This is a genomic window from Streptomyces sp. NPDC001135, from assembly GCF_053598395.1.
Genome location: NZ_JBSFKD010000005.1, coordinates 57,672 through 115,342, shown reverse-complemented (window position 1 = coordinate 115,342; position 57,671 = coordinate 57,672). Strand labels below are relative to the sequence as shown.

The following is a 57,671-nucleotide window of genomic DNA, read 5'->3' as shown; positions in this document are numbered from 1 at the left end:
GACCGCCATTGTCACCGGTCAGCCGGTCCCCGGATCGTCTCTGGACAACGATCTGCGGTCGCTCGGCTTCGACGTCCGGGTGGCTGCGGACGCCGCCGAGGCCGAGACCCTGCTCGCCGCCGCCCCGGCCGGCGACCGTGTGGCCCTCGTCGACGCCCGCTTCGTCGGCCATGTGCACGCGCTGCGCCTCGGCCTGACCGACCCGCGCTTCCCGCTCTCCGCCGTCCCCGGTGCCGTCACCGCCCAGCCGGCCGCCCGGCAGGCGCTGACCCGCGCCGTGGCCCGCGAGACCTCGGCCGGCGGCGGTACCGCACTGGCCGTGGACAGTCTCGCCGACCGGCTCGTCGCCGCCCTCGACACCGACGGCTGCGAGGTGCACCGGCCCGAGCTGGGCAGCCTGGTCGCCGCCGTCCCCGCCGACCCGCAGGCCCGCAACGAGGCACGGCAGGCCGTCGCCGCCGTGGACGACGAGGCCGTACGCCTGAAGTCGGCCGTGAAGTCCCGCGACGGCTTCTTCACCACGCACTTCATCAGCCCGTACTCGCGCTACATCGCCCGCTGGTGCGCCCGCCGCGGCCTGACCCCGAACCAGGTCACCACCGCCTCGCTGCTCACGGCCCTGATCGCGGCGGGGTGCGCGGCCACCGGCACCCGCGGCGGCTTCGTCGCGGCCGGTGTGCTGCTGATCGCGTCCTTCGTCCTGGACTGCACCGACGGCCAGCTCGCCCGTTACGCCCTGAAGTACTCCACGCTCGGCGCCTGGCTCGACGCCACGTTCGACCGGGCCAAGGAGTACGCCTACTACGCCGGCCTCGCCCTCGGAGCGGCCCGGGGCGGCGACGACGTGTGGGCCCTCGCCCTCGGCGCGATGATCCTGCAGACCTGCCGGCATGTGGTCGACTTCTCCTTCACCGAGGCCAACCACGACGCCACCGCCAACACCAGCCCCACCGCGGCCCTCTCCGACAGGCTGGACAGCGTCGGCTGGACGGTGTGGGTGCGCCGGATGATCGTCCTGCCCATCGGCGAACGCTGGGCGATGATCGCGGTCCTCACCGCGGCCACCACCCCGCGGATCACCTTCTGCGTCCTGCTCGCCGGCTGCGCCTTCGCGGCGACGTACACCACGGCCGGCCGGGTGCTGCGGTCCCTGACCCGCAAGGCCCGGCGCACGGACCGGGCCGCCCGGGCACTCGCGGACCTCGCCGACTCCGGACCGCTGGCGGACGCCCTCAAGCGGGTCGCCCCGCGCGGCCTGCCGGGCCTCGCCGTCCCCGCCGTCGCCCTGCTCGGCGGTGCCGCGGTCGTCGCCTGTTCCGCCCTCACCGGCTACGGCTCGGTGCTGCCGGTGATCGGCGCCCTGCTCTACGTCCTCACCTCGGCCCTGGCCGTCGCCCGCCCCCTCAAGGGCGCCCTCGACTGGCTGGTCCCGCCCTTCTTCCGGGCCGCCGAGTACGGCACCGTCCTCGCCCTCGCGGCCAAGGCGGGGGTGAACGGAGCGCTGCCGGCGGCTTTCGGGCTGGTGGCCGCCGTCGCCTACCATCACTACGACACGGTGTACCGCATCCGCGGCGACGCCGGAGCGCCCCCGGCCTGGCTGGTGCGCGTCATCGGGGGGCACGAGGGGCGGACGCTGCTCGTCACCGTGGTGGCGGCGGTGCTCACCGCCTCGCAGTTCACAGTCGCGCTCACGGTCCTCGCCGTGGCCGCCGCCCTCGTGGTGCTCGTCGAGAGCATCCGCTTCTGGGTCTCCGCCGGGGCCCCAGCCGTACACGACGAAGGAGAACCCGCATGATCGGCCTTGTGCTGGCGGCCGGCGCCGGACGGCGTCTGCGCCCCTACACCGACACCCTGCCCAAGGCGTTGGTGCCGGTGGGGCCTGCGGGCATAGAGGGCGAACCGACCGTGCTGGACCTCACCCTCGCCAACTTCGCCGAGGTGGGTCTGACCGAGGTCGCGATCATCGTCGGCTACCGCAAGGAGGCCGTCTACGAGCGCAAGGCGGCCCTGGAGCAGAAGTACGGCCTCAAGCTCACCCTCATCGACAACGACAAGGCCGAGGAGTGGAACAACGCCTACTCCCTGTGGTGCGGCCGTGACGCCCTCAAGGACGGCGTGATCCTCGCCAACGGCGACACCGTGCACCCGGTCTCCGTCGAGAAGACGCTGCTCGCGGCCCGCGGCGACGGCAAGAGGATCATTCTCGCGCTGGACACCGTGAAGTCCCTGGCGGACGAGGAGATGAAGGTCGTCGTCGACCCCGACAAGGGCATGACGAAGATCACCAAGCTGATGGACCCGGCCGAGGCGACCGGCGAGTACATCGGCGTCACCCTCATCGAGGGCGACGCCGCCGCCGAGCTGGCCGACGCGCTGAAGACGGTCTGGGAGACCGACCCGCAGCAGTTCTACGAGCACGGGTACCAGGAGCTGGTCAACCGGGGCTTCAAGATCGACGTGGCGCCGATCGGCGACGTCCAGTGGGTCGAGATCGACAACCACGACGACCTCGCCAAGGGACGGGAGATCGCGTGCCGCTACTGACCCGGCTGATCCCCTCGCCGGTCGTCGTGGACATCCGCCCGGGTGCCCTGGACGACCTGGCCTCGGTCCTCGCCGACGAGCGCATCGCGCAGTCCGGCCGGCTCGCCGTCGCCGTCAGCGGCGGCTCCGGCGCGAAACTGCGCGAGCGCATCGCCCCCTCGCTGCCCGGCGCCACCTGGTACGAGGTCGGCGGCGGCACCCTCGACGACGCGATCCGGCTGGCCGGCGAGATGAAGTCCGGCCACTACGACGCCGTCGTCGGACTCGGCGGCGGCAAGATCATCGACTGTGCCAAGTTCGCCGCGGCCCGCGTCGGCCTGCCCCTGGTCGCCGTGCCGACGAACCTGGCGCACGACGGCCTGTGCTCGCCGGTCGCGACCCTCGACAACGACGCGGGGCGCGGTTCCTACGGTGTGCCGAACCCGATCGCGGTCGTCATCGACCTGGACGTGATCCGCGAGGCCCCGGCCCGCTTCGTCCGGGCCGGCATCGGCGACGCGATCTCCAACATCAACGCGGTCGCCGACTGGGAGCTGTCCAACCGCGTCAACGGCGAGAAGATCGACGGTCTGGCCGCGGCCATGGCCCGCCAGGCCGGCGAGGCGGTCCTGCGCCACCCGGGCGGGATCGGCGACAACGGCTTCCTCCAGGTGCTCGCCGAGGCGCTGGTCCTCACCGGTATCTCGATGTCGATCTCCGGCGACTCCCGGCCCGCCTCGGGCTCCTGCCACGAGATCAACCACGCCTTCGACCTGCTGTTCCCCAAGCGGGCCGCCGCCCACGGCGAGCAGTGCGGACTGGGCGCGGCCTTCGCGATGTATCTGCGCGGGGCCCACGAGGAGGCGGCCCGCACCGCCGAAGTGCTGCGCCGGCACGGGCTCCCGGTCCTGCCGGAGGAGATCGGCTTCACCGTGGACGAGTTCGTGCGCGCCGTGGAGTTCGCCCCGGAGACCCGCCCCGGCCGCTACACGATCCTCGAACACCTCGACCTCAAGCCGAACCAGATCAAGGACACCTACGCCGACTATGTCAAGGCCATCGGTAGCTGAACTCCGTCCGGTCGTCCACCCCGCGGGGGTGAAGGACCGGCGCAGCGGTGAGCACTGGATGGGACGCCTCTACATGCGCGAGGTGTCCCTGCGGGTCGACCGCTACCTGGTGGGCACCAGGGTCACGCCCAACCAGCTCACCTACCTGATGACCGTCTTCGGCGTGCTCGCGGCCCCGGCACTCCTGGTGCCGGGGATCTGGGGCGCCGTGCTCGGTGTGGTGTGCGTCCAGCTGTACCTGCTGCTGGACTGCGTCGACGGCGAGATCGCGCGCTGGAAGAAGCAGTACTCGCTCAGCGGCGTCTACCTGGACCGGGTCGGCGCCTACCTGACCGACGCCGCGGTGCTCACCGGCTTCGGCCTGCGCGCCGCCGACCTGTGGGGCAGCGGTCGTATCGACTGGCTGTGGGCCTTCCTCGGCACCCTGGCCGCACTCGGCGCCATCCTCGTCAAGGCCGAGACCGACCTGGTCGGCGTCGCCCGTCACCAGGCCGGCAAGCCGCCGGTGCAGGAGTCGGCGTCCGAGATGCGCTCCTCCGGCATGGCGCTGGCCCGCAGGGCCGCCGCCATGCTGAAGTTCCACCGGCTGATCCTCGGCATCGAGGCGTCCCTGCTGATCCTGGCCTTGGCCGTCGTCGACCAGGTGCGCGGCGACCTGTTCTTCTCCCAGCTGGGTGTCGCGGTGCTGGCCGGCATCGCCCTGCTGCAGACGCTGCTGCACCTGGTGTCCATCCTCGCCTCCAGCAGGCTGAAGTGAGTACCGCCATGCGCGTCGGCGCCGTCATCATCACCATGGGTAACCGGCCCGAGGAGCTGCGGGCCCTGCTCGACTCGGTCGCCAAGCAGGACGGTGACACCGTCGAGGTGGTCGTCGTCGGCAACGGCTCGCCCGTCCCGGACGTCCCCGAGGGCGTACGCACGATAGAGCTGCCCGAGAACCTGGGCATCCCGGGCGGCCGCAACGTCGGCATAGAGGCCTTCGGGCCGAGCGCCCGCGATGTCGACATAGTGCTCTTCCTCGACGACGACGGCCTGCTCGCCCGGCACGACACCGCCGAGCTGTGCCGCGAAGCCTTCGAGGCCGACCCGAAGCTCGGCATCATCAGCTTCCGCATCGCCGACCCCGAGACCGGCGAGACGCAGCGCCGGCACGTACCCCGGCTGCGCGCCTCCGACCCGATGCGCTCCTCCCGGGTCACCACGTTCCTCGGCGGTGCCAACGCCGTCCGCAGCCGGGTCTTCGCCGAGGTCGGCGGCCTGCCGGACGAGTTCTTCTACGCCCACGAGGAGACCGACCTGGCCTGGCGGGCACTCGACGCCGGCTGGATGATCGACTACCGGTCCGACATGGTGCTCCACCACCCGACGACCGCGCCGTCGCGGCACGCGGTGTACCACCGCATGGTCGCCCGCAACCGCGTCTGGCTGGCCCGCCGCAACCTCCCCGCGCTCCTGGTCCCGGTCTACCTCGGTGTGTGGCTGCTGCTCACGCTGCTGCGCCGTCCCTCCGGGCCGGCCCTGAAGGCGTGGTTCGGCGGATTCCGGGAAGGCTGGACCACGCCGTGCGGCCCGCGCCGCCCGATGCGCTGGCGCACGGTGTGGAGGCTGACCCGGCTGGGCCGGCCCCCGGTGATCTGAGAAGCTTCTCTTACCTGAAGAGAGCAAGCTTCTTACCGAGAGAGTTCCGGATTTCCACTCGTGAGTCACACAACGCATGACGGCGGTGTCGCGGTGAGCGCGATACCGTCGCCCGACGAGGGGCTGGCGGCGGCGCAGCTCGCCGCCCGGTACGGGCTCGCCGTGAGCGGCGCCCGGCCCTCGCTGGCCGAGTACGTCCGCCAGCTGTGGGGGCGGCGCCACTTCATCCTCGCCTTCTCCCAGGCGAAGCTGACGGCCCAGTACAGCCAGGCCAAGCTCGGCCAGCTGTGGCAGGTGGCGACACCGCTGCTCAACGCGGGCGTGTACTACTTCATCTTCGGCGTGATCCTGCACGCGAGCCGCGGTCTGTCCCAGGACGTGTACATCCCGTTCCTGGTCACGGGTGTGTTCGTCTTCACCTTCACGCAGAGCTCGGTCATGTCGGGCGTCCGGGCGATCTCCGGCAATCTCGGCCTGGTGCGCGCCCTGCACTTCCCGCGCGCCTCGCTGCCCATCTCCTTCTCGCTGCAGCAGCTCCAGCAGCTGCTGTTCTCGATGATCGTGATGTTCGTCGTGGCGATCGGCTTCGGCAGCTACCCGAGCCCCGCCTGGCTGCTGATCGTGCCGGTCCTGCTGCTGCAGTTCCTGTTCAACACCGGGCTCGCGCTGATCGTGGCCCGGATGGGCGCCAAGACGCCGGACCTCGCCCAGCTGATGCCGTTCGTCCTGCGCACCTGGATGTACACCTCCGGCGTCATGTTCTCCATCAACAAGATGATGGAGGGCCGCTCCGAGATCGCGGTCCGGCTGCTGCAGGTCAACCCGGCCGCGGTGTACATGGACCTGATGCGCTACGCGCTGATCGACGGCTACGGCGCCTCGAACCTGCCGCCGCACGTGTGGGCCGTCGCACTGTTCTGGGCCGTGGTCGTCTTCGCCGGCGGCTTCGTGTACTTCTGGAAGGCGGAAGAGAGGTACGGCCGTGGCTGAGCAGAACGCCGGGCAGCCCACGGGGGAGCGCCGCCCCACCGTCATCGCGGACGACCTGCACATCGTCTACCGCGTCAACGGCGCCAAGACCGGCAAGGGCAGCGCCACGGCAGCCCTCAGCCGGATCCTGAAGCGGGGCTCGGACGACGAGGCACGGGGCGTGCGCAAGGTGCACGCCGTGCGCGGCGTGTCCTTCGTCGCCTACCGGGGCGAGGCCATCGGCCTGATCGGCTCCAACGGCTCCGGCAAGTCCACGCTGCTGCGGGCCATCGCCGGCCTGCTGCCCGCCGAGAAGGGCAAGGTCTACACCGACGGCCAGCCCTCGCTCCTCGGTGTCAACGCGGCCCTGATGAACGACCTCACCGGCGAGCGGAACGTCATCCTGGGCGGGCTCGCCATGGGTATGTCCCGGGAGCAGATCAAGGACCGCTACCAGGACATCGTCGACTTCTCCGGGATCAATGAGAAGGGCGACTTCATCACCCTGCCGATGCGCACGTACTCCTCCGGTATGGCGGCCCGGCTGCGGTTCTCCATCGCCGCCGCCAAGGACCACGACGTCCTCATGATCGACGAGGCGCTCGCCACCGGTGACCGCAAGTTCCAGAAGCGCTCCGAGGAACGCATCCGGGAACTGCGCAAGGAGGCCGGAACGGTGTTTCTGGTCAGTCACAACAACAAGTCCATCCGGGACACCTGCAACCGCGTCCTGTGGCTGGAGCGCGGTGAGCTGCGTATGGACGGACCGACCGAAGAGGTTTTGAAGGAGTACGAGAAGTTCACGGGCAAGTAGCCTGTTTCGGCCAGGGCCCCGCCGGATACCGTCCGGCGGGGCCCCGCGCCCGTAAAGGAACCGTCAACTCCGGCTGGCGTCAGGAATCTTGGAACCAATCGGTGTGTTGTTGTGATGCGCAGGACACCCCGACGAACCGTGCTGCGTTGTACAACGTAAGCTGTACCGGTGCCGGAAAGCGGCAAGTGGGGCGATAATGCGCGACACCCTGCGCCAGAGAGACCGGCGAATTGCCGGGCGGCGTGTCCGAAATAGTGTGTATTGGGTCGGCAGTGTAGAACGGGAGATGTGACGGCAATGGCTACGGAAACTCCCCAGCTCAACGCAGCATGTGCCGTCCCCGCCGCGGGCAGCGCCCGATGACGGCCACCGAGACGGCGCCGGACCTGGAACGCGCCACCCTGGCCAAAGCCACGCGTGAGAACTTTCCGGTGGCCCCCTTCTTCCTGCCCCGGGCGTGGCGCGACGACCTGATGGCCGTCTACGGCTTCGCCCGCCTGGTGGACGACATCGGCGACGGCGACCTCGCCCCGGGCGGCGCCGACGCACGGGCGCTCGGCGTGTCGCCCCCCGACGCCGAGGACCGCCTGACCCTCCTCGACGCGTTCGAGGCCGACCTGCGCCGGGTCTTCGACGGCACCCCGCGCCATCCGCTGCTGCGCCGCCTGCAGCCCACCGTCCGCCGCCGCTCCCTGACCCCCGAGCCCTTCCTCGGACTGATCGCCGCCAACCGCCAGGACCAGCTCGTCACCCGGTACGAGACCTACGACGACCTCCTCGCCTACTGCGAACTGTCCGCCAATCCCGTCGGCCGTCTCGTCCTCGCCGTCACCGGCACCGCGACCCCCGAGCGGATCAGGCTGTCCGACGCGATCTGCACCGCGCTGCAGATCGTGGAACACCTCCAGGACGTCCCCGAGGACCTCGGCCGCGACCGGATCTATCTCCCGGCCGCGGACATGAAGCGCTTCCACGTCCAGGAAACGGATCTTGGCGCAAAAACCGCGGGCGCATCGGTGCGCGCCCTGGTTGCATACGAAGCACAACGCGCCCGAGATCTGCTGAATGAAGGCGCCCCCCTGGTGGGTAGCGTCCACGGCAGGCTGAAGCTGCTGCTCGCAGGGTTCGTGGCGGGGGGGAAGGCGGCGATCCACGCGATCGCCGCCGCCGAATACGACGTACTTCCCGGCCCGCCCCGACCCGGCAAGGTCCAGTTGCTGCGTGAGGCGGGCGTGATCCTGCGAGGAGAGGGGTGATCCGGACCGTGGATTCTCCGTCGCACGTGTCCGCACCGGTACTCGCCGCCTACAGCTACTGCGAGACCGTCACCGGGCAGCAGGCCCGCAACTTCGCCTACGGCATCAGGTTGCTGCCCACGCCCAAGCGCCGCGCCATGTCGGCGCTGTACGCGTTTTCCCGGCGCGTGGACGACATCGGCGACGGCGACCTGGCGGGCGAGGTGAAGCTGAAGCGGCTGGAGGACACCAGGGCGCTGCTCGCCCGGGTCCGGGAGGACGGGGTGCAGGAGGACGACACCGACCCGGTCGCCGTCGCCCTCGCCCACGCGGCACGCGCTTTCCCGATCCCGCTCGGCGGCCTCGACGAACTGATCGACGGCGTCCAGATGGACGTGCGCGGCGAGACCTACGAGACCTGGGACGACCTGAAGGGCTACTGCCGGTGTGTCGCCGGTGCCATCGGCCGCCTCTCGCTCGGCGTGTTCGGCACCGAACCGGGAGCGCGCGGCGCCGAGCGCGCGTCCGAGTACGCCGACACGCTCGGCCTCGCCCTGCAGCTCACCAACATCCTCAGGGACGTCCGCGAGGACGCGTCCGGCGGCCGTACCTACCTGCCCGCCGACGACCTCGCCAAGTTCGGCTGCTCCGCCGGGTTCGACGGGCCGACGCCACCGGAGGGCTCCGACTTCGCGGGCCTCGTGCACTTCGAAGTGCGGCGGGCCCGCGCCCTTTTCGCCGAGGGCTACCGGCTGCTGCCCATGCTCGACCGGCGCAGCGGCGCGTGCGTCGCCGCCATGGCCGGCATCTACCGCCGGCTGCTGGACCGCATCGAGCGCGACCCCGAGGCCGTGCTGCGCGGCCGGGTCTCGCTGCCCGGACGCGAGAAGGCCTACGTCGCCGTGCGCGGCCTGTCCGGCCTGGACACCCGGCATGTCACCCGCCATGTCTCCCCGCGGTCCGCCAGGAGGCGCGCCTGATGGACCCTCGCCGAACCAGGAGACAGGTGTCAGGCAACCCGCAGCAGCGGCGTGGCGTCCCTGACGGCGACGACCGAGCGTGCACCGTTCAACCAGCATGCTCAGCAGGCCGGCGCCCCGAAGGGGCGCGGGGAACTGCGCGACCAGCCACGACGGGCCCGCAGGCGATGGACGGCCTGTCGCGGCACTCCTCGCGGAGCGCTCGCGCATGGAAGGACGCACGATGAGCGAAGGCCCACGCCCCGCACGGGCGCACGGCACCGCGGAACCGGAAAGCGCGGCAGGCCGCCGCGCCGTCGTGGTCGGCGGCGGACTCGCCGGGATCACCGCCGCGCTCGCGCTCGCCGACGCGGGCGTCCGCGTCACCCTGCTCGAAGGCAGGCCCAGGCTGGGCGGCCTCGCCTTCTCCTTCCAGCGCGGCGAACTGACCGTCGACAACGGTCAGCACGTCTACCTGCGCTGCTGCACCGCCTACCGCTGGTTCCTCGACCGGATCCAGGGCGCGGCGTTGGCACCGCTGCAGGACCGTCTGGACGTGCCCGTCGTCGACGTCACCAAGCCCGAGGGCAGACGGCTCGGCCGGCTGCGGCGCGACCCGCTGCCCGTCCCCCTGCATCTGGGGCGCAGCCTGGCCGCCTATCCGCACCTCTCGCTCGCCGAGCGCGCCGCGGTCGGGCGGGCCGCGCTCGCGCTGAAGGGGCTCGACCTCGCCGATCCGGCCCTGGACACCCAGGACTTCGGCAGCTGGCTGGCCGCGCACGGCCAGTCGGCGCGTGCCGTCGAGGCCCTGTGGGACCTGGTCGGGGTCGCCACCCTCAACGCGGTCGCGGGCGACGCCTCGCTGGGGCTCGCCGCGATGGTGTTCAAGACCGGTCTGCTGTCCGACCCGGGCGCGGCCGACATCGGCTGGGCCCGCGTCCCCCTGGGCGAACTGCACGACCGGCTGGCCCGCAAGGCGCTCGACTCCGCGGGCGTCCGTACCGAGGTCCGTACACGCGTCACCTCCGTCTCCATCAACGAAAACGGCGCCTGGAGCGTTCAGGTTCCCGGCGAGAGCCTCGAGACCGACGCCGTCGTCCTCGCCGTACCCCAGCGCGAGGCCCACGACCTGCTGCCGCCCGGCGCCCTCGACGCGCCCGAGCGGCTGCTGGGGATCGGCACCGCGCCGATCCTCAACGTCCATGTCGTCTACGACCGCAAGGTGCTCGCGCGCCCCTTCTTCGCCGCCCTCGGCACCCCCGTGCAGTGGGTCTTCGACCGCACCGACGCCTCCGGCCTCTTGAGAGGCGGGCCCGAAGGGCCTCCGTACAAGGGGGGTGGCGGGCGACGGGCGGGACAGTACCTCGCGCTGTCCCAGTCGGCCGCGCACGGCGAGATCGACCTGCCGGTCACGGAACTGCGCGAGCGTTACCTGCCCGCGTTGGAACGGCTGATCCCGGGTACCCGCGGCGCCGAGGTGCTGGACTTCTTCGTGACCCGGGAGCGCACGGCCACGTTCGCCCCCGCCCCCGGCGTCGGGCGGCTGCGGCCCGGCGCCCGTACCAAGGCCCCCGGCCTGTACCTGGCCGGAGCGTGGACCGCCACCGGGTGGCCCGCGACCATGGAGAGTGCGGTCCGCAGTGGAGTGAGCGCGGCCGACGCCGCGCTCAGTGCCCTGGGCCGGCCCCGCCCCCGCCATCTCTTCGAGTTCGAGGAGGCGGCCTGATGCTCGATCAGGAGCCCGCGGCAGGCCCCCGCACCCCCGGTACCGCAACAAGAGGAGAGACTGTGCCCACTGTGCCCCCGGCCTCGACGCCCGCCCCACGGGCCGCGGTGGACGTGACCGCGCTGCTGGAGCGCGGCCGGACCCTGGCCACTCCGGTCCTGCGTGCGGCCGTCGACCGGCTGGCGTCTCCCATGGACACCGTCGCCGCCTACCACTTCGGCTGGATCGACGCCCAGGGCAACCCGGCCGACGGCGACGGCGGCAAGGCCGTGCGTCCCGCCCTCGCCGTGCTCTCCGCCGAGGTCACCGGTGCCGCGCCCGAGGTGGGCGTCCCGGGTGCCGTGGCCGTCGAACTCGTCCACAACTTCTCGCTGCTGCACGACGACCTGATGGACGGCGACGAGCAGCGCCGGCACCGCGACACCGTCTGGAAGGTGCACGGTCCCGCCCAGGCGATCCTGGTCGGCGACGCCCTGTTCGCCCTCGCCAACGAGGTGCTGCTGGAACTCGGCACGGTCGAGGCCGGCCGGGCCACCCGCCGGCTGACCACCGCCTCCCGCGCCCTGATCGACGGCCAGGCGCAGGACATCTCCTACGAGCACCGCGACCGGGTCAGTGTCGAGGAGTGCCTGGAGATGGAGGGCAACAAGACCGGCGCGCTGCTCGCCGCCTCCAGCTCCATCGGCGCGGTCCTCGGCGGCGCGGACGACGCCACCGCCGACGCGCTGGAGAAGTACGGCTACCACCTCGGCCTCGCCTTCCAGGCGATCGACGACCTGCTCGGCATCTGGGGGGACCCGGAGGCCACCGGCAAGCAGACCTGGAGCGACCTGCGCCAGCGCAAGAAGTCCCTGCCGGTCGTCGCCGCGCTCGCGGCCGGCGGCTCCGCCTCCGAGCGGCTCGGCGAGATCCTCGCCGCGGACGCCAAGAGCAGCGACTTCGAGAACTTCTCCGAGGAGGAGTTCGCGGCCCGCGCGGCCCTCATCGAGGAGGCCGGCGGCCGTGCCTGGACGGCCGAGGAAGCGCGCCGTCAGCACACCATCGCCATCGAGGCCCTCGACGCCGTCGACATGCCCGGCCGGGTGCGTGACGCCTTCACGGCGCTCGCCGACTTCGTCGTCGTACGAAAGAGATGATCCCTATCGGCCCAACACGCCTCGCGTAGTCGCCGGCCGGTGCCGCAGGATGGTGCGGACACCGGCCGACGGCGGACCCACAGCAGCACGACTCGCACGACTGCACGAAGGGGAAGCCATGACAGCGACGACCGACGGAAGCACCGGGGCGACTGTGCCGTCCCGTGCTGCCGCGGCCAGCGACACCACCCTCATCACCCCCGAGACGGCCGGGGTACAAGAAGCCGCCGTACGCGCCACCCGGCGCGCCACCGACTTCCTGCTCGCGCGGCAGGACGCCCAGGGCTGGTGGAAGGGCGACCTGGAGACCAACGTCACCATGGACGCCGAGGACCTGCTGCTCCGCCAGTTCCTGGGGATCCGCGAGGAGCACACCACGCAGGCCGCCGCGAAGTTCATCCGCGGCGAGCAGCGCGAGGACGGCACCTGGGCCACCTTCTACGGCGGGCCCGGCGAGCTGTCCACCACCATCGAGGCGTACGTCGCCCTGCGCCTGGCCGGCGACGCGCCCGACGAGGCGCACATGGCGAAGGCGTCCGCCTGGATCCGCGAGCGCGGCGGCATCGCCGCCGCGCGTGTCTTCACCCGGATCTGGCTCGCCCTGTTCGGCTGGTGGAAGTGGGAGGACCTGCCCGAACTCCCGCCGGAGCTCATCTGGTTCCCCTCCTGGATGCCGCTGAACATCTACGACTTCGGATGCTGGGCCCGGCAGACCATCGTGCCGCTGACCATCGTCTCGGCCGAGCGCCCGGTGCGCCCCGCGCCCTTCCCGCTGGACGAGCTGCACACCGACCCGGCGCGCCCGAACCCCGTGAAGCCGCTTGCCCCGGTGGCCAGTTGGGACGGGGCCTTCCAGCGCCTGGACAAGGTGCTGCACCGGTTCCGCAAGGTCGCCCCGCGCCGGCTCCGCAGGGCCGCGATGAACTCCGCCGCCCGCTGGATCATCGAACGGCAGGAGAACGACGGCTGCTGGGGCGGCATCCAGCCCCCGGCCGTGTACTCGGTCATCGCCCTGCACCTGCTGGGCTACGACCTCGAGCACCCCGTGATGCGCGAGGGCCTCGCCTCGCTGGACCGCTTCGCCGTGTGGCGTGAGGACGGCGCCCGGATGATCGAGGCCTGCCAGTCCCCGGTGTGGGACACCTGCCTCGCCACCATCGCCCTCGTCGACGCGGGTCTCCCGGCCGACCATCCGCAGCTGGTCAAGGCGGCCGACTGGATGCTCGGCGAGGAGATCGTGCGGCCCGGTGACTGGGCCGTGCGCCGGCCGGGGCTTCCGCCGGGCGGCTGGGCGTTCGAGTTCCACAACGACAACTACCCGGACATCGACGACACCGCCGAGGTCGCCCTCGCCCTGCGCCGGGTCCGGCACCACGACCCCGAGCGCGTGGACAACGCCATCGGACGCGCGGTGCGCTGGAACCTCGGGATGCAGTCGAAGAACGGCGCGTGGGGCGCCTTCGACGTCGACAACACCAGCCCGTTCCCCAACCGGCTGCCGTTCTGCGACTTCGGCGAGGTCATCGACCCGCCGTCCGCCGACGTCACCGCGCACGTGGTGGAGATGCTCGCCGCCGAGGGACTCGCGCACGACCCGCGGACGCGCCGGGGCATCGACTGGCTGCTCGCCGAACAGGAGCCGGACGGCTCGTGGTTCGGCCGCTGGGGCGTCAACTACGTCTACGGTACGGGCTCGGTGGTGCCCGCGCTGACCGCGGCCGGGCTGCCCGGCTCGCACCCGGCGATCCGGCGGGCCGTGGCCTGGCTGGAGAGCGTGCAGAACGACGACGGCGGCTGGGGCGAGGACCTGCGCTCCTACCGGTACGTCAAGGAGTGGAGCGGCCGGGGCGCCTCCACCGCCTCGCAGACCGCGTGGGCGCTGATGGCGCTGCTCGCGGCGGGGGAGAAGGACTCCAAGGCCGTCGAGCGGGGTGTCCAGTGGCTGGCCGGGACCCAGCGGGAGGACGGCACCTGGGACGAGCCGTACTTCACCGGTACCGGCTTCCCCTGGGACTTCTCCATCAACTACCACCTGTACCGGCAGGTCTTCCCGCTCACCGCACTCGGCCGGTACCTGCACGGCGACCCCTTCGAGCGGGGCCTCCTCGCCGGAAAACCGCTGTCCGGGGCCAAGGTGAGCTTGAGTTGAGCACCCAGCCCGCTCCGGCCCCGCTGCTGATCGCCTGCGCCCTCGGCATCGAGCACCTCGCCCTGCGCACCGGCGATCACAGCGGTGCCGGCGGGCCGGTCACCTTCGTGCGTACGGGTATGGGTCCCCGGGCGGCGGAACGATCCGTCACCGGGTACCTGTCCGAGCCGCACCTCGTCGGCGCCGTCGTGCTGGCCACCGGCTTCTGCGCCGGGCTCGCCCCCGGCATGCACCCCGGGGACCTGGTGGTCGCCGAGGAGACCCGGGACCCGCGCGGCGCCGTCGCCTGCGTGGGCACCGAACTGCTGGTCAAGGAACTCGTGCGGGTGCTGCCCGGGCGCACGGTGCACACCGGCCCGCTGACCGGCTCCGACCACGTCGTGCGCGGCCCCGAGCGGTCCCAGCTCCTCGCGACCGGCGCGATCGCGGTCGACATGGAGTCGGCGGCCACCCTGCTGAGCGCCGTCCGCATCGGTGAGCGCCCGGTTGCGGCCGTACGGGTGGTCGTGGACGCTCCCGAACATGAACTCGTCCGGATCGGCACGGTGCGCGGTGGAATATCGGCCTTCCGCGTTCTTCGATCCGTTCTTCCCGCATTTTTCGAATGGCACCGTTCTTTGCTGCTCCCCCGGAGGTGAGCCAGATGGCCATGCCGCTGCGTCAGTCCATCAAGGTCGCTACTTACCTGGCCGAACAGAAACTGCGCAGGCGGGACAAGTTTCCGCTCATCGTCGAGCTGGAACCGCTCTTCGCCTGCAACCTCAAGTGCGAGGGCTGCGGCAAGATCCAGCACCCGGCGGGTGTGCTCAAGCAGCGCATGCCGGTCGCCCAGGCCGTGGGCGCGGTGCTGGAGTCCGGTGCGCCGATGGTCTCCATCGCCGGTGGCGAGCCCTTGATGCATCCTCAGATCGACGAGATCGTGCGCCAGTTGGTGGCCCGGCGGAAGTACGTCTTCCTGTGCACCAACGCGATGCTGCTGCGCAAGAAGATCGACAAATTCAAGCCCTCTCCCTATTTCGCCTTCGCCGTGCACATCGACGGGCTGCGTGAGCGGCACGACGAGTCCGTGGCGAAGGAGGGCGTGTTCGACGAGGCGGTGGCGGCCATCAAGGAGGCCCAGCGGCGCGGCTTCCGGGTGACCACCAACTCCACCTTCTTCAACACCGACACCCCGCAGACCATCATCGAGGTGCTCAACTTCCTCAACGACGACCTGAAGGTCGACGAGATGATGATCTCGCCCGCCTACGCCTACGAGAAGGCCCCCGACCAGGAGCACTTCCTCGGCGTGGAGCAGACCCGCGAACTGTTCAGGAAGGCCTTCGCGGGCGGCAACCGCAGGAAGTGGCGGCTCAACCACTCCCCGCTGTTCCTGGACTTCCTCGAGGGCAGGGTCGACTTCCCGTGCACCGCGTGGGCGATCCCGAACTACTCGCTCTTCGGCTGGCAGCGCCCCTGCTACCTGATGAGCGACGGCTACGTGCCGACGTACCGGGAACTCATCGAGGAGACCGACTGGGACAAGTACGGGCGCGGCAAGGACCCGCGCTGCGCCAACTGCATGGCGCACTGCGGCTACGAACCCACCGCCGTCCTCGCCACCATGGGCTCCCTGAAGGAGTCGCTGCGGGCCATGCGCGAGACCGTCTCCGGAAACCGGGAGTGACGCGATGACCGCCGTCCCCTTGGGGGTTCCCGGGGTACCGGCCCGGCCGGTCGCACCGCGGCGGCAGTCGCGGCAGATCCAGGTGGGGCCGGTGGCGGTCGGGGGCGGAGCCCCGGTGTCGGTGCAGTCGATGACGACGACCCGTACGTCGGACATCGGCGCCACCCTGCAGCAGATCGCGGAACTCACCGCGTCCGGCTGCCAGATCGTCCGTGTGGCCTGCCCCACGCAGGACGACGCGGACGCCCTCGCCACCATCGCCCGCAAGTCGCAGATCCCGGTGATCGCGGACATCCACTTCCAGCCGAAGTACGTCTTCGCGGCCATCGAGGCCGGCTGCGCGGCGGTCCGGGTGAACCCGGGCAACATCAAGAAGTTCGACGACCAGGTGAAGGAGATCGCGCGCGCCGCGGGGGACCACGGCACGCCGGTCCGCATCGGTGTCAACGCCGGCTCGCTGGACCGGCGGCTGCTGCAGAAGTACGGCAGGGCCACCCCGGAGGCGCTGGTCGAGTCGGCCCTGTGGGAGGCGTCGCTCTTCGAGGAGCACGACTTCCGGGACATCAAGATCTCCGTCAAGCACAACGACCCGGTCGTGATGATCGAGGCGTACCGGCAGCTCGCCGAGAGCTGCGACTACCCCTTGCACCTGGGGGTGACCGAGGCGGGGCCCGCGTTCCAGGGGACGGTCAAGTCGGCCGTGGCCTTCGGGGCGTTGCTGTCCCGGGGCATCGGCGACACCATCCGCGTCTCCCTGAGCGCGCCGCCCGTGGAGGAGGTCAAGGTCGGTATCCAGATCCTCCAGTCCCTGGGCCTCAGGCAGCGGCGCCTGGAGATCGTCTCCTGCCCGTCCTGCGGCCGGGCCCAGGTCGACGTCTACCGGCTCGCCGAGGAGGTCACGGCGGGCCTCGACGGCATGGACGTGCCGCTCAGGGTCGCGGTGATGGGCTGTGTGGTCAACGGTCCCGGCGAGGCCCGCGAGGCCGACCTCGGAGTTGCCTCGGGCAACGGAAAGGGGCAGATCTTCGTCAAGGGCGAGGTCGTCAAGACCGTACCCGAGTCGAAGATCGTGGAGACCCTCATCGAGGAGGCCATGAAGCTCGCCGAGCGGACGAGCCCCGCAGACGAAGTGAGTTGAGTACAGCACGGCACGGACCGAGAGGGGGCCCAGCGTGACCATTCTGGAGAGCATCCGGGGACCACGCGACCTGAAGGCGCTGTCCGAGGCGGAACTGGGTGAACTGTCCGAGGAGATACGCGAGTTCCTGGTGCACGCGGTGTCGAGAACCGGCGGTCACCTCGGGCCCAACCTGGGCGTGGTGGAACTGACCGTCGCGCTCCACCGGGTCTTCGAGTCACCGGTCGACCGCATCCTGTGGGACACCGGCCATCAGAGTTACGTCCACAAGCTGCTGACCGGGCGTCAGGACTTCTCCAAGCTGCGCGGCAAGGGCGGCCTGTCCGGCTATCCCTCGCGCGAGGAGTCCGAGCACGACGTCATCGAGAACAGCCACGCCTCCACCGCGCTCGGCTGGGCCGACGGCCTGGCCAAGGCCAACCAGGTGCAGGGGAAGAAGGGCCATGTGGTCGCGGTCATCGGTGACGGCGCGCTGACCGGCGGCATGGCCTGGGAGGCGCTGAACAACATCGCGGCGGCCAGGGACCGTCCGCTGATCATCGTCGTCAACGACAACGAACGCTCCTACGCCCCGACCATCGGCGGCCTCGCCAACCACCTGGCCACCCTGCGCACCACCGACGGCTACGAGAAGGTCCTCGCCTGGGGCAAGGAGGTCCTCCTGCGGACACCCGTCGTCGGTGGCACGCTCTACGAGTCCCTGCACGGCGCGAAGAAGGGCTTCAAGGACGCCTTCGCCCCGCAGGGCATGTTCGAGGACCTGGGCCTGAAGTACGTCGGCCCGATCGACGGCCACGACATCGGCGCCGTCGAGTCGGCGCTGCGCCGCGCCAAACGCTTCCACGGCCCCGTCCTGGTCCACTGCCTCACGGAGAAGGGCCGCGGCTACGAGCCCGCCCTCAACCACGAGGAGGACCACTTCCACACCGTCGGCGTGATGGACCCGCTGACCTGCGCGCCGCTCGCACCGTCCAACGGCCCCTCGTGGACCTCGGTGTTCGGCGACGAGATCGTGCGGATCGGCGAGGAGCGGGACGACGTCGTCGCCATCACGGCGGCCATGCTGCACCCGGTCGGCCTCGGCAGGTTCGCCGAGCGCTTCCCGGACCGCGTGTGGGACGTGGGCATCGCCGAACAGCACGCCACCGTCTCCGCGGCCGGCCTCGCCACCGGCGGGCTGCACCCGGTCGTCGCGGTCTACGCCACCTTCCTCAACCGCGCCTTCGACCAGCTGCTGATGGACGTCGCGCTGCACCGCTGCGGGGTGACCTTCGTACTGGACCGGGCCGGTGTCACCGGCGTCGACGGGGCCTCGCACAACGGCATGTGGGACATGTCCGTGCTGCAGGTGGTGCCCGGCCTCAGGATCGCCGCCCCGCGCGACGCCGGCCAGCTGCGCGCCCAGCTGCGCGAGGCCGTCGCGGTGGACGACGCGCCCACGCTGGTCCGTTTCCCGAAGGAGTCGGTCGGCCCGGACATCCCGGCACTCGACCGCGTCGGCGGCATGGACGTGCTGCACCGCGCCGAACGCCCCGACGTGCTGCTGGTGGCCGTCGGCGTGATGGCCCCGGTGTGCCTGAAGGCCGCCGATCTGCTGGCCGCGCGCGGCATCCCCTGCACGGTGGTGGACCCGCGGTGGGTCAAGCCCGTCGACCCCGCGCTCGCGGGCCTGGCCGCCGGACACCGCCTGGTGGCCGTGGTGGAGGACAACAGCCGTTCCGCGGGTGTCGGATCTGCCGTGGCGCTGGCCCTCGGCGACGCCGACGTGGACGTGCCGGTACGGCGGTTCGGCATCCCGGAGCAGTTCCTCGCCCACGCCAAGCGCGGCGAGGTGCTGGCCGACATCGGTCTCACGCCCGTCGAGATCGCCGGGCGGATCAGTGGGAGCCTGGCCGTCAAGGACGCGGGCGGCACAGCCAAGGAGAGTGAATGAGCACGGAGTTCGACCTCGGCGCCCTGCTCGCCGAGCGCGGAGCCGAACGCTACGAGCTGCACAGCAAGTACCTCAACCCGCAGCTCCCGCGCATGCTGCACACCATCGGCTTCGACAAGGTCTACGAGCGGGCCGAGGGCGCCCACTTCTTCGACGCCGACGGCAACGACCACCTGGACATGCTCGCCGGGTTCGGGGTGATGGGCCTGGGCCGCCACCACCCGGTCGTCCGCAAGGCCCTGCACGACGTCCTCGACCTGGACCTCGCCGACCTCACCCGCTTCGACTGCCAGCCGCTGCCCGGTCTGCTCGCCGAACGGCTCCTCGCCCACAGCCCGCACCTGGACCGGGTGTTCTTCGGCAACAGCGGCACGGAGGCCGTCGAGACGGCCCTGAAGTTCGCCCGGTACGCCACCGGCAGGCCCAGGGTCCTCTACTGCGACCACGCCTTCCACGGCCTGACCACCGGCTCGCTGTCGGTCAACGGCGAGAGCGGATTCCGGGACGGCTTCGCCCCGCTGCTGCCCGACACCGCCGTACCGCTCGGCGATCTCGACGCCCTCGCCCGGGAGTTGAAGAAGGGCGACGTGGCCGCCCTGATCGTCGAGCCGATCCAGGGCAAGGGCGTGCACGAGGCCCCGCCCGGCTATCTGCGCGCCGCCCAGGAGCTGCTGCACCGGCACAAGGCGCTGCTCATCGCCGACGAGGTGCAGACCGGCCTGGGCCGTACCGGCGACTTCTACGCCTACCAGCACGAGGACGGCGTCGAACCCGACCTGGTGTGCGTGGCCAAGGCGCTGTCCGGCGGCTACGTCCCGGTCGGGGCCACCCTCGGCAAGGACTGGATCTTCAAGAAGGTGTACTCGTCCATGGACCGCGTGCTGGTCCACTCGGCGAGCTTCGGGTCGGGCGCCCAGGCGATGGCCTGCGGCCTGGCGGTGCTGTCGGTCATGGAGAACGAGCAGATCGTCGCCGGCGTACGCACCACCGGGGACCTGCTGAAGTCCCGGCTGACCGCGATGGTCGACAAGTACGAGCTGCTCGCCGACGTCCGCGGCCGGGGCCTGATGATCGGCATCGAGTTCGGCAGACCGTCCTCGCTGAAGCTGCGCAGCCGCTGGACCATGCTCCAGGCCGCCCGCAAGGGACTGTTCGCCCAGATGGTCGTCGTACCGCTGCTGCAGCGGCACCGGATCCTCACCCAGGTATCCGGCGACCACCTGGAGGTGATCAAGCTGATCCCGCCGCTGATCATCGACGAGGCGGACGTCGGCCGGTTCGTGGACGCCTTCACCGCCGTGATGGACGACGCCCACAGCGGCGGCGGTCTGATGTGGGACTTCGGCAAAACCCTGATCAAGCAGGCGGTGGCGGGCCGCTGAGCGCCGGCCTTCGGTCTTTGCCTCACGGGCAAGAAAATTGCCGTACAGGCAAAGCTGGGGCTGAATGGAGGCATGAACGCCTCAGACGCCGGCCCGTCGGCGGGCCCGGGCGACGAGCTGCCCGCCGTCGCACCGCAGTTGCGCGGACTGCGCCGGCGCGCCGGCCTCACCCTGGAGGCCGCGGCCCGCGCCGCCGGGCTCTCGCCGGCCCATCTGTCCCGGCTGGAGACCGGACAGCGGCAGCCCTCGCTGCCGATGCTGCTGGCTCTCGCCCGCATCTACGGTACGACCGTCTCCGAACTCCTCGGCGAGACGGTCGCCGACCGGAACGCGATCGTGCGGGCCGGCGACATGGAGCCGACCCGGGCCGGCGGCTGGACGTACTTCCAGGCGGGGGCGCCGGGCCGCGGCATGCAGGCCCTGCGCGTGCGCGTGCCGTACGGCTCACAGGGCGACATCGTGCGCGTCCACCCCGGCGAGGAGTGGCTCTACGTCCTCGGCGGCCGGCTGCGGCTGCGCCTCGGTGACACCACGCACCTGATCGCGCCGGGCGACAGCGCGCACTACGACTCCCTCACCCCGCACCGCCTCGCCGCCGAGGACCATGACGGCGTCGAGCTGCTGTTCGTCCACACCCTGCTGCAGAGTCCCACGGCCACGCTGTGCCTGGGGCCGCTGACCGGAGAGCTGCCATGAGCAACCTCGAGACGAAGTTCCCCCGTGCCCTGTGGGTCCGCCTGATCATCTACATCGCCCTCGGTCACGTCCTGGCCGCGTTCCTGTTCCTGCTGTTCGCGGTGGGCGCGAAGAACTGACCCGGCGGCCGGCTACCGGTACCAGTCGTCCCCGTCGCTCCTCAGGGACCGGCCGAGGTAGTCCCGCAGATCCCGGGCGGCCCACCGCCGGCTGTCGTCCTCGTGCTCCCACACGAAGACGTCGGGCCGCGCGGGGGTGCGGACGAACGCGAACTGGTCGCCGCCGCCGTCCCCGAAGAACAGCAACGGGTCGAACGGCATGTACAACGCGGCGAAGGCGGGATCCGACCGGAACTGGAGGTTGTCCCGGACGATCCGCTCCAGCGGCCAGACCGTGTCCACCCCGTCGTGCCCCACGATGCCGTCGGTCTCGCCGAGCAGGCTCACCAGCTCGGCCGGCAGCGGCAGTCCGAGCCGCCGTCCAGCCTCGGTCAGTCCCGCCGCGGCGGCGGGTCCGGTGAACTCGGCCCCGGGGTACGCCTCTGCGGCGATCTCCTTCCACATGCCGGCAGCGTAGCCGGGGCGGTTCGGTGGTGTTCCGGTCAGTCCAGGAGGCGTTCGCGCAGCCGGTCACGGGCCGCCGGGGTGAGCGCGAGGCCCTGCTCCAGGTAGGTGTCCACGTCGCCCCACGTCTGCTCGATGGTCTCGAACGCCGCCTGGAGGTACTCGGCGCGGGCGTCGAAGAGCGGGCTCAGCAGCTCCATGACCTCCGGGGTGTACGCGGTGTCCGCGCTGCCGCTGCGGCGAACCTTGTAGCGGCGGTGCTTGGCGTTGGACTCCAGGTAGTCGGCGATGATCGCCTCGCGCTCCACGCCCAGCGCGAGGAGCGTGACGGCTATGGAGATGCCCGCGCGGTCCTTGCCCGCCGCGCAGTGCATCAGCGCGGGCACGCTGTCCTCGGTGAGCGCGCGCAGCACCTGGGAGTGCTCGGCGGTGCGCTTCTTGACGATCACCCGGTACGAGGCGACCATCCGGGCCGCCCCCTTGCCGTCGGCGAGGATGTCACGCAGCTGGTCGAGGTCGCCGTCGCGGACCATCTTCCAGAACTCGGCGCCGTCCGCCGGGTCGCTCAGGGGCAGGTTCACGTTCCGCACGCCGGGCAGGTCCACGTCCGGACCCTCCAGCTTCTGGTCGGCCTCGTTGCGGAAGTCGAAGATCGTGTGCAGGCCCAGCGAGGCGAGGAAGGCCGCGTCGTCCTCGGTCGCGTGCGCCAGGTGACCGCTGCGGAACAGCACCCCGTGGCGCACTCGCCGTCCGTCCACGGTCGGCAGTCCGCCCACGTCACGGAAATTGCGTACTCCGGCCAGCTCCGGCTCGGTCGACGGGACCTGCTGCGTCACGGGGGGCTCCTCACGCTCGGACCCCGCCGTCGCGGCTCGTCGGCGGGCGCTCTGTCGACCATACGACATCGGTTACCTCGGGCAAGGAGTTGTCCACAGGCATTGTCACCGCGCCCGCACGCCTCGATGATGTTGGCACTTGAGCGGATCTGTTGGCACCTGTGAGGCTTACGTGGTGGACATCGCCGAAGACGGTCGTACCTGGCTCCTCTCGGGGCCCACCAGCAGCTACGCCCTGCATCTCACCGCCACGGACGAGCTGCTCCACCTGCATTGGGGGCCCCGCATCGCCCTCGCGGACGCGCAGGCCCTGGCCGAGGACCCGCTGCCCGGCCACTGGCCCTTCGAGTCCCCGCTCGACGGCCGTGAGGAGTACCCCGTCGAGGGCGGCCCGCGCTTCGTCCGCCCCGCCCTGTCGGTGCGCACCGCCGAGCGCCGCGGCACGGAGTGGGCCTTCCAGGCGTACGAGGTGGACCGGACGGAGGGCGACGAGCTGCGGCTGCGCTTCGACGACGACGGCCTCGCCGTCACCCTGCACTACCGGATGCGCGGCGATGTCGTGGAACGCCGGGTGACCGTCGACAACGGCGGACACACACGCGTGGAGCTGCTGCGGGCCGACGCCGCCACCTGGACCCTGCCCGACCGCGAGGGCTGGCGGCTGTCCCAGCTGCACGGCCGCTGGGCCGCCGAGTCCCGCCTCACCACCGCCCCGCTCACCTACGGCGAGAAGGTCATCGGCAGCCGCCGCGGCCACACCGGCCACCAGCACCTGCCCTGGGTGGCGCTGGACACCGACGCCACCGAGGAGCACGGCGAGGTCTACGGCTGCGCGCTGGGCTGGTCCGGCTCCTGGCGCATCGCGGTCGCCCAGCTCCCGGACGCGCGCGTGCAGATCACCGGCGGCGCCGGCTACGACGACTCGGGTCTGCTGCTCCTCGAGCCGGGGGAGTCGTACACCACCCCGGTCTTCGCGGGCCTGTGGAGCGACGGCGGCTTCGGCGGTGCCAGCCGCGCCTGGCACGCCTACCAGCGCGCGTACGTCATCCCGGACGCCGGGCGGGACCGGCCGGTGCTCTTCAACTCCTGGGAGGCGACGAACTTCGCCATCTCCGAGGAGCAGCAGCTCGCGCTCGCCCGCCGGGCCGCCGGAATCGGCGTGGAGCTCTTCGTCGTGGACGACGGCTGGTTCGGCGCCCGCACCAGCGACCGCGCCGGCCTGGGCGACTGGACCCCCAACCCCGACCGCTTCCCGCACGGCCTGAAGCCGCTGGCCGACCAGGTGCACGCCCTCGGCATGCGGTTCGGCATCTGGGTCGAGCCCGAGATGGTCAACCCGGACAGCGACCTGTACCGCGCGCATCCCGACTGGGTGCAGTACCAGCCGGGACGGAAGCGGACGGAACTGCGCAACCAGCTCGTCCTCAACCTCGCCCGCGAGGACGTCCAGGAGTACCTGTGGGAGCAGCTGAACACCCTGCTCGCCGGCGCCCCCATCGACTATGTCAAGTGGGACTTCAACCGCTGCTTCACCGATGCCGGCTGGCCCGGTGAGCCGTACCCGCAGCGCCTGTGGGTGGACCACGTCCGCGCCCTGTACGCCCTGCTGGACCGGCTGCGCGCGGCCCATCCCTCCGTCGCCTTCGAGTCCTGCTCGGGCGGTGGCGGCCGCATCGACCTCGGCGTCGTGAGCCGCACCGACCAGGTGTGGACCTCCGACAACACCGACCCGCTGGACCGGCTCGCCATCCAGTACGGCTTCAGTCAGATCCACCCCGCGCGGATCATGGCCGCCTGGGTGACCGACAGTCCGAACACCCAGCTCAATGGCCGGGTCAGCTCCCTGCGGTTCCGTTTCGTCAGCGCCATGGCGGGCGTTCTCGGGGTCGGCGGCGATCTCACGGAATGGACCGATCAGGAGCTGGCCGAGGCCCGGTGGTGGGTCGGGCTCTACAAGGAGATCCGCCCGGTCGTCCAGCGGGGCGACCTGTACCGGCTGCGACCGCCGGCCGGTGGTCCCAGTGCCGTCCAGTACGTCCTGGGCGAGGAGACGGTGGTCCTCGCCTGGCTCCCGGCGCAGAGCCACGGCGAGCCCGTGCCGCCGCTGCGCCTGCGCGGACTCGACCCGGCGGCGTCGTACGAATGCCGTGAGACGGGTGAAGTCCACCGCGGGGCCGTCCTGCTGCACCACGGGCTGCGCACCGGACTCAAGGGTGACCTGGATGCAACGGTTCTCCGGCTGCGCCGTATCTGAACCTTCTGCCCGAATTGGCGCCTTCATTCCAACTCGCCGGGGAATAAGGGCTCGTGGCCGGGTGTGCGTGAGGAGCGTCATATTCGTGACCGTGCGTCGCACGTCATGTTCACGTAATTCCCATGGTGAAAAGGGAAAGGGAAAGGGTGGAGCGGACGGAATTCACGGAGTGTGACCGAGATGTCCCGTGAGCGATCTTCGTCACGTCGAACGGCGGGAACGGGATGCTTGTTTCCCCGCGTCCCACTCGCTTACGTTCGCCACCGATCCGGACGGAACGCCGCATCCTGCCGCCGCCCGGAGTCCCACACACTTGACCCGTGTTCGGCAGGAGCGGGGGACCCACCAGGTACGACTGCCTGTCCGGTCTCCGCGACAGGCTCGGGGTGAAGCCGTGCGCGCACGGCCGGGCAGCTCCAGCCCGAACCCGACAGCTCACCTCGCAGGCGCCGGAGAGGAATGCGCCATGCCCGGTAAGGGCAAGCACCGACGCCCCAAGCCCCCGCGTCTTTCCCGCTCGATCGCCCTTGCCGGAACCGGCGGCGCCGCCCTGGCCCTCCCGCTCGTCGGCACCACCGGGGCGCATGCCGCCACCGTCCCGCAGTCCGTTTCCGCCCGGGCCGCGCAGTCCCTCGAGGCCCCGGTGGACAAGGCCGCCGCGCAGCCGAGTCCGGAATGGCGCACCTACAGGGTGAAGTCCGGCGACTGCCTGTCAACGATCGCCGACGAGCAGCACGTCGCGGGCGGCTGGCACCGCCTCTACGCCGCCAACCGGCAGGCCGTCGGCGACGACCCGGCGCTGATCCACCCCGGCCTGAAGCTCGCGCTCGGCCGGCGGTCCGCACCGGCTCGCACCGAGCCCGCGCCCGCGAGCCGGCCGTCCGCCGACTCGTCCCGCTCCACGTCCCAGGCGGCCCCGGCGCCGAGGACCTCCGGCGCCGCCGCGACGGCGACCACCTCCACCGGCTTCACCCTCCCGGTCGCCGGCGCCACCATCGGCACCGGCTACCACGTGGCCGGCAGCATGTGGTCCAGCGGCTACCACACGGGCGTCGACTTCGTCGTACCGACCGGCACCCCCGTCAAGGCCGTCGCCGCGGGCACGGTCGTCTCCGCCGGCTGGGGCGGCGCGTACGGCAACCAGGTCGTCCTCAGGCTCGACGACGGTCACTACGCGCAGTACGGCCACCTCTCCCGGCTCTCCGTCTCGGCCGGGCAGACCGTGACCGAGGGCCAGCAGGTCGGCCTGTCGGGCGCCACCGGCAACGTCACCGGCCCGCACCTGCACTTCGAGATCCGTACGACCCCCGACTACGGTTCCGACATCGACCCGGTCGGCTACCTCCGCGGGCACGGCGTCGCCGTCGTCTGACACCCCGCCACAACCGCCTGCCTGGCACACGGCCGAAGGCCGGACCCACGATCCCCGGGTCCGGCCTTCGGTGTGTCCGCCTTATTCCGGGTACGCAAACGAATTAAGGGTGTCTTATCTCACCGTTCGTCAACCCCTGCCTACGGTCGCGTAGGTCACATCCGAAGGTGAATCATGGTCCGACGTGGCAGACGATTCGAAGAATGACAACAGATCAGTGATCGGGTCGTACGTGGCGGTGGGGGACAGCTTCACCGAGGGCGTCGGCGACCCCGGGCCCGACGGGGCGTTCGTGGGCTGGGCCGACCGGTTCGCGGTACTGCTCGCCGACCGGCGGCCCGAGGGGGACTTCGAGTACACCAATCTCGCGGTGCGCGGGAAGCTGCTCGACCAGATCGTGCAGGACCAGCTCCCGCAGGCCGTCGAACTCGCCCCGGACCTGGTCTCCTTCTGCGCGGGCGGCAACGACATCATCCGCCCCGGCACCGACCCGGACGAGGTGGCCGAGCGCTTCGAGCGGGCCGTCGCCCGGCTGACCGAGGCGGCCGGCACGGTGATGGTGACGACCGGCTTCGACACCCGTGGCGTCCCCTTGCTCAAGCATCTGCGCGGCAAGATCGCCACGTACAACGGGCACGTCCGCGCCATCGCCGACCGGTACGGCTGCCCGGTGCTCGACCTGTGGTCCCTGAAGTCCGTGCAGGACCGCAGGGCCTGGGACAGCGACCGGCTCCATCTCTCGCCCGAGGGGCACACGCGCGTGGCGCTGCGCGCCGGCCAGGCCCTCGGCCTCGACATCCCGGCCGACCCGGAGCAGCCGTGGCCGCCGCAGCCGCCCCGGGGCACGCTGGACATCCGCCGCGACGACGTCCACTGGGCCCGCGAGTACCTGGTCCCGTGGATCGGCCGCCGCCTGCGCGGCGAGTCCTCCGGCGACCACGTCACCGCGAAGGGCGCCCTGTCCCCCGACGACATCAAGCTGCGCATCACCTCGGTGGCCTGACCGACACCCGCGTGCCCCGCACACCCGTGGTGCGGGGCACGGTCGCGTCCGGCGGTGCGCGGCGGCGCCGGGCCGTACGGGTCGGGTCCGCCCTGCCGGAAACCCGCGGGGCCCGGCTGTGCCGGGGACGGGCGGGGCCGGCGGTGGCGGCCCGTGTCCCGCGGGCAGGGTGCCGCCCGGCGCTGAGGTCAGCGTTCGTTCAGGGTCTTCCGGTCCAGGCCCAGTTCCCGGGCCAGCGCGTCGTCGGCCCACTCCTGCGCGCGTGTCCGCGGCACCGCTCCCGGGTACGAGGTCAGCTGCACGGCCAGCCCGTCCAGCAGCGCGGTCAGCCGCAGTGCGGCACCGGCGGGGTCGGCGCAGGTGAACTCGCCGGCCGCCACGCCCTCGGCGACGACGTCGGCGATCGCCGCCTTCCACTGCTTGTCGAGGTCCCGGGTGACCTCCCGCAGGGCCGGCTCGCGCAGGGCCGCCGCCCATCCCTCGATCCACAGCCGCCAGCCCTTGGCCTGTCCGGTCGGCGCGTACCAGCGCACCGCGGCCCGCAGCCGGCGCAGCGCGGACGTCCGCCGCCCCAGCAGCTTGCGCAGATGCGCGAGGTCGTCCTCCGCCGCGTACGCGAACGCGGCCGCGACCAGCTTCTCCTTCGTCGAGAAGTGGTACAGCACCAGCGCGTTGCTCACCCCGAGCGTCGCGGCCACGTCGGCGATCCTGACCGCCGCCACGCCACGCGCCTCGATCTGCCCGATGGCGGCCCGCAGCAGTTCCTCCCGCCGCTCGGCCACGCTCAACCGCACTCTCGCCACCCGGTCACCCTAGTCCGTTGGCGAGGGTGGCGCGGAAGAGCCCGGTTCCCGCCGGCCGTTCCGGTGCGGGACTGTGACATGCCCACGGGGGCCGGGGGCTCGCCGCGGTCCGTCACCGGTACCACCCGAAGCGGTCCGCGATCACCGGCAGCCGGTCGGTCACCAGGGCGTGGGCGGCGGCGCGCGGGGTCGTACCGTCCGCGTCCGCACGGTCCAGCATCAGCTCGACCAGGGCGCGCATGGAACGCCGGATGTGTGCGAAGGCCTCGTCGGCGCCGGGGCCGATGTCGCCGAACAGGGTCCACCACCACCAGGCGTTCGTGGCCGAGTTGACCACGACGTCCGGCAGCACGGCCACCCCGCGCGCCGCCAGCGTCTCCTCCGCCTCGGGCAGTACGGGCATGTTGGCGGCCTCCACGATCCAGCGGGCGCGGACCCGCTGCTGGTTCCCGGTGTCGATCGCGTACGACACGGCGGCCGGTACCAGCACCTCCGCGTCGGCGGACAGCCAGGCGTCCCCGGGCAGTTCGCGGTCGCCGGGGCGCAGCACACGGCGGTCGACGGTGCCGTAGCCGTCCCGCGCGGCCAGCAGTGCTTCGACGTCGAGCCCCGCCGGATTGGCGATCGTGCCCTTGACGTCGGCGACCGCCACCACCGTCAGCCCCGCACGCGCGAGGAACCGCGCGGTGGCCCCGCCCATCGTCCCGAGCCCCTGCACGGCCACCCGGGTGCCCGCGTACGGCACCACCGCCCGGTCCAGTGCCGTAAGCACCGACTCGGCGACCCCGCAGCCGCCGGCCAGCTCGTCCAGGCCGATGCCGTCCACCACGACCGCGAAGGCGTCCGCGAGCCGCCTGCGGGCCGCCGCCTCGTCGTCCAGCAGCGGGTACACCGCCTGGACGGAGGAGACCAGGCCCGCCTCGGCAGCCGCCCGGTCGACGAGGTCCTGGGTGAGGCCGAGGTCCTCGCCGGTGGTCCAGAAGCTCTCGACGCACGGCCGCATCGCGCGCAGGTAGCGCACGAGGAGCCCGTACGCCCGTGGGTCCTGCGGATCGCAGTCGATGCCGCCCTTGGCGCCGCCGAGGGGGACGTAGCGGGCCTCGGGGTCGTAGTGCAGCGCCTCCTTCATCGTCATGCCGCGGGCGAGCCCCGCCACCTCCTCCAGGGTGCAGCCGGGGCGCATCCGCAGCCCGCCGCTGGCCACGCCGCGCACCAGCCGGTCCACGACCAGGAAGCCCCGGCGGCCGGTGACGTGGTCCGTCCAGACGAGCGACATCAAGGGGGAGGGGGCGGTCATGGGGTCTCCTCGGGGGCGGTGCTCGGGTGGGGACCGGGCCGGTCGGGGCCTGGGGACCGGGGCGGACGGGCCGCCCGGCGGCAGGCCCACCGCGGCCGGTGCACCGCCGTGCGCCCGCATCCCGTCGCGCGTCCGCATGCCGTCGCGCGAAGGCGCCGGGCGGAGCTTCCGGCGCCTCGCTTCCGGTGCCTCTCTCTACTGAACAGTGAGTCAGTATCGGGAGGTCGTCGCACCCTGTCAATGGGCTGAACAACGGGTCAGTAGGGATCGCCGGGGCCGCGCGGGCACCCCGGCCGTCCCGGGCTGTCGGAGGTGCCGACCATAATGGGGAGCCTCACCCACTCCACCGGGAGGTACCGTGACGGGATTGCGTTCCTCGAGCTCCGGGCTCCGTGCGCTGCGGCCGGCGGCCTTCGGCGCGGACCCGGGCGGTGAGCGCCTGGCACGCATCCGCCGCTCTCCCCACTTCAGGGACGGCGTCTTCCAGAACCCGGGCGGTACGGCACGCACCCGGCCCTCCGGTTCCACGCTGGACCTCGCCAAGGTGTTCCTCGACAAGGACACCCGTCCCCTGCGCGCCCCGAAGGGCACCGTCCCGGTGCATCCCACGACCTTCGCCGACCTGGCCAAGCCGCCCGCCACGGGACTGCGGCTGACCTGGATGGGCCACTCCAGCGTCCTCGCGGAGATCGACGGCCACCGTGTGCTGTTCGACCCCGTCTGGGGCGAGCGCTGCTCCCCGTTCCCCTTCGCCGGACCCAAGCGGCTGCACCCCGTGCCGCTGCCGCTGGCCGCGCTCGGCGACGTCGACGTGGTCGTCATCTCGCACGACCACTACGACCACCTGGACCTGCCCACGATCAAGGAGCTGGCCGGCACGGACACCCTGTTCGCGGTGCCGCTCGGCGTCGGCGCCCACCTCGAACACTGGGGCGTCTCCCCGGACCGGCTGCGCGAACTGGACTGGCACGAGTCCACCAGAATCGGCGGGCTCACCCTCACCGCCACCCCGGCCCGCCACTTCTGCGGTCGCGGCCTGCGCAACACCCAGCACACCCTCTGGGCGTCCTGGGTCGTCGCGGGCGAGGAGCACCGCGTCTTCCACAGCGGTGACACGGGGTACTTCGACGGCTTCGAGACCATCGGCGCGGCCCACGGCCCGTTCGACGCCACGATGATCCAGATCGGCGCGTACAGCGAGTTCTGGACCGACATCCACATGACCCCCGAGGAAGGCCTGCGCGCCCACCTCGACCTGCAGGGCGGGGCGCCGCACGGCGCGCTGCTGCCGATCCACTGGGGCACCTTCAACCTCGCCCCGCACCCCTGGGCCGAGCCGGGGGAGTGGACGCTGGCCGCAGCCGGCGCGGTCGGACAGGCGGTCGCCCTCCCCGTTCCGGGCCGGCCCTTCGAGCCGGCTGGAGTCCTCCCCGCACACCCCTGGTGGCGGGATGTGTCCCTGCCGCTGAACCGCACGTGGCCTGTTCCGGAGATCACCGCGGTGGCGTCGCGCGAAGACCTCGACCTGGTGGGTGAGGGCTGACCCGCGGACGAGCTGACACCGCGACAGACGGACGAGCGGCGGATCGGGCACCCTTCCCCGGGTTCCGCGCCGGACGGACCAGCGGTGACCCGCATCACACCCGGCTCCTGTCAGCAATCGGGGCGCCGTCTCGTCCAAGGGGCACGTGAACGAGACAGGAGCATCGTCATGAAGCACCGCATCGTCGTACTCGGCGCCGGATACGCCGGGGCCTTCGCCGCCGGAAGCCTGGCCCGCCGGCTCTCCCCCGCCGACACCGAGATCACCGTCGTCAACGCCGTGCCCGACTTCGTTGAGCGGATGCGGCTCCACCAGCTCGCGATCGGCCAGGACCTCGCGTGCCGCAAGCTCGCCGACGTGTTCGCGGGCACCGGGGTACGGCTGCGGCTGGCGCGCGTCACGGGCGTCGACCCCGAGCGCAGGACAGTCGCCGTGACCGGCGAGGACGGGGACGGCGAGCTCACGTACGACACCCTTCTCTACGCCCTCGGCAGCTCCGTGGCCCACCACGGCGTGCCCGGCGTGGCCGAGTACGCCTTCGATGTGACCGGCCGGTCCTCGGCGTTGCGTCTGCGCGAGCGCCTGGCCGAGCTGGGCGAGGGCGGTACCGTGCTGGTCGTCGGTGAGGGGCTGACCGGCATCGAGACCGCCACCGAGTTCGCCGAGTCCCGGCCCGACCTCACCGTCGCGCTCGCCGCCCGCGGCGAGCTGGGCGCCTGGCTCTCCCCGAAGGCCCGCCGTCACCTGCGCCAGGCCTTCGACCGGCTCGGCGTCACCGTCCACGAGCACAGCGGCATCGAAGCCGTCGAGCCGACTCGGGCGATCGCCGTCGGCGGTACGTCCGTCCCGGCCGACGTGACGGTGTGGTCGGCCGGGTTCGCCGTGCACCCCATCGCGGCCGCCAGCGGCCTGCAGGTCGCCGAGACCGGCCAGATCGTCGTCGACCGCACCATGCGCTCGGTCTCGCACCCGGACGTCTACGCCGCCGGCGACTGCGCCTACGCGATCGGCGAGAACGGCCGGCCGCTGCCGATGTCCTGCGCCTCGGCCGGCTACACCACCATGCAGGCGACCGCCGCGATCGTCGCGCGCCTGACGGGCAGCGAGGTCCCGACCACCGGGCTGAAGTACTACGGCAACCACATCAGCCTCGGGCGGCGGGACGCGGTCTTCCAGATGGTGGACGAGGAAGTCCGGTCGAAGTCCTGGTACGTGGGCGGCCGGACCGCCGCGTGGCTCAAGGCGGGCGTGCTCAAGGGGGCCGGATGGGGCATCGCCCACCCGACGTTCGGCATGCCGAAGCGCCGGCGCCGCCTGGCCCCCACGCCCGACCGCGCCGGGGTGAAGGCCGCCGCATAGGCTCCACCGCATGGACAGCGCAGCCGTCGATCGATTCGAGGCCAGCCGGGGCCGGCTGGCCTCGCTCGCATATCGTCTTCTCGGCTCGGCCGCCGACGCCGAGGACGCCGTGCAGGACACGTTCCTGCGCTGGCAGGCCGCGGACCGGGAACGCATCGAGGTGCCGGAGGCGTGGCTGACCAAGGTCGTCACCAATCTCTGCCTCGACCGGCTCCGCTCGGCACAGGCGCGCCACGAGCGCGCTGCCGGAGACTGGCTGCCCGAGCCGCTCCTCGAGGGCGACCCGATGCTCGGCCCCGCCGACACCTTCGAGCAGCGTGAATCGGTGTCCTTGGCCGTACTGACCCTCATGGAGCGGCTCTTGCCGGTCGAGCGGGCCGCTTACGTCCTGCGCGAGGCCTTCTCCTACCCCCACGCCGAGATCGCCGGGATCCTCGACATCACCGAGGCCGCGAGCCAGCAGCACGTCCACCGGGCCCGACGCCGGGTCGCCGCCGAGCGCCGCGGCGGCAACGAGGTGGACCCCGCGTCCGCGCGCCGGATCGTCGAGGAGTTCCTCGCCGCGGCCATGTCGGGGCGCACCGAACGGCTGGTGGCGATGCTCACCGCCGACGCGACCGCGGTCTCGGACGGCGCCGGACTGGCCAGGCGGCTGCTGCGGTACAAGACGCGCGAGCGCATCGCCTCCTACGTGCGGGCCGGCTTCAAGCCCACTCCGGCGAAGCGGCGGCTGGCCGGCGGCTCCCCCGCGATGCACATCGCGCTGCTCAACGGCTCCCCGGCGGTCCTCGCCGTGGTCGACGGCCGGATCGTGGGCGCCGTGGCGTTCGAAGTCAGCGACGGCAAGGTCGCGTCCCTGCGCGGCATCGGCGCCGCGGACCGGCTCGCGCGCCTCAACGAGGCCTGGCGACAGCACGAACCCGACGCACCGGTCATCACCGCATGGTGACCGCGGCCACCGCACGCAGGAGGCCCGTAGTGGGCCTGGCCCCGGCCGTGTTCACCGTCGTGCGCACGCGTTCCCGCAGGGGCGGGGGCGCGTAGCACGCGTGTCGGCCATGTGGCGCACGTCATGAACCGATGGTGGAACTCGGCCTTCGGCCCGTCCGACTCCTAGAGCGGTACGGCTGGACTGCCTGCCGCCGTACGACGGTTCGAGCGACCAGGAGAGGTCGAGCATGGCCGAGTCCCGACATCCGTCCCGCAGTGCGGACGTGGGTCCCCGCACCTTGATGCCCCCGCCCGCGCTCTGCGGCTTCCTGTTGCTGCTGGCGCTGGTCTTCGCCGTGTCGTACGCGGTGGGATCAGCCGCCGGGCCGGTGGCGCCGGGCCTGCACGGCACCGGAGCCGGCAGCGGTGGCGGTGGTGGTGGCGGTGGTGACTCGGGTGGCATGCCCGGCATGCACGGGGGCGGTGAGTGATGGCGGCCGAACCGCCGGCGCCGCTCGTGGTCACCGACCTGACGGTCGGCGGCATGACGTGCGCCGCCTGTGTGCGACGGGTGGAGAAGAAGCTCGCCAGGCTCGACGGGGTCACGGCGAGCGTCAATCTCGCCACCGGACTCGCCCGGGTCAGCCATCCGGCGGACATCCTCGCGCAGGACCTCGTCACGGCCGTCGAACAGGCAGGGTACGAGGCCGCGCTCCCCGAGCCCCCCGAGCCGGAGGGGCGTGAGGAGCCGGCCGGTGACGAGGACGACTCCGGGACCACCACCCGGCAGGAACGCGAGCGGCTCAGGATCACCGCGCTGCTCGCCGTACCCGTCCTGGTGCTGTCGATGGTGCCGTCGCTGCAGTTCCGCAACTGGCAGTGGCTGTGCTTCATGCTGGCGGCCCCGGTGGCGGTGTGGAGCGCCTGGCCGTTCCATGTACGGGCGGTGCGCGGGTTGCGTCACTCGGCGGCCACCATGGACACTCTCGTCTCGCTGGGCGTCGCGGCGTCCTTCTCCTGGTCGGCGTACGCGCTGTTCCTCGGGGGAGCGGGGGACCCCGGCATGCGGATGCCGTTCAGTCCGCTGCCGTCCGCGTCGGACGGCCCGGCGCACGTCTACCTGGAAGCCGCGGTAGGTGTGCCGCTGTTCGTGCTGGCCGGGCGGTTCCTGGAGGCGCGGGCCAGGCGGGGGACCGGGGCCGCCCTGCGGTCGCTGGCGGAACTCGCCGCCAAGGAGGTGTCCGTTCGCGACGAGCACGGCGAGCGTTCCGTCCCCGTCGAGCAGGTGCGGGTGGGTCAGGTCTTCGCCGTGCGTCCGGGCGAGCGGGTCGCCACCGACGGCAGGGTGGTGGAGGGCAGTTCCGCCGTGGACCTGTCCCTGGTCACCGGTGAGAGCGAGCCCGTCGAGGTGGGGCCCGGTTCGGCCCTGGCCGGCGGAGCCGTGAACGCCGGCGGGCTGCTGCTCGTCCGTGCCACCGCGGTCGGGGCCGACACCCGGCTGGCCCGCATCACCCGGCTGGTGACGGAGGCCCAGGCGGGCAAGGCGCGGGCACAGCGGCTGGCCGACGCGGTGGCCGGCGTGTTCGTGCCGGTCGTGCTGACCATCGCCGTCACCGTGCTCGGGTTCTGGCTCGGTGCCGGAGCCGACCCGCAGGCGGCGATCACCGCCTGCGTGGCCGTCCTGGTCGTGGCCTGCCCCTGCGCGCTCGGCCTGGCCACACCGACCGCCCTGATGGCCGCCACCGGCCGCGGGGCTCAGCTCGGCGTGCTGGTCAGCGGCCCGCGGACGCTGGAGGCACTCCAGCACATCGACACGGTCGTCCTGGACAAGACGGGCACCGTGACCAGCGGCCACATGACCGTCGCCCAGGTCACGGCCGCCCCGGGCGGACTCGGTCGGGAAGCCGTCCTCCGCCTCGCCGGTGCCGTGGAACAGGGCTCGGAGCATCCCCTCGGCCGGGCCGTCGCCGCATACGCACGGCGCTCGGCGGCCGAGGAGCCGCTGCCCGCCGTCAGCGGCTTCGCGGCCACGCCGGGCCGGGGAGTACACGGCCGCGTGGACGGCTGCACGGTGGAAGTGCTGGCCCCCGACGACGAGTTGCCGACCGCGCTGACGGACGCCCTCGCGGCGGCGGAGAGCGCCGCGCACACACCGGTGGTCGTGCGGGTGGACGGGGTGGCCGAGGCGCTGATCGCGGTCGGCGACGTCGTGCGCCCCGGCAGTTACCGGGCCGTGGACCGGCTGCGCAGGCTCGGGATCCACCCGGTACTCGCCACCGGCGACCGAGAGGCACCCGCCCGGGCCGTGGCCGACGGGCTCGGCATCGACGAGGTCCACGCCCGCTGCACGCCCGAGGACAAGGCAACCCTGGTACGGCGGCTACAGGAGGAGGGCCGCCGGGTCGCGGTCGTCGGCGACGGCGTGAACGACGCCGCGGCGCTCGCCGGCGCCGATCTGGGCATCGCCATGGGCAGCGGTACGGACGTGGCCATCGGCGCGGCCGACCTCACTCTCGTGCGCGGGGACATCGAAGCCCTGGGAGACGCCGTCCTGCTCGCCCGGCGTACCCTCGGCACGATCCGGACCAATCTGGTGTGGGCCTTCGGCTACAACGTCGTCACCGTGCCGCTCGCCATGGTCGGCCTGCTCAACCCCATGGTGGCCGCGGCCGCCATGTCGGCCAGTTCCGTGCTGGTGGTGGGCAACAGCCTGCGCCTGCGGGCCTGGCAGCCGGCGCCCGCCCCGGCGCGCGAGCGACGACAGCGGAGGGCCGGCCACCTGTGAACGGCGTCCTCACCCGTCTGCCGGACCGGCTCACCGATCGCCGACGACTGGCCGGCACACTTCTCGCCGCCCTCGTACCCGTGGCCGCCTCCAGTCTGGCTCTCGCGGGTCTGACCACGTGGGTCGGGACGGGCAACGCGGGCAGCCCGGCCCGCATACGCGTCACCGAAGGGCGCGTCCTTCTCCCGGCCACCGGTTCCTCCGAGACGGCGGCGTTCTTCCGCATCATCAACGAGGGCGGCTCGGCCGACCGCCTGGTGGGGGTCACCTCGCCCGACGCTCCCGGCGGAGTGGGTCTGGCCCGCCATCACATGGGGAGCGGGGCGACGGCCTACCGGGCCGCGATCGAGTCGGTCGGGATACAGGCGGGGAAGAGCGTCGCCATGTCGCCGTACGGGGTGGACCTCACGGTGACGGCCCCGGCCGGCACATGGCGACCGGGTGACCTCGTGTCCTTCACCCTGACGTTCAGCCGCAGCGGCCAGGTGAAGCTTCCCGCGGTCGTCGTCCGGCCGGGAACCGTCGCCTTCTGACAGCGGCCGGCCCAGAGGCGCCTCGATACAGAAGTCGCCTGCGACGCCCGCCGAGTTCCCGTCCTGCGGGTGTGGGGTGTGTCACCCTTCTCCGGTTGAGTCCGGGGGCAGGTCTTCGTCCGTACCCCCTGACGAGGATCGGACCACGGGTGCGAAGATGGGCGCGTCATGACTGTCGGAGGGTGGTGCCGCACGCTGCGGGCCGGTGTGTTCGCCGCCGCCTGCGTGCTGCTCGCTGCCCTCGGCCACGTGCTCATGTCCGACGCGTCGGTGCCCTGGTGGGCCATGGCGGCGGGCGGCGCCGGGACAGGTGCGGCCGGTTGGTGCCTCGCCGGCCGTGAGCGTGGGACCGCGCTGATCGTGACGGTCGTGGTCGCGGCTCAGGCCGTGCTCCACGAGACCTTCTCCTTCGCCCAGTCCGCCGCATCCGGCCGCAACGCCGCCTCGGACGGCATGAGCCCGATGCACATGGGCTCGATGGGCTCCATGCACCCCATGGGCTCGATGCACATGGGCTCGATGCACACGGCCGGGACGGACATGCCCGGCACGGGGCACATGGGAGCGGACTCCATGGCCCACCTGGGGGCCGGCGTGCACGGCTCCCACAGCATGGGCGGGACGGCCGGGTTCGGGATGTACGCCGCTCACCTGCTCGCCGCGGTCCTGTGCGGCCTGTGGCTGGCGTACGGCGAGCGCGCGGTCTTCCGCATTCTGCGGGCCGCGGCCGCCCGCCTGGTGGCACCCCTGCGGATGCTGCTCGCCCTGCCCGTGCCGCCGCGCAGGCCGTCCGTGCGAAGGCGCCGGCCCACCGGTCACCGCGTCCTGGCACGACTCCTTCTCTGTTACGCCATCATCTCCCGGGGGCCGCCCGCAGGGACCGCTGTCGTCTGAGACAGCCGGATCCACCGGGGCTCTCCCTTTCTTTCTCCGCACAGGTCTCCTGAGCCTTCCTCGGAGGCCTTGGCGGTCCGTGCCGTGAGCGGTTCCTGAGGAACCCGCGCGCACCGACCGCGTTCACACGAGCCTGCGTGAGCCCCGGGCACCGCCGTACCAACCCCTACGGCTGCACCCCGTTCACCGGAGAGCCGTGGCCTCACAGGGCCGGGCCCCGGATGACTTGAGAAGGACTCCTCGTGATCACTTCTGCCCTGCCTGCTGCACGGACCCAGAGGGCCTCGGCGGACGCGTCGGCGACCGCCTGGGCGCTGGCCGCCCGGAGCGGTGACCCCGACGCGGCCGAACGTTTCGTGCGGGCCCTGCACTCCGACGTGCTGCGCTACGTCGCCCACCTGGGGGCGGATCCCCAGAGCGTCGACGATCTGGCACAGGACACGTTCGTGCGGGCACTCGCCAGCCTCCACCGGTTCGAGGGCCGCGCCTCGGCCCGTACCTGGCTGCTGTCCATCGCCCGCTGCGCCGTCGTCGACAGCTTCCGCCGCGCAGCCGTCCGGCCCCGGACGGCGGACAGCCACGACTGGCAGACGGCCGTGGAATGGGCCCAGCCGCAGGGCCTGCCGGGCTTCGACGACGGCATCGCGCTTCTCGACCTGTTGGAGGCGCTCCCCGACGAACGCCGTGAGGCGTTCGTCCTGACACAAGTGGTGGGGTTGTCCTACGAGGAGGCCGCCCGGCTCGGCGGCTGCCCGGTCGGCACGGTGCGGTCCCGCGTGGCCCGCGCACGGATGACCCTCATGGGCCTGCTCGACGAGGCCGACAGACCCGGCGGGACACCGCGCGCGGGGGAGCCCGCTCGCCGCACGAGCGTCCCGGCCGCCACGGCGGCCTGAGACGGACGGTGCCGGCGTCACCCGCGGACGAGCTGTGCGAGGTGGCGCCGGCGCTCGACGCCCGGGGGCGGTCGCGCGTCCACGACGGTGATCCTCAAAGGGGCGTCACCGGCCGCGCCCGCGACGGGCGCAGGTGACAAGCAGGGCCAGTGCTCCGCCGCACGCGGCCGGGGGAGCCGGAACCGGACCGGCAACTCCGGTCGTCCGGCACGCGGCACATTGCCCGAAAGCCGCGGGAACTCACTCGCTCACCCGTCCGACTACTGATGCGACGGCGCGGCACAGCGCGCGGTCGCGGCAGGAGCCAGGAGGACCCCATGACACCCGAGATAGAGAACGCGTTCGCGGCGATCCGGAGCGACCACGGTGCGGAATCCCTCGGCCGGGTGGAGCGCATGCTGGAACCCGGAGGGGGAGGGACACGGCACCCGCTCCAGAAGGGAGCCAAGTGGATCCTGCCGGGCCTGTCTCCCACCCCGTGGCACGATCCCCGCGCCCACCCGGAACTGATCTCCGTCGTCGAGGCGCTGGAATCCGCTCATCCGGTCATCAAGGAAGAGCTGAAATCAGCCTGGGCGGTGCGTCGGGAGGCGTTTTCCGACTACGCGCACTACCTGACCCGGCAGCAGAACTGGCAGGCTCTCCACCTTTATCGCGACGGGGCGATGGTCGAGGAATCGGCCGCGACCGTGCCCACCGCCTACAAAGTGCTCGAAGAGTCCGCCGTCGACACCGGGAAGATCTGCCCGCTGCTCGAAAGCCACTTCTCCACCCTGCTCCCCGGGGCGTCGATAGCCCCGCATTGCGACCTGTGGAACTTCAGCATCAACCTGCATCTCGCCGTGGACATCCCCGACGGGTGCAGCCTCACCGTCGCAGGTGAGACCCGCACCTGGCAGGAGGGCCACTGCCTGCTGTTCGACTACTCCTTCGAGCACGAGGCGCGCAACGACGGTGACCGTCCACGCACCTGCCTCCTTGTGGACCTCTGGCATCCGGAAACAACCGTCCCGGAACGGCGGGCACTGGAAGTGCTCATCTCGGAAATCAGGCGACTGATGGGGGAGAACTGACCGCCTGAAACTCCTGGAAAGAAAGCCGGCAGTTATGTGCTGTCGGTTTTCAGTGCTGCCGGGAAATGGAATTCCCAGCCCTGGGGAATGCCGCAGGGCGGCCATTCTCAAGTCTTCTTCGGGGTGCTATCGTGACCGAAAATGATCGACGGATTCGATATTCGGCGCTCTTTCTTTTCTGCTGGTGAGGGGGGAACCGGACGATGTCGGCACGGCTGCCCCTGCTCGTCCTGGCGCTGGCCCAACTGGTCATCGCCCTCGACTACAACATCGTGTACGTCGCGCTGCCCGACATAGGCGCCGGCCTCGGATTCGCGGAGCACGACCTGCAGTGGGTGGTGAGCGCCTACGTCGTGACGACGGGCGGCTTCCTGCTGCTGGGCGGCCGGGCCGCGGACCTGCTGGGCCGCCGCCGGACGTTCGTCGCCGCCGCACTCGTCTACGCGATCTCCTCTCTGGTGGGAGGGCTCTCGGCGACCCCGGGAGCACTGGTCGCCGTGCGGGCGGTCCAGGGCGTCGGCGGATCCCTGCTGTTCCCGGCCACCCTTTCCCTGATCAACACGATCTACGCCGAAGGACCGGAGCGGAACCGGGCGTTGGCGGTGTGGGGTGCCGCGGGGGCGGGCGGCCTCTGCTTCGGCTCCCTCCTCGGCGGGGCCTTGGTGGAGGCGTTCGGCTGGCCCTCGGTGTTCTTCGTCAACGTTCCCGTGGCGGGAGCCATCGCCTGGGCGGGCTGGGCACTGTTCCCCGCGGACGCCCCGCCCGCGGGTGCGCGGAGGTTCGACCTGCTGGGCGCCCTGACCGGGACCGGAGGCGTCACCCTCCTGGTGTTCCTGCTGGTGCACGCGCCCGAGGCGGGCTGGAGCAGCCCGTCCGCCCTCGTAAGCGCGGTGCTCTCGCCGGCCCTGCTCACGCTCTTCGCCGTCGTCGAGACACGTTCACGCGATCCGCTCGTGCCGCCCCGGCTGTTGCGGCAACGCGGGCTCGCCGCGGCGATGGCGGTGACCGCCGTGTACAGCGCCACGTTCAGTTCCGTGCCGTACTTCCTGACGCTGTACTTCCACACCGTGCGCGGCTACAGCGCGTTCACGACCGGCCTCGCCTTCCTCGTCCCGGCACTGGTGGTCGCCGCCGGAACCCAGGCCGGGGAACGGGCCGTCGCAGCCGTCGGCGTACGCCGCATGCTGGTCGGCGGCATGGCGCTCGGCGCGGTGGGCGCGGCTGCTCTCGGCCTCGCGCTCACCCGGCACGGTTCGTACCCGCTGCTGCTGCCGGGCATCGTGCTGCTGGGGCTGGGCCAGGGCGCAGCCTGGACCGGCATGTGGATCACCGCTGCCGCCGGTGTCGCCCCCGATGATCAGGGCGTGGCGTCGGGGCTCGCCTCGACCAGTCTCCAAGTCGGCGGCGCCGTGGGCCTCGCGGCGCTGGTGGCGCTGGCCGGCGCTGCCGGGCAGCACCCGGCTGACGGCGCCTCGCCCGCCGGGATCAGGGCCGCCGTGTTCGCGATAGCGGCCGGCATCGCATGCGGCGTGCCGCTGGCCCTCGCCGTGCGCACCACGACCACCAGCCCCTAGACCACCCCTTCCTTCGCCGCCACCGGACGCCCCGTGCTCTTCGACCCCTGGAGAACAGCCGTGCCCCGTAACGCCCCCAGCCCACCGGCCGCCGTCCTGTGCGGCCTGGCCGGATGGGTACCGCCCCGTGTGGTCACCAACGACGAGCTGGCCGAGCGGCTCGACACCGACGACGCCTGGATCCGCACCCGCACCGGAATCCGCCGGCGCCACGTCATCGAGCCCGGCCAGGCGACCTCGGACCTGGCCGTCGAAGCCGGGAGCCGAGCCCTGCGCAGCGCCGGAGCCGACTCCGTCGACGCGGTGATCGTCACCACGACCACGCCCGACCGGCCCTGCCCGGCCACGGCGCCCGCGGTCGCCGCCCGGCTCGGACTGGGAGGTGTGGCCGCCTTCGACGTCGGTGCCGTGTGCACCGGATTCGTGTACGGACTCGCCACCGCCGCCGGGCTGATCACCTCCCAGGTGGCCGGACGGGTCCTGCTCATCGGCGCGGACACGTACTCCACGATCGTGGATCCGCTGGACCGGGCCAACGCCATCATCTTCGGGGACGGCGCCGGCGCCGTCGTCCTGCGCGCGGGAGGCGCCGACGAACCCGGGGCCGTCGGCCGGTTCGACCTCGGCAGTGACGGCGCCCACGAGGACCTCATCACCATCGCGGCCGGCGGTTCCCGCCAGCGCGCCGGCGGAGCCGGAGTACAGCGCCGCGACCGGCACTTCGCGATGCGCGGCAACGAGGTCTACCGCCACGCGGTGACCCGTATGGCCGAGTCCGCGCGAACCGTCCTGCACGCGGCCGGCTGGAAGACCGACGACGTCGACCACTTCGTCCCCCACCAGGCCAACCTGCGCATCCTCCGCTCGGTCGCCGACGACCTGGGCCTGCCCTGGGAACGCTGCGTGGCCAACGTCGACTCGGTCGGCAACACCGGTGCCGCCTCCATCCCGCTCGCCCTCTCCCACGCGGCCGCCCGGCAAGCGGTCCGCCCCGGCGACCGACTCCTGCTCACCGCCTTCGGCGGCGGCCTCACCTGGGGTTCCTGCCTGCTGACCTGGCCCGAACTGCCCGTAGCCGCCCACTCGTACGACCGAGGAGAAGAAACCGTCCCATGAGCACCACCACCTACGACCGGCTGGTCGAGATCCTGGCGAAACTGCACGACGCCCCGGCCGACCGCTTCACCCCCGAGGCCACCTTCGCCGACCTGGACGTCGACTCGCTGACGATGGTCGAGATCAGCATCCGCATCGAACGCGACCTCGGTGTGACGGTGCACGACAGCGAGCTGCGCCCCACCCTCACCCTCGCCGGCACCGCGGCGCTGATCGACTCCCACGCCGGCTGACCCCCTCACGAAGGACGACGACACCCATGAAGATCACCGAACACCTCGGCTCGTCCCTCGGCGCCACGGTCGAGGGCTTCGACCACGCCGCCGCCTCCGACGCGGACATCGAAACGCTCAAGCAGACCGTCTACACGAAGAAGATCGCCGTACTGAAGCAGCAGGACCTGTCCCCCCGGCAGTTCCTGGACCTCGCCAGGCGCCTCGGACGTCCGGAGACGTACTACGAACCGATGTACCACCACCCCGAGTACCCGGAGATATTCGTCTCCTCCAACGTCCCGGAGAACGGCAGGCAGATAGGAGTACCGAAGACCGGCAAGTTCTGGCACGCCGACTACCAGTTCATGCCCGACCCCTTCGGCATCACCCTGATCCACCCCCAGGTCATCCCCCAGAAGAACCGCGGCACCTACTTCATCGACATGGGCCGGGCCTACGCGAAGCTGCCCGGGGACCTCAAGAAGCAGGTCGCCGACACCTACTGCCGGCACTCGGTCCGCAAGTACTTCAAGATCCGCCCGCACGACGTCTACCGCCCGCTCTCCGAGATCATCGAAGAGGTCGAACGCAAGACCCCGCCCGTCCGCCAGCCCACCACGTTCACCCACCCCCTCACCGGCGAGAGGGTCCTGTACATCAGCGAGGGCTTCACCGTCGGCATCGAGGACGCGGACGGCACGCCGCTCGACGACGATCTGCTGCACCGCCTCTTCGAGGCGACCGGCCAGCTCGACGACACCTTCGAGCACGACAACATCCATCTGCAGAGCTTCGAACAGGGCGACCTGCTGATCTGGGACAACCGCAGCCTCATCCACCGCGCCCGGCACACCACCACCCCGGAGCCGACCGTCTCCCACCGTGTCACCGTCCACGACGAGCGCAAGCTGCACGACGGGATACCAGCGGCATGACCACACCCGCCGTCGACCCCTCGTACACCACCGACGCCGGCCTGCTGAAGCGCGTCCTTTCGCCGTACAAGACGCACTGCACGTACCTGAAGTCCGCCGTCGTGACGGCTCGGCCGGAACGCGTCTCGGCGCGCTGCGAGTTCGCCGTCCCCGAGTCCTGCTACATCGACGACACCGGCCACCTGAACTCGGTCGAGGTCAACATCGCCTACAACCAGATGATGTACTACCTCGTCGCGAAGTCCGTGCAGGAGAAACTCCTGGCCGGGTTCGAGGACTGGACCCTCGACGACTTCTGGCGGCACCAGCTCCCGGACATCCTCATCGCCCGCTTCGCTGGCACCTTCCGGCGCCCCGTCGACCCGCGTTCCTTCTTCGGCGAGATGGAGTTCCTGAACGTCACCCGGCGCGAGCCCGGCGGCGGCAAGCCGTTCCTCCACGCCGAGACCTCGTACCGCTACTGGGACGCCCACGGCGGCCGGTGCGACGGCGAGGCGACTCTCGCGTTCGTCAACATCCCCTGAACCACCGAAGGGATCGCCCATGGAGACGCTCGTCCAGACCATCCGCTTCCACGCCGGCCACCGGCCCGAGCACCCGGCCGTGCTCTGCGAGGGCCGCAGCCTGTCGTACGCAGACCTGCACCGCGCGAGCAACCGCATCGCCCACGCGATCCGGGCCGCGGGACTCACCGAGGGCGACCGCGTGGCCTACCTGGGCAAGGAGTCCGAGCACTACTACGAGATCCTCTTCGGCTGCGCCAAGAGCGGCACCGTCCTGGTCCCCGTCAACTGGCGGCTCACCGCGCCCGAGGTCAGCCACATCCTCCAGGACTCCGGCACCGCACTGCTCTTCCTCGAGCCGGAGTTCGCGCCGATCGTGCAGCGCATGCCGACAGCGCCGCCGGAGACCGTCGTACCGCTGGACCTTCTGGCTGACTGGGCGAAGCGACACCCCGACCGGGAACCCGCGTTCGAGCCCGGCCCGGACACCCCCGTCGCCCAGCTCTACACCAGCGGCACCACCGGCCTGCCCAAGGGCGTCGTCCTGGCCCACCGCAGCTTCTTCGCCATCCGTGCGGCCCTGGCCCGCGACGGGCTGGACTGGATCGACTGGCGGGACGGCGACCTCGCCCTCGTCGGCATCCCCGGCTTCCACATCGGCGGCCTGTGGTGGGCCACGCAGAACCTCAACGCGGGGACGACCATCGTGGCGATGCGCTCCTTCGCCGCCCGCCGAGCCGTCGACCTGATCCGCGATCTGGGCGTCACCACCGCCTGCGTGGTCCCGGCGATGCTCCGCATGATGCTCACCGAACCCGGTGTCTGCGCCAAGGACTTCACCACCCTGCGCAAGACCGTCTACGGCGGCTCGCCGATCTCCGAGAGCCTGCTGGAGGAGAGCCTCGCCGTACTGGACTGCGAGTTCGCGCAGATCTACGGGCTCACCGAGACCGGCAACACCGCCGTGTGCCTGCCACCGGCCGACCATGTCCCGGGCGGACCGCGCATGCAGGCCGCGGGCCACCCCTATCCCGGCGTCCGCGCCAAGGTGATCGACGACGCGGGCGGCGAACTGCCGCCGGGCGAGATCGGCGAGGTCTGCCTGCACACCCCGGCCCGGATGGTGGAGTACTGGGGCCTGCCCGACAAGACCGCGCAGACCCTGGTCGACGGGTGGATCCACACCGGCGACGCCGGGTACGTCGACGAGGACGGCTACCTCTTCATCCGTGACCGGATCAAGGACGCGATCCTCGTCGCCGGCGAGAACGTGTACCCGGCCGAGATCGAGAACGCTCTGGAACACCACCCGGGCGTGGCCGAGGCGGTGATCGTCGGCGCCCCCGACGAGCGCTGGGGCGAACGGGTCCACGCGTTCGTCGTCCCCGCCCCGGGGACCCGGCCGAGCCCTCGGGACCTGCACACCTTCCTCGTGCCGCGGCTTGCCGCCTTCAAGCTGCCCTCGCGCTACGAGTTCATCGACCGGGTACCGCGCAACCCCAGCGGCAAGATCCTGCGCCGCGAACTGCGCGACCGCTTCTGGGGCGACTGCGCCCGCAAGGTCAACTGACGCCTCCCACAACGTCGTAGAGAGAGCCCATGCCTGAACCCCTCACCCCGGAGAGCTTCCGCGCCGACCTCGCGGAGCTCCTCTATCTGCGGCCCGACGAAGTGGACCTGGAGGAGAGCCCGCTGGACGCCGGCCTCGACTCCCTTCGCATCGTCACCCTGCTCGAACGGTGGCAGGCCGCCGGAGCGGACGTCAGCTTCGTGGACCTCGCCGAGCGCACCTCCTTCGCCCAGTGGTGGCGGTTGCTGGCCGAGCGCCAGGGAGGTGCGGCCCGTGCCGACACCTGAGTCCGCACCCCGCCACCGGCTCCTGGCCGCCCAGGAGGGCATCTGGACCGGGCAGCAGCTCGACCCGGACAGCCCCGCCTACAACACGGCCGAGTACGTGTGCGTGGACGGCCCGGTGGACGCGGCCGTCTTCGACACGGCACTCCACCACGTCGTCGCCGAGACCGAAGCCCTCAACGTCACCTTCGCCGTGGACGGCGAAGGGCGCCCCTGGCAGCTCGAAACCCCCTGCCCGAACTGGCGGTTGCACGTCGTCGACCTCGCCGCCGAGGCGGACCCGCACACCGCCGCCCTCGCATGGATGGCCACGGACATGGCCCGCCCGGTGGACCTGACCACCGGCCCGCTGTTCGGGCACGCCCTGCTGAAGACGGCGAGCGACCAGTACCTCTGGTACCACCGTGTCCATCACATCGCCCTCGACGGCTTCGGCCTCTCCCTGATCGCCCGCCGCGTGGCCCAGGTCTACACGGCCCTCATGGCGGGCGGGCCGATACCCGAGAGCGGCTTCGGCACCCTGGAGGCCGTCCGCGCCGAGGAACACGCCTACCGGCAGTCCGCTCGCCACGCCGAGGACCGCGCCTACTGGACCGGCCGCTACGCCGACCGCCCCCCGGTGGCGACCCCGGCCGGCCGCTCCGCCCTGCCCGCTCGCACCTTCCGCCGGTGCGTGACCGACCTCGACGCGACCCGGGCCGACGCCCTGCGCACGGTCGCCCGTGAGCTGTCGGTGACCTGGTCCGAGGTGCTGCTCGCGGCCACCGCCGCCCAACTGCACCGGACCACCGGCGCGCCGGAGATCGTCCTGAGCCTGCCGGTCATGGGCCGCCTCGGCTCCGTGTCGCTGCGCGTACCGGCGATGGTCCGCAACATCCTGCCGCTGCGTGTCGCCGTCCGCGCCGACGACAGCCTGCGCGACCTCGCGACCCGCGTCTCCCGGGAACTCCGGGCCGGTCTGCCCCACCAGCGCTACCGCTACGAACAACTGCGCCGCGACCTGAAGCTGGTGGGCGGACAGCGCAGGCTCTCCGGGCCCGGCGTCAACATCATGCCGTTCGCGTACGACCTGAGGTTCGCCGGGCACCGCAGCACCGTCCACAACGTCTCCGCGGGTCCCGTCGACGACCTGGCGGTCAACGTGTACGACCGTTCCGACGGCACCGGCCTGCGGATCGCGGTGGACGCCCATCCCGACCTGTACGAGCAGGCCGAAGTCACCGCGTTCCAGCGGGGGTTGCTCGCGCTGCTCGACGAGGCGGTGGCCGCCCCGGACAGGCCGCTGCGCCCGGCGGCCGTACCGGTTCTGGACGGCGGGCCGCTGCCCGGTCCCGCCCGCCCGGTGCTGAGCCTGATCGCCGACCGTGCCGCCCGTCAGGGCGGGGCCGTCGCCGTGGAGCATGCCGGGGACAGCGTCACCTATGCCCGGCTGTACGGCACCGCACGCGACGTGGCCCGCCGTCTGACGGCCCGTGGCATCGGGCGGGGCGACCTGGTGGCCGTGGCACTGCCCCGTGGGACCGACGCCGTCACCGCCCTGCTCGGCGTGCTGCTGTCGGGCGCGGCCTACTGTCCCCTCGACCCGACCGCGCCCGCCGACCGGACGGCACACCTGCTGAGCGAGGCCGGGCCCGCTCTGGTCCTGACGACGTCCTTGCGTGCGCGCACCTTCGCGGGCACGCCCGTACTCGCGCTCGACCTGCCGGACTCGTCGCCCGGACCCGCCCCTGAGCCCCCGTCACCCGAGGACCTCGCCTACGTCATCCACACCTCCGGCTCCACCGGCCGCCCCAAGGGCGTCGAGATCAGCCACGGCTCCCTCGCGAACTTCGTGGCAGGTGCCACGTACCGCTACGGGCTGCGCCACGACGACCGCGTCCTGCAGTTCGCGCCGCTCCACTTCGACACCAGCGTGGAGGAGATCCTCCTCACCCTGTGCGCCGGCGGCACGCTCGTCGTGCGTACCGACGGGATGACGGAGTCGGTCCCGCGCTTCCTGGAGGACTGCGCGCGCCTGCGCGTCAGCGTGCTGGACCTGCCCACCGCGTACTGGCACGAACTCGCCTACGCCCTCTCGACGGGCACGAGCGCCCTGCCCGAAGGAGTGCGGGCCGTCGTCATCGGCGGTGAGGCGGCCCTCCCCGAACGGGTGGAGCGCTGGCGCAAGGCCGTCGGTACGTCGGTCCGGCTGTTCAACACGTACGGTCCGACGGAGGCGACCGTGGTCGCCACGGTCGCCGACCTGCACGACCCCGCGCTCGCCCCCGGCGACGCGCCGATCGGGCTGCCGCTGCCCGGCACCCGGGCCGCCGTCGTCGGCGGGGAACTGTACCTCCTGGGCGGCAACCTGGGCCTCGGGTACCGAGGCGCAGCCACTCCCGACTCCGCCCGGTTCGCCCCCCTTGCCGCACTCCCCGGAGCGCCTCGCGCCTACCGCACGGGCGACCTCGTGGACATCGGTGAGGACGGACAGCTGCGGTTCCTCGGCCGGGCGGACGAGGAAGTCAAGATCAGCGGTCATCGCGTCCATCCGGCCGAAGTGGAAACCGCCCTGCTCACCCATCCACGGATTCGTGAGGCGGCGGTCGTCGGACAGACAGCGCCGGACGGCACCCGCCACCTCGCGGCCCATCTGGTCGTGGACCCTCCGGCCCCGTCCGCCTCCGAGGTGAGGGACCACCTGCGGGCGCAGCTCCCCGGCGCGATGATCCCCTCCGCCGTCGCGTTCCACCACCGCCTTCCGCGCTCCGGATCCGGCAAGATCGACCGGTCCGCGTTGAGCGCGTCCTCCGCGACCCGGGCCGCCTTCGCCGGCAGCCCTCTGGAAAAGGCCGTCATCGGTGTCTGGCAGCAGGTCCTGGGCGCCGACGGCATCACCGCCGCCGACGACGTCTTCGACCTGGGCGCCCAGTCCCTCCAAGCCATCCAGGTCGCCAACCGGCTCGGTGTGGAACTCGGCCGCGAGGTACGGGTCGCCTGGCTCTTCCAACACCCCACCGCCGCCGAACTCGCCCGCTTCCTCGACGGCCGGTCACCCACCGCCACCACCACCGGCCTCCCGGCGGACCTTCACACCGACACCGTCCTCGACCCGGACATCCGGCCCGGTACCGGCCGCTGCCCGGACGCACCCCGGCGCGTCCTGCTGACCGGCGCCACCGGCTTCGTCGGCGCGCACCTGCTGGCGGAGCTCCTGGCCACCACAGAAGGCGAGATCGTCTGCACCGTCCGTGCGGGTAGCGACGACGAGGCCCTGGACCGCGTCCACCAGGCCCTGGAGCACCACCGCCTCTCCCTCCCGCAAGCCCGGACGAACCGCGTCGCCGCCGTCCGCGCCGATCTCGCCCGCCCCGGCCTCGGCCTCGCACCGGACCTCCTCGGCGAGCTGGCCGGGACCTGCGACGCGATCTTCCACAACGCCGCGACGGTCAGCATCATGCGGGAGTACGGCACCCTGCGAGCGGTCAACACCGAGTCCACGCGGCACCTGCTGCGCCTGGCCGCCGCGCGGTCGATCCCGCTCCACTACGTCTCCACCCTGTCCGTGGCCCCGCCCGCGAGCCTGAGCCCCGAGGTACCGGAAGAGTTCCTGCCACCCCACGCCGGTCTGCGGTACGGCTACCAGCAGTCGAAATGGGCCTCCGAACGACTCCTCGAACAAGCCGCCGAGCGGGGTCTGCCGGTCACCGTGCACCGCCTGGGCCGCGTGGTCGGACCGGCGGGGTCCGGACACGTCAACACGCGCGACTTCCTGTGGAGCGTGCTGAGGGCCGGTATCCCCGCGGGCATCCTCCCGGAGTTGTTCGAGGACGAGATCTGGACACCGGTCGACCACGTCGCGACGTCCGTCGTGCGTCTCGCCCTCACCGCCACCGGACCCGTGTTCAACCACGCGGCCGTACCGAGGGTGCGGCTGAGCGATCTCTACGACTGGATCGAGGAGTACGGCTACCCCGTGCGACGCGTGGCGCTGGCCCGGTGGCGCGCCGAGCTGCCCCGCTCGGCCGATGTCGCCACCACCACGCTCGCCTTCTTCGACTCCGCGGGAACGGGCGGGAGCGACACTCCCGACCTGCGCCTCGGGCGTGTCCACGCCGGCAACGTCCGCGAGGGGCTGCGGGACAGCGGCATCACCTGCCCGCCCATCGGCCGGGACCTGGTGTTCCGGTACCTCGACCAGTGCGTCGCCGCGGGCGAACTGCCCGCGGCGACCGGAAGGGAACCCCGCCCCGTCGTGCCGGTCACGTAGTCGGACCTCGTCGGGAACTCACGGCCACGGCGCCACGACTACTGCAACAGAACACCACCGAGCCCCGCGAGCAAGGAGCCAGCATGACCCTCGAACGGCCGGTCGCCACCGTGGTGGCCGTGGCCCTGTGTCTGGTCACGGCGGCATGCGCCGACTCCTCGAAGGACGACCGGGCGAGCGGCGGACACGCCGACGCCGCCGCGTCGAGGACCGGATATCCGGTGACCATCGAGAACTGCGGTCGCACCGAGACCTTCAAGAAGGCTCCCGGCCGGGTGGTCGTCATGAACGGCGCCTCCGTGGCCGAGGCCTCGACACTGCTCGCCCTCGGCCTCGGCGACAGGATCGTCGCCAACGAACAGAGCTACGGCATGAGCGAGGTACCCGGCCGGGCCAAGGCCCTCAAGGCGCTGCCCACCGGGAACATCGAACTCAACGACGCCTACGACATCCCCCGCGAGGCGATGCTCGGCCTGCGCCCGGACCTGGTGCTGTCCACCACGTCGTACGGCTTCGACGAGAAGAACGGCTTCGCCACCCGCGACCAGTTGCAGCAGGTGGCAGCCAACACCTACGTCTCGCCGCAGGGCTGCGCGCAGGACACCTCGAAGATGACCGTCGCCGACAGCTACACGCTGCTGCGCGACATGGGGAAGATCTTCAACGTCACGGACCGGGCGGAGAAGCTGATCGCCGCGTCCCGGAAACACATCGACGAGGTGTCCGCCAAGATCAAGGGCAAGGGCGGGAAGGCGCCCAGGGTCATGGTGCTCTTCTCCAACATGTCCATGGGCGGCAACCCCTTCAGCTCGGTCGTCGCCCACGGCATCTACAACGACATCCTCACCAAGGCCGGCGGCTCCAACGCCTTCGAGTCGGCCTCCAAGACCTCCTTCGCCGACCTGAGCAAGGAGAAGGTCGCCGCCACCGATGTCGACGCGCTCGTCGTCATCGGCTACAACGACCCCCACCCGGCGGCCTACGCCAAGAAACTGCTGAAGGAGTTCCCCCAGTGGCCGGCCGCCAGGAAGAACAAGTACGTCGTCCTGTCCGACTCGATGTACCTCGGCCCGAGCAACGACCTGGCCGTGCGGAAGATCGCGCAGATGCTGCACCCCGAGGCGTTCCGGACCGGCCGACCCGGCTGAGGGCCGCCCTGGTCCTCACGTTCCTGCCCGTCGCGCTGGCCGCCACCATGATCGTGGCGATCAGCATCGGGGCGGTCACCATCCCGCTCGGGGACGTGTGGGGCGTCGTCTGGCACCACGTCACCGGGCAGGGCGCCTCCGGCGACCTCGCCACGGACCAGATCGTCTGGAACTTCCGCACCCCCCGGGTGGTCCTCGCCGCCCTGGTCGGCGCGGGGCTGGCAGTCTCCGGAGCGGTACTGCAGACCGTGGTGTCCAACCCGCTCGCCGACCCCGTCGTCCTCGGCTTCTCGTACGGGGCCACGCTCGGCGCCGTGCTGGTCATCACCCTGGGCGGCGGTGTGGCGCTCGCCGGGCTCGGGGTGTCGGCGGCCGCCTTCCTCGGGGCGGTGGCGGCCGGCGCACTCGTCTTCGCGCTGGGGCAGCGGAGAGGCCGGATGGCCCCCACCCGGCTGGTGCTGGCCGGAGTCGCGGTCGGCTACGTCTTCCTCTCGGCGACGAGCTACGTCCAGCTGCAGGCGACCCCGACCGAGTTGCGCACGGTGATGTTCTGGATGCTCGGCAGCGTGGCCGGCGCCCAGTGGGGCCAACTCCCCACGGTCACCGTCGTGGTCCTGGCCGGCACCGCCCTCCTCACTCTCTTCGGCCGGCGGCTCAACGTCCTGCTGGCCGGCGACGAGTCCGCCACCGCACTCGGCGTCGACGTCAACCGGCTGCGCGCGGTGCTCCTGCTGCTCAGCGCCCTGCTGACCGGAACCGTCATCGCCGTGGCCGGCAGTATCGGTTTCGTCGGCCTGATGATCCCGCACCTGGTCCGCCTCAGCCTCGGCGCCGACCACCGCCGTCTCCTGCCGCTGACCGCCCTGCTGGGCGCCCTCTACCTGGTCCTCGTCGACCTCCTCTCCCGCACCCTCGACCGCCCCAACGAACTGCCGCTGGGCATCCTGACCGCCCTGCTCGGCGCACCCTTCTTCCTGTGGCTGCTGCGCCGCAACAAGGGCCTGGACTGAAGCATGAAACTCACCGTCGACCAGCTCCACATCACCCTGGACCGCCGGCCGATCCTGCACGCCGTGAGCCTGGAGGCCCGCAAGGGCGACATCGTGGGCCTCGTCGGACCCAACGGCAGTGGGAAATCGACCCTGTTGCGCGCCGTCTACCGTTCCCTGCGTCCGGCGGACGGAGTGGTCAGGGTCGGCGACGACGACGTGTGGACCCTGTCCGCGCGCACCGCGGCCCGCCGCACCGCCGCCGTTCTCCAGGACGCCACCGGCAGCACCACCGGTCTGACCGTGACCGAGATCGTCGCGCTCGGCCGTGCCCCGCACCACGGGCTGCTGGGGCGCGACGGCGCCGGGGACCACCGCGCCGTGGAGGACGCCGTCGACCGGTGCGGCGTACGACCGTACGCGGACCGGGACTTCGCCTCCCTGTCCGGCGGTGAGCGCCAACGTGTGCTGCTCGCCCGGGCCCTGGCGCAGGACCCCCAGCTGCTCGTCCTCGACGAGCTGACCAACCACCTCGACATCCGTGCCAGGTTCGAGCTGCTGGACCTGATCCGCGCGACCGGTGTCACCACACTGGCGGTCCTGCACGACCTCGACCTGGCCGCCCGGCTCTGCGACCACCTGGTCGTCCTGCACGAGGGGGCCGTGGTGGCGGCGGGCCCGGTCCTGGACGTGCTCACCCCTGAGATCCTCGCGGACGTCTTCGGCGTACGGGCGTCCGCCGAGCGGCACGCCGACGGGGTCGTCCGCATCACCTACGCGGCGCAGCCACTCGCCCGGTGAGCACCCCCGATGAGCACCCCAACCCCCTTGCTAGGGTGCGCTGATGTCACCGATCAGGCAGTTCCAGGTCACCTTCGACTGCGCGGAACCCGAGCGCGTCGCCCGCTTTTGGTGCGAGGTGTTGGGGTACGCCGTATCGCCGCCACCGGCGGGGTTCGCCACGTGGGAGGATTACGACCGCTCACGGCCGCCCGAGGAACAGGGTTCACGGTCCGCCTGCAGTGATCCCTCAGGCGTGGGCCCCCGACTGTTCTTCCAGCGTGTTCCCGAAAGCAAGGTCGTCAAGAACCGGGTGCATCTGTGCGTGCGGGTCGGCACCGGGCTCGTGGGTGAAGAGCGCCTGGCCGCGCTCGAAGCGGAGTGCGCACGGCTGCTCCCGCTCGGCGCGGTCCGCGTGCGGCTGCTGTACGACGGCAACGACGCGTGCATCGTGATGCAGGACATCGAGGGCAACGAGTTCTGTCTCGACTGAGCATCCTCCGACCGACCACGGCGAGGAGTCCGTCAGCACGCCGACCCACATGGCCTGCCGCATCCCGACGCCGTCACCCGGCCCAGCAGCGGCCTGGAACGCGGCTGAAGCGACGGCGGACACCCCCGTGCCCCGGACGGGTGGACCAGGGGCACGGGGGTGAGGCGGCTCAGCCGGCGCGGTGCGCACGCCGCAGGCGGCGGACGCCGAAGCAGGCGCCGAGCAGGGCGGTGACGGCAGCGCCCGCGGTGACGGCCACCCCGGCGGTCGCCGCGGGCGCGGCGGACGCGCGCGGGGGCGCGGCCGTACCGCCGTAGCCGCCGCCCTCGCCCGCCCGGTCGTAGGCGGACCCCGGGAGCTTGTCGCCGTATTCCGCGTGGACGCGGCGCTGGTAGGCGGCCAGGGAGACGCCGCTGTTCCCCACGGCGTGGCGCGCGTCGGGGTCGAGCGGCAGCACACGGCCGTCGCGCACCACGTACCACGCGTCGATCTGCGGTTCCCGGAAGACGGTTCCGAGGCCGTGCGCCTCGTTGGCGTAGTCGGTCTCGTCACCGCCGGTCGCGATGTTGACGACCTTCCACCCCTTCGCCGTCCGCACGGTCCACACCGAGGCGGCCTGGCCGTCGGCGGAGACCGCCTTGCTCGCGACGAACTGCGGGTCTGCGACAGGGGCGCCCGGGCGTCCGGCGACGAACCCCGGGGCGAGGAAGTAGACGGTTGCCGACGGGCCGACCAGGTGCGGCCGGGCCGCGCTCTGCGCGATCGCGCCGTCGCGGGCGAAGAAGCGCGCAAGGGTGAGGAGGGTCGCCGGGGATGACGCCGCCTCGCGCGCCTGAGCGGTTTCGGCGGCGGTGAAGGGCGCGGGGAAGTCGCTGGCGGCCGCCGCGTGGGCGGCGGTGGGGGCGAGTGCGCCGAGGAACGCGGTGGCGGCGAGCCCCGCGGCCACCGCCCCCTCGCGGACGGGCCGGCGGCCGGCGGGCACGGGCCGCTTGGGTGTGCGGCGCTTCGGTGACGTGCGGATCGGGGTCATGGGGTCACGCTCCGATCCCGTAGAGCGAGTGGGTCCACGTGAACGCGTCGTTGCTCACGTAGTAGTCGTAATCCCCCCAGTTGTAGCGGTAGTTGGAGGGCCACGGGTCGCCCCAGTAGACCTGGGTGCCCGAGGTGTCGTAGCCGTACAGCACATGCATGTGGCCGCCCCCGGAGCTCCACTCGATGCGCGTCTCGATGGGACGGTCGGCGCTGATCTCGTTCTGCACGGTGCCGTAGCGCAGATACCCCCTCACGTACGTACCGGGGTTGATGCCCATCCAGTCGAGGGCGTTCTGCACGTCGCCCAGAGCCGCCTGCCAGTTGCCGCAGGTGCTGCCCTGGGGCCGGTTGAAAGCCGCGTCGCAGAACTGGTTCTGGGTGTAGCCGCGCCCGAACCACGACGCGATGGTGTTGCCGCTCGCCGCCCAGCACCAGTTGCTGTTCTGCTGCGCCTGCATGGTGATGCCGAGGCGCTTGGCGGCGGGAACGGCGGGGTGGGCGGCGGTGTGCGGAGCGGCGTGAGCGGTGGCCGTGGGGACGAGGACGGCGACGGTCACGAGGACCGCTGTCGTCAGCCGCCTACGGCCTCGGGTGGTAGGGGACATGGCGTTCCTCCCAGTCAGGGTGGGGGTGGAGGAGCGCGTCCGGACGCTGCGACAGCAGCATCGATCTCTTGTCGGGTCTCGGTCAATGACGTCATCCACAGGGCTGGCGGGGAAGTGAACCGGGCCCGTACGGTTGTGAACGCCTGGCCTGTACCAGCAGCTGGCAGCGGAGGAAACGCCCCGTTCCGGGACGGGGAAGTGAACGTTCACAGGAAAGCGGGCAGACGGGGAGGGGAGGGGCCCGATGGCAGCACACAGCACCGACCGCCGTGCCGCCCCGCGCCCCGGTGACCCGGCCCTCGGCCCCACGCGCCGCCCCACCCCGGAGGCCGAACTCGCCGAGGCCCTGCGGACCGGTCCGTTCTCCGCCGCGCTCCGGGCCGCGCTCGCCGCCCGCGGGCTGGCCCTGCACCGCGTGCAGCACCGGCTCGCCCAGCGCGGCATACGTGTCGGTGTGACCAGCCTCAGCTACTGGCAGCGCGGTGTGCGGCGGCCCGAGCGGCCCGAGTCGCTCCGTGCCGTCACCGCCCTGGAGGAGGTCCTGGAGCTTCCCCCGCACGCCCTCACCCGCCTGATAGGCCCACGCGCCACCGGCGACCGTCCCCCGGCCCGCCCGTATCGCACCCTCCTCGAACCCGCCGCCGCGCTCGAATCACTGCTGGCGAGTCTGGCGGCACCGGCGGACGGCGGACTGCACACCGTGATCCACTACGAGCACGTTCGCATCGGTGCCCGTCGAGAGCTCGCCGCCCGCGACTCGCAGCACGTCGTACGGGCCCATCGCGATGGCGTCGACCGCTATCTCGCCATCCATCACGGCGACCCGGGCTGCGACACGGAACGGGTACGGGTACGCGGTCTCGGCAACTGCCGGGTCGGGCGGATCCGGCGTCACGGTGCTTCGGGAGTGGTCGTCGTCGAGCTGCTCTTCGACGGGCGGTTGGCGGTCGGCGAGACCGCCGTCCTGGGGTACCGCTTCGAGGACGGCACCGGCGCACCCAGCCATGAGTACGTTCGCGGCTTCACCTACGGCGGCGGCCAGTACGTCCTGCAGGTCGGCTTCGACCGCGCTGCCCTGCCCGTCCACTGCCGCCGCTTCGCCCGCTCCTCGGCGACGGCCCCGCGCGAGGCGGTCGCCGATCTGACACTGAACGCCTCCGGCTCGGTCCACCTCGTGGAGCAGCAGATACGGCCGGGCGTCCTCGGCATCACATGGGAGTGGGACTGAGGGCCGGCTGCCCCTGCCGGAGAACCTCGGCTGACGTCTCCGGCGGACCGGGCAGCCCGCGGCACGCGCAGGGTGTCCTCGACCGCACCGGACGTCTCTTCTCCGTCGTCGCGGTGGCGTGGGCCATGGGGGCGGGTTGCCGTGCTTGCGGGCCGGGAGGCCGGCGTGCTTGGTGCGCAGCATCTCCAGGGCGCGGACGAGGGTGTGACGGGTGTCGGCGGGGTCGCCGGGCCGAGGCGGTCGCCGTCCCTGCACGTGCCATGCGGGTGGCCTTCCCGTTGTCGAGCCCCGATTGGGGGGAAGCGGCCCCGCCCGGTGAGGGGGAGGGCAGGGCCGCAGGCGGTGCGCCGCGTCGCCTCGTGGGCGGCGGCCGTCCCAGGTGTCAGGAGTCGCGGCTGATCCTCCCGGTGTGCATCTCTCCCCGGCGCTCGCCGCCCTCCAGCGGCGGCTTGCTGAGGAAGTTGCTCATGGTGCCTGCCACCAGGTCCTGCACGTTGCAGATCACCACACCGTTCGGCTCCACCCAGCCGACCTGGTACGTGCCGTGGGAAAGGCGGCGGACGAAGACGTCCACCGTGCCGCAGGGACCCGCGGGGACACCGCTGTTGCCCGGCTCCAGGACGGTGAGGGTGACGCTCTCGCCGTCGGCGGAGTACTCCTGCCGGGCCACCAGTCCGGTGTCGACACGGACCGTGAAGGAATGGCCGGCCAGGACCGGCTCGTCAGTGGTCGAGGGGTGCACGGCGGCGGGCGCGCTGTCGGTGCTCATACGGACTCCTTCATTTCTGTCCATGGGTTCGGGTGATCCATGGGTGTGCGTGTTCGGGTGATCGACGCGGAGGCCGGGGCAGTGCGGGGCCGTTCAACCGGCGGACGGGTTCGCCCCGGCCGCGTGGCGTTCGATGGCTGAATGAATGGCCGCCTGGGAGGCCCCGAGGAACTGCGGGCGGTTCTCCGCCACCCAGTCCCGGCTGGCGCGCAGGCTGTCCAAGGAGCCCCGGAAGTGCGGGGCGACGTAGCGGGCGAACAAGTCGTAGGAGCGCCGGGTGCGTTCCCGGTCGGCCCAGTTGTGCCCCATCATCAGGTAGGTACCGAAGCCGCCGGACTGCTTGGCGAGGCGTTCGATCTGGGCGATCGCGTCGTCGGGGGTTCCGATGACCGCGAAGCCGGACGCGTTGACCGCGTCGACCAGATCCGCGTGGTTGTCCGATTCCGGAGCCAGCGGCAGCGTCGCCACCTGGGTGAAGTACTCGACCCAGTCGCTCAGGCCGTGCGTCACATCGGCGATGGCCTGTTCCCGGGTCTCGGCGATGTGCATCGGCCCCGAGATGCGCCAGGCGTTCCGGTCGACCGAGCTGCCGTACCGGTCCGCCTGCTGCTCCATGACGTCCCAGTGCTGCCCCAGAACATTGAATCCCGCGGAGGCGGTCGCGGCGATCGACATCAGCGCACAGCCGAACCGGCCCGCGGACAGCGGTCCCGACGGCGAGACGGTCCCGGCCACCGCGATCTCGAAGTGCGGTGCGGTGTAGGGGCGCGTCTGCAGGCGCGCCTCGCGCAGTTCGAACCAGTCGGTCTTGCGGGTGACCGGCTGGTCGCCGCGGAGGAGCGCGACGACGGCCTCCAGGCCCTCCGCCATCATGTCCCGCTGCCGGGCCACCTCGATGCCCATCATGTACGCGTCCGACGCCAGTGCACCGGGGCCGACACCGAGCATCGCACGGCCCCGGGTGAGATGGTCGAGCAGCACCATGCGGTCGGCGAGCATCAACGGG

Annotated in this window: 52 protein-coding genes, 1 pseudogene and 1 riboswitch (2 of these 54 cut by a window edge); of the genes and pseudogenes, 44 read left to right on the top strand and 9 right to left on the bottom strand. The window is 71.9% G+C overall.

Annotated elements, in window-relative coordinates; genetic code table 11:
• The 19 genes from ACWC94_RS09090 to ACWC94_RS09000 form a co-directional block, all read left to right on the top strand.
• A protein-coding gene (locus tag ACWC94_RS09090; RefSeq protein ID WP_450795812.1) for a DUF5941 domain-containing protein crosses the window boundary here: on the top strand, window positions 1-1,795 show its 3' portion. Its footprint begins 5 nt before the window's first position; the window shows 1,795 of its 1,800 coding nt (coding positions 6-1,800); its start codon lies beyond the left edge, outside the window; its stop codon occupies window positions 1,793-1,795.
• Window positions 1,792-2,544: a phosphocholine cytidylyltransferase family protein gene (locus ACWC94_RS09085; RefSeq protein ID WP_450795810.1), complete on the top strand. Its 753-nt coding sequence runs from the start codon at window positions 1,792-1,794 to the stop codon at window positions 2,542-2,544. The genes ACWC94_RS09090 and ACWC94_RS09085 overlap by 4 nt, the downstream gene beginning before the upstream one ends.
• A complete protein-coding gene (locus tag ACWC94_RS09080) occupies window positions 2,532-3,593 on the top strand; it encodes an iron-containing alcohol dehydrogenase family protein (RefSeq protein ID WP_450795808.1) in 1,062 nt (353 codons plus the stop codon). The genes ACWC94_RS09085 and ACWC94_RS09080 overlap by 13 nt, the downstream gene beginning before the upstream one ends.
• Window positions 3,571-4,350, top strand: coding sequence for a CDP-alcohol phosphatidyltransferase family protein (locus tag ACWC94_RS09075; RefSeq protein WP_450795806.1), 780 nt, complete (start codon window positions 3,571-3,573; stop codon window positions 4,348-4,350). Before ACWC94_RS09080 ends, ACWC94_RS09075 begins: the two co-directional genes overlap by 23 nt.
• Before the next feature lie 8 nt (window positions 4,351-4,358).
• Window positions 4,359-5,231, top strand: coding sequence for a glycosyltransferase family 2 protein (locus ACWC94_RS09070; protein ID WP_450795980.1), 873 nt, complete (start codon window positions 4,359-4,361; stop codon window positions 5,229-5,231).
• 60 nt (window positions 5,232-5,291) lie between these two features.
• Entirely contained in the window at window positions 5,292-6,221 is a 930-nt protein-coding gene (locus ACWC94_RS09065; protein WP_450795804.1) for an ABC transporter permease, read from the top strand.
• Window positions 6,214-7,014: an ABC transporter ATP-binding protein gene (locus ACWC94_RS09060; protein ID WP_450795802.1), complete on the top strand. Its 801-nt coding sequence runs from the start codon at window positions 6,214-6,216 to the stop codon at window positions 7,012-7,014. The genes ACWC94_RS09065 and ACWC94_RS09060 overlap by 8 nt, the downstream gene beginning before the upstream one ends.
• Before the next feature lie 359 nt (window positions 7,015-7,373).
• Window positions 7,374-8,270, top strand: coding sequence for a squalene synthase HpnC (gene hpnC / locus ACWC94_RS09055; RefSeq protein ID WP_450795800.1), 897 nt, complete (start codon window positions 7,374-7,376; stop codon window positions 8,268-8,270).
• Window positions 8,267-9,229 carry a presqualene diphosphate synthase HpnD gene (gene hpnD / locus ACWC94_RS09050; protein WP_450795798.1) on the top strand — a complete coding sequence of 321 codons (963 nt, stop codon included), beginning with the start codon at window positions 8,267-8,269 and terminating at the stop codon, window positions 9,227-9,229. Before hpnC ends, hpnD begins: the two co-directional genes overlap by 4 nt.
• Before the next feature lie 223 nt (window positions 9,230-9,452).
• The gene (hpnE, locus tag ACWC94_RS09045; protein WP_450795796.1) at window positions 9,453-10,934 is read left to right on the top strand and encodes a hydroxysqualene dehydroxylase HpnE; all 1,482 of its coding nucleotides are present in this window, start codon (window positions 9,453-9,455) and stop codon (window positions 10,932-10,934) included.
• Between the two features lie 71 nt (window positions 10,935-11,005).
• Window positions 11,006-12,070 carry a polyprenyl synthetase family protein gene (locus tag ACWC94_RS09040; RefSeq protein ID WP_450795979.1) on the top strand — a complete coding sequence of 355 codons (1,065 nt, stop codon included), beginning with the start codon at window positions 11,006-11,008 and terminating at the stop codon, window positions 12,068-12,070.
• Window positions 12,071-12,188: 118 nt separating this feature from the next.
• Window positions 12,189-14,219, top strand: a complete 2,031-nt coding sequence (gene shc / locus ACWC94_RS09035; RefSeq protein ID WP_450795794.1) for a squalene--hopene cyclase — start codon at window positions 12,189-12,191, stop codon at window positions 14,217-14,219.
• A complete protein-coding gene (locus tag ACWC94_RS09030) occupies window positions 14,216-14,857 on the top strand; it encodes a phosphorylase family protein (protein ID WP_450795792.1) in 642 nt (213 codons plus the stop codon). Before shc ends, ACWC94_RS09030 begins: the two co-directional genes overlap by 4 nt.
• A gap of 5 nt (window positions 14,858-14,862) precedes the next feature.
• Window positions 14,863-15,885: an adenosyl-hopene transferase HpnH gene (gene hpnH / locus ACWC94_RS09025; protein WP_450795790.1), complete on the top strand. Its 1,023-nt coding sequence runs from the start codon at window positions 14,863-14,865 to the stop codon at window positions 15,883-15,885.
• Window positions 15,886-15,889: 4 nt separating this feature from the next.
• Window positions 15,890-17,023, top strand: coding sequence for a flavodoxin-dependent (E)-4-hydroxy-3-methylbut-2-enyl-diphosphate synthase (gene ispG, locus ACWC94_RS09020; protein ID WP_450795788.1), 1,134 nt, complete (start codon window positions 15,890-15,892; stop codon window positions 17,021-17,023).
• A 34-nt stretch (window positions 17,024-17,057) separates the two neighbouring features.
• Entirely contained in the window at window positions 17,058-18,956 is a 1,899-nt protein-coding gene (dxs, locus tag ACWC94_RS09015; protein ID WP_450795785.1) for a 1-deoxy-D-xylulose-5-phosphate synthase, read from the top strand.
• Window positions 18,953-20,338: an aspartate aminotransferase family protein gene (locus ACWC94_RS09010; RefSeq protein ID WP_450795783.1), complete on the top strand. Its 1,386-nt coding sequence runs from the start codon at window positions 18,953-18,955 to the stop codon at window positions 20,336-20,338. Before dxs ends, ACWC94_RS09010 begins: the two co-directional genes overlap by 4 nt.
• A gap of 72 nt (window positions 20,339-20,410) precedes the next feature.
• Window positions 20,411-21,034 carry a helix-turn-helix domain-containing protein gene (locus ACWC94_RS09005; protein WP_450795781.1) on the top strand — a complete coding sequence of 208 codons (624 nt, stop codon included), beginning with the start codon at window positions 20,411-20,413 and terminating at the stop codon, window positions 21,032-21,034.
• The gene (locus tag ACWC94_RS09000; RefSeq protein ID WP_450795779.1) at window positions 21,031-21,153 is read left to right on the top strand and encodes a DUF6126 family protein; all 123 of its coding nucleotides are present in this window, start codon (window positions 21,031-21,033) and stop codon (window positions 21,151-21,153) included. Before ACWC94_RS09005 ends, ACWC94_RS09000 begins: the two co-directional genes overlap by 4 nt.
• A gap of 12 nt (window positions 21,154-21,165) precedes the next feature.
• Here the strand turns inward: ACWC94_RS09000 and ACWC94_RS08995 are convergent, their stop codons facing one another.
• Together ACWC94_RS08995 and ACWC94_RS08990 are read right to left on the bottom strand one after the other, a co-directional pair.
• The gene (locus ACWC94_RS08995) at window positions 21,166-21,597 is read right to left on the bottom strand and encodes an SMI1/KNR4 family protein (protein ID WP_450795777.1); all 432 of its coding nucleotides are present in this window, start codon (window positions 21,595-21,597) and stop codon (window positions 21,166-21,168) included.
• Window positions 21,598-21,635: 38 nt separating this feature from the next.
• Window positions 21,636-22,433, bottom strand: a complete 798-nt coding sequence (locus tag ACWC94_RS08990) for a tyrosine-protein phosphatase (protein WP_450795775.1) — start codon at window positions 22,431-22,433, stop codon at window positions 21,636-21,638.
• A gap of 172 nt (window positions 22,434-22,605) precedes the next feature.
• Between ACWC94_RS08990 and ACWC94_RS08985 the strand changes: the two genes are divergently transcribed.
• The 3 genes from ACWC94_RS08985 to ACWC94_RS08975 all read left to right on the top strand — a co-directional run bounded on the left by ACWC94_RS08985 (window position 22,606) and on the right by ACWC94_RS08975 (window position 27,062).
• Window positions 22,606-24,687 carry an alpha-galactosidase gene (locus ACWC94_RS08985; protein ID WP_450795978.1) on the top strand — a complete coding sequence of 694 codons (2,082 nt, stop codon included), beginning with the start codon at window positions 22,606-22,608 and terminating at the stop codon, window positions 24,685-24,687.
• Window positions 24,688-24,987: 300 nt separating this feature from the next.
• A riboswitch (cyclic di-AMP (ydaO/yuaA leader) is annotated at window positions 24,988-25,149 on the top strand.
• Window positions 25,150-25,153: 4 nt separating this feature from the next.
• Window positions 25,154-26,059, top strand: coding sequence for a M23 family metallopeptidase (locus ACWC94_RS08980; protein WP_450795773.1), 906 nt, complete (start codon window positions 25,154-25,156; stop codon window positions 26,057-26,059).
• A gap of 217 nt (window positions 26,060-26,276) precedes the next feature.
• Window positions 26,277-27,062, top strand: coding sequence for an SGNH/GDSL hydrolase family protein (locus tag ACWC94_RS08975; RefSeq protein ID WP_450795977.1), 786 nt, complete (start codon window positions 26,277-26,279; stop codon window positions 27,060-27,062).
• 188 nt (window positions 27,063-27,250) lie between these two features.
• Here ACWC94_RS08975 and ACWC94_RS08970 read toward each other — a convergent pair whose 3' ends face one another.
• Together ACWC94_RS08970 and ACWC94_RS08965 are read right to left on the bottom strand one after the other, a co-directional pair.
• Entirely contained in the window at window positions 27,251-27,865 is a 615-nt protein-coding gene (locus ACWC94_RS08970; RefSeq protein ID WP_450795771.1) for a TetR/AcrR family transcriptional regulator, read from the bottom strand.
• A gap of 112 nt (window positions 27,866-27,977) precedes the next feature.
• Window positions 27,978-29,162: a Glu/Leu/Phe/Val dehydrogenase dimerization domain-containing protein gene (locus tag ACWC94_RS08965; RefSeq protein ID WP_450795769.1), complete on the bottom strand. Its 1,185-nt coding sequence runs from the start codon at window positions 29,160-29,162 to the stop codon at window positions 27,978-27,980.
• Between the two features lie 358 nt (window positions 29,163-29,520).
• Here ACWC94_RS08965 and ACWC94_RS08960 point away from each other — a divergent pair, with 358 nt between their 5' ends.
• From ACWC94_RS08960 to ACWC94_RS08860, 21 genes are all read left to right on the top strand, one after another.
• Window positions 29,521-30,705 (top strand): MBL fold metallo-hydrolase, encoded by a 1,185-nt coding sequence (locus ACWC94_RS08960; RefSeq protein WP_450795766.1) that lies wholly within the window; start codon window positions 29,521-29,523, stop codon window positions 30,703-30,705.
• Between the two features lie 168 nt (window positions 30,706-30,873).
• Window positions 30,874-32,064, top strand: a complete 1,191-nt coding sequence (locus ACWC94_RS08955) for an NAD(P)/FAD-dependent oxidoreductase (protein WP_450795764.1) — start codon at window positions 30,874-30,876, stop codon at window positions 32,062-32,064.
• A 10-nt stretch (window positions 32,065-32,074) separates the two neighbouring features.
• A complete protein-coding gene (locus ACWC94_RS08950) occupies window positions 32,075-33,013 on the top strand; it encodes a sigma-70 family RNA polymerase sigma factor (RefSeq protein WP_450795762.1) in 939 nt (312 codons plus the stop codon).
• A gap of 229 nt (window positions 33,014-33,242) precedes the next feature.
• Window positions 33,243-33,485: a hypothetical protein gene (locus tag ACWC94_RS08945; protein ID WP_450795760.1), complete on the top strand. Its 243-nt coding sequence runs from the start codon at window positions 33,243-33,245 to the stop codon at window positions 33,483-33,485.
• A complete protein-coding gene (locus ACWC94_RS08940) occupies window positions 33,485-35,779 on the top strand; it encodes a heavy metal translocating P-type ATPase (protein WP_450795758.1) in 2,295 nt (764 codons plus the stop codon). Before ACWC94_RS08945 ends, ACWC94_RS08940 begins: the two co-directional genes overlap by 1 nt.
• The gene (locus ACWC94_RS08935) at window positions 35,776-36,312 is read left to right on the top strand and encodes a copper chaperone PCu(A)C (RefSeq protein ID WP_450795756.1); all 537 of its coding nucleotides are present in this window, start codon (window positions 35,776-35,778) and stop codon (window positions 36,310-36,312) included. Before ACWC94_RS08940 ends, ACWC94_RS08935 begins: the two co-directional genes overlap by 4 nt.
• A gap of 168 nt (window positions 36,313-36,480) precedes the next feature.
• The gene (locus tag ACWC94_RS08930; RefSeq protein WP_450795754.1) at window positions 36,481-37,206 is read left to right on the top strand and encodes a hypothetical protein; all 726 of its coding nucleotides are present in this window, start codon (window positions 36,481-36,483) and stop codon (window positions 37,204-37,206) included.
• 242 nt (window positions 37,207-37,448) lie between these two features.
• A complete protein-coding gene (locus ACWC94_RS08925; protein WP_450795752.1) occupies window positions 37,449-38,102 on the top strand; it encodes a sigma-70 family RNA polymerase sigma factor in 654 nt (217 codons plus the stop codon).
• A gap of 317 nt (window positions 38,103-38,419) precedes the next feature.
• Window positions 38,420-39,175: an aspartyl/asparaginyl beta-hydroxylase domain-containing protein gene (locus ACWC94_RS08920; RefSeq protein ID WP_450795750.1), complete on the top strand. Its 756-nt coding sequence runs from the start codon at window positions 38,420-38,422 to the stop codon at window positions 39,173-39,175.
• Window positions 39,176-39,378: 203 nt separating this feature from the next.
• Window positions 39,379-40,749, top strand: a complete 1,371-nt coding sequence (locus ACWC94_RS08915; RefSeq protein WP_450795748.1) for an MFS transporter — start codon at window positions 39,379-39,381, stop codon at window positions 40,747-40,749.
• 60 nt (window positions 40,750-40,809) lie between these two features.
• Window positions 40,810-41,865, top strand: coding sequence for a beta-ketoacyl-ACP synthase III (locus tag ACWC94_RS08910; RefSeq protein ID WP_450795746.1), 1,056 nt, complete (start codon window positions 40,810-40,812; stop codon window positions 41,863-41,865).
• Window positions 41,862-42,098 (top strand): acyl carrier protein, encoded by a 237-nt coding sequence (locus ACWC94_RS08905; RefSeq protein WP_450795744.1) that lies wholly within the window; start codon window positions 41,862-41,864, stop codon window positions 42,096-42,098. Before ACWC94_RS08910 ends, ACWC94_RS08905 begins: the two co-directional genes overlap by 4 nt.
• A gap of 26 nt (window positions 42,099-42,124) precedes the next feature.
• Window positions 42,125-43,015, top strand: coding sequence for a (3R)-3-[(carboxymethyl)amino]fatty acid oxygenase/decarboxylase (gene scoE, locus ACWC94_RS08900; protein ID WP_450795742.1), 891 nt, complete (start codon window positions 42,125-42,127; stop codon window positions 43,013-43,015).
• Window positions 43,012-43,539 (top strand): (2E)-enoyl-ACP glycyltransferase, encoded by a 528-nt coding sequence (gene scoD, locus ACWC94_RS08895; RefSeq protein WP_450795740.1) that lies wholly within the window; start codon window positions 43,012-43,014, stop codon window positions 43,537-43,539. Before scoE ends, scoD begins: the two co-directional genes overlap by 4 nt.
• A 19-nt stretch (window positions 43,540-43,558) precedes the next feature.
• Window positions 43,559-45,088, top strand: coding sequence for a fatty acid--CoA ligase (locus ACWC94_RS08890; protein ID WP_450795738.1), 1,530 nt, complete (start codon window positions 43,559-43,561; stop codon window positions 45,086-45,088).
• Window positions 45,089-45,117: 29 nt separating this feature from the next.
• A complete protein-coding gene (locus tag ACWC94_RS08885; RefSeq protein ID WP_450795736.1) occupies window positions 45,118-45,375 on the top strand; it encodes a phosphopantetheine-binding protein in 258 nt (85 codons plus the stop codon).
• Window positions 45,362-49,621, top strand: coding sequence for an amino acid adenylation domain-containing protein (locus tag ACWC94_RS08880; RefSeq protein WP_450795734.1), 4,260 nt, complete (start codon window positions 45,362-45,364; stop codon window positions 49,619-49,621). Before ACWC94_RS08885 ends, ACWC94_RS08880 begins: the two co-directional genes overlap by 14 nt.
• Window positions 49,622-49,704: 83 nt before the next feature.
• Complete coding sequence (locus ACWC94_RS08875) at window positions 49,705-50,769, top strand: ABC transporter substrate-binding protein (protein ID WP_450795732.1); 1,065 nt, start codon at window positions 49,705-49,707, stop codon at window positions 50,767-50,769.
• Between the two features lie 47 nt (window positions 50,770-50,816).
• Complete coding sequence (locus tag ACWC94_RS08870; protein ID WP_450795730.1) at window positions 50,817-51,779, top strand: FecCD family ABC transporter permease; 963 nt, start codon at window positions 50,817-50,819, stop codon at window positions 51,777-51,779.
• Window positions 51,780-51,782: 3 nt separating this feature from the next.
• On the top strand, window positions 51,783-52,559 hold the full coding sequence (locus ACWC94_RS08865; protein ID WP_450795728.1) for an ABC transporter ATP-binding protein: 777 nt from the start codon (window positions 51,783-51,785) through the stop codon (window positions 52,557-52,559).
• Between the two features lie 43 nt (window positions 52,560-52,602).
• Window positions 52,603-53,031, top strand: a complete 429-nt coding sequence (locus ACWC94_RS08860) for a VOC family protein (protein WP_450795726.1) — start codon at window positions 52,603-52,605, stop codon at window positions 53,029-53,031.
• Between the two features lie 169 nt (window positions 53,032-53,200).
• Here ACWC94_RS08860 and ACWC94_RS08855 read toward each other — a convergent pair whose 3' ends face one another.
• Entirely contained in the window at window positions 53,201-54,061 is an 861-nt protein-coding gene (locus tag ACWC94_RS08855; RefSeq protein WP_450795724.1) for a hypothetical protein, read from the bottom strand.
• A gap of 4 nt (window positions 54,062-54,065) precedes the next feature.
• Window positions 54,066-54,668 (bottom strand): papain-like cysteine protease family protein, encoded by a 603-nt coding sequence (locus ACWC94_RS08850; protein ID WP_450795722.1) that lies wholly within the window; start codon window positions 54,666-54,668, stop codon window positions 54,066-54,068.
• Window positions 54,669-54,912: 244 nt separating this feature from the next.
• Here ACWC94_RS08850 and ACWC94_RS08845 point away from each other — a divergent pair, with 244 nt between their 5' ends.
• Window positions 54,913-55,896, top strand: a complete 984-nt coding sequence (locus tag ACWC94_RS08845; protein ID WP_450795720.1) for a hypothetical protein — start codon at window positions 54,913-54,915, stop codon at window positions 55,894-55,896.
• 129 nt (window positions 55,897-56,025) lie between these two features.
• Here the strand turns inward: ACWC94_RS08845 and ACWC94_RS08840 are convergent.
• The 3 genes and pseudogenes from ACWC94_RS08840 to ACWC94_RS08830 form a co-directional block, all read right to left on the bottom strand.
• A pseudogene (locus tag ACWC94_RS08840) lies at window positions 56,026-56,121 on the bottom strand (propionyl-CoA carboxylase); the annotation flags it as partial.
• Window positions 56,122-56,278: 157 nt separating this feature from the next.
• Window positions 56,279-56,665 (bottom strand): MoaF-related domain-containing protein, encoded by a 387-nt coding sequence (locus ACWC94_RS08835; RefSeq protein WP_450795718.1) that lies wholly within the window; start codon window positions 56,663-56,665, stop codon window positions 56,279-56,281.
• A 93-nt stretch (window positions 56,666-56,758) separates the two neighbouring features.
• A protein-coding gene (locus tag ACWC94_RS08830) for an LLM class flavin-dependent oxidoreductase (RefSeq protein ID WP_450795716.1) crosses the window boundary here: on the bottom strand, window positions 56,759-57,671 show its 3' portion. It continues 272 nt past the right edge of the window; 913 of the gene's 1,185 nt are visible here — the last part of the coding sequence; its start codon lies off the right edge, out of view; it ends in the stop codon at window positions 56,759-56,761.

Coding starts and splice junctions, on each gene's coding strand:
- ACWC94_RS09085 (WP_450795810.1), top strand. CDS start 1,792: ATGATCGGCCTTGTGCTGGCGGCCGGCGCCGGACGGCGTCTGCGCCCC.
- ACWC94_RS09075 (WP_450795806.1), top strand. CDS start 3,571: ATGTCAAGGCCATCGGTAGCTGAACTCCGTCCGGTCGTCCACCCCGCG.
- ACWC94_RS09070 (WP_450795980.1), top strand. CDS start 4,359: ATGCGCGTCGGCGCCGTCATCATCACCATGGGTAACCGGCCCGAGGAG.
- hpnC (WP_450795800.1), top strand. CDS start 7,374: ATGACGGCCACCGAGACGGCGCCGGACCTGGAACGCGCCACCCTGGCC.
- hpnE (WP_450795796.1), top strand. CDS start 9,453: ATGAGCGAAGGCCCACGCCCCGCACGGGCGCACGGCACCGCGGAACCG.
- shc (WP_450795794.1), top strand. CDS start 12,189: ATGACAGCGACGACCGACGGAAGCACCGGGGCGACTGTGCCGTCCCGT.
- hpnH (WP_450795790.1), top strand. CDS start 14,863: ATGGCCATGCCGCTGCGTCAGTCCATCAAGGTCGCTACTTACCTGGCC.
- ispG (WP_450795788.1), top strand. CDS start 15,890: ATGACCGCCGTCCCCTTGGGGGTTCCCGGGGTACCGGCCCGGCCGGTC.
- ACWC94_RS09010 (WP_450795783.1), top strand. CDS start 18,953: ATGAGCACGGAGTTCGACCTCGGCGCCCTGCTCGCCGAGCGCGGAGCC.
- ACWC94_RS09005 (WP_450795781.1), top strand. CDS start 20,411: ATGAACGCCTCAGACGCCGGCCCGTCGGCGGGCCCGGGCGACGAGCTG.
- ACWC94_RS09000 (WP_450795779.1), top strand. CDS start 21,031: ATGAGCAACCTCGAGACGAAGTTCCCCCGTGCCCTGTGGGTCCGCCTG.
- ACWC94_RS08995 (WP_450795777.1), bottom strand. CDS start 21,597: ATGTGGAAGGAGATCGCCGCAGAGGCGTACCCCGGGGCCGAGTTCACC.
- ACWC94_RS08980 (WP_450795773.1), top strand. CDS start 25,154: ATGCCCGGTAAGGGCAAGCACCGACGCCCCAAGCCCCCGCGTCTTTCC.
- ACWC94_RS08965 (WP_450795769.1), bottom strand. CDS start 29,162: ATGACCGCCCCCTCCCCCTTGATGTCGCTCGTCTGGACGGACCACGTC.
- ACWC94_RS08955 (WP_450795764.1), top strand. CDS start 30,874: ATGAAGCACCGCATCGTCGTACTCGGCGCCGGATACGCCGGGGCCTTC.
- ACWC94_RS08950 (WP_450795762.1), top strand. CDS start 32,075: ATGGACAGCGCAGCCGTCGATCGATTCGAGGCCAGCCGGGGCCGGCTG.
- ACWC94_RS08945 (WP_450795760.1), top strand. CDS start 33,243: ATGGCCGAGTCCCGACATCCGTCCCGCAGTGCGGACGTGGGTCCCCGC.
- ACWC94_RS08940 (WP_450795758.1), top strand. CDS start 33,485: ATGGCGGCCGAACCGCCGGCGCCGCTCGTGGTCACCGACCTGACGGTC.
- ACWC94_RS08930 (WP_450795754.1), top strand. CDS start 36,481: ATGACTGTCGGAGGGTGGTGCCGCACGCTGCGGGCCGGTGTGTTCGCC.
- ACWC94_RS08920 (WP_450795750.1), top strand. CDS start 38,420: ATGACACCCGAGATAGAGAACGCGTTCGCGGCGATCCGGAGCGACCAC.
- ACWC94_RS08915 (WP_450795748.1), top strand. CDS start 39,379: ATGTCGGCACGGCTGCCCCTGCTCGTCCTGGCGCTGGCCCAACTGGTC.
- ACWC94_RS08905 (WP_450795744.1), top strand. CDS start 41,862: ATGAGCACCACCACCTACGACCGGCTGGTCGAGATCCTGGCGAAACTG.
- scoE (WP_450795742.1), top strand. CDS start 42,125: ATGAAGATCACCGAACACCTCGGCTCGTCCCTCGGCGCCACGGTCGAG.
- scoD (WP_450795740.1), top strand. CDS start 43,012: ATGACCACACCCGCCGTCGACCCCTCGTACACCACCGACGCCGGCCTG.
- ACWC94_RS08890 (WP_450795738.1), top strand. CDS start 43,559: ATGGAGACGCTCGTCCAGACCATCCGCTTCCACGCCGGCCACCGGCCC.
- ACWC94_RS08885 (WP_450795736.1), top strand. CDS start 45,118: ATGCCTGAACCCCTCACCCCGGAGAGCTTCCGCGCCGACCTCGCGGAG.
- ACWC94_RS08875 (WP_450795732.1), top strand. CDS start 49,705: ATGACCCTCGAACGGCCGGTCGCCACCGTGGTGGCCGTGGCCCTGTGT.
- ACWC94_RS08870 (WP_450795730.1), top strand. CDS start 50,817: ATGATCGTGGCGATCAGCATCGGGGCGGTCACCATCCCGCTCGGGGAC.
- ACWC94_RS08865 (WP_450795728.1), top strand. CDS start 51,783: ATGAAACTCACCGTCGACCAGCTCCACATCACCCTGGACCGCCGGCCG.
- ACWC94_RS08860 (WP_450795726.1), top strand. CDS start 52,603: ATGTCACCGATCAGGCAGTTCCAGGTCACCTTCGACTGCGCGGAACCC.
- ACWC94_RS08855 (WP_450795724.1), bottom strand. CDS start 54,061: ATGACCCCGATCCGCACGTCACCGAAGCGCCGCACACCCAAGCGGCCC.
- ACWC94_RS08850 (WP_450795722.1), bottom strand. CDS start 54,668: ATGTCCCCTACCACCCGAGGCCGTAGGCGGCTGACGACAGCGGTCCTC.
- ACWC94_RS08845 (WP_450795720.1), top strand. CDS start 54,913: ATGGCAGCACACAGCACCGACCGCCGTGCCGCCCCGCGCCCCGGTGAC.
- ACWC94_RS08835 (WP_450795718.1), bottom strand. CDS start 56,665: ATGAGCACCGACAGCGCGCCCGCCGCCGTGCACCCCTCGACCACTGAC.